At 69.7% G+C, this 41924-nt stretch carries 36 protein-coding genes, 1 tRNA gene and 2 pseudogenes; 20 read left to right on the forward strand and 19 right to left on the reverse strand.

From position 1 onward, the window contains the following. Both A5692_RS03940 and A5692_RS03945 read right to left on the reverse strand, forming a co-directional pair. A pseudogene (locus A5692_RS03940) lies at window positions 1–693 on the reverse strand (hypothetical protein); the annotation flags it as partial. 15 nt (window positions 694–708) lie between these two features. Continuing rightward, the gene (locus A5692_RS03945) at window positions 709–2205 is read right to left on the reverse strand and encodes a DEAD/DEAH box helicase (RefSeq protein WP_068052392.1); all 1497 of its coding nucleotides are present in this window, start codon (window positions 2203–2205) and stop codon (window positions 709–711) included. A 248-nt stretch (window positions 2206–2453) separates the two neighbouring features. On the opposite strand from A5692_RS03945, the gene A5692_RS03950 reads away from it, so the two are divergent. Next, window positions 2454–3173, forward strand: coding sequence for a ferritin-like fold-containing protein (locus A5692_RS03950; RefSeq protein ID WP_068052394.1), 720 nt, complete (start codon window positions 2454–2456; stop codon window positions 3171–3173). A 339-nt stretch (window positions 3174–3512) separates the two neighbouring features. Here A5692_RS03950 and A5692_RS03955 read toward each other — a convergent pair whose 3' ends face one another. Then, on the reverse strand, window positions 3513–4235 hold the full coding sequence (locus A5692_RS03955) for an MmpS family transport accessory protein (RefSeq protein ID WP_068052472.1): 723 nt from the start codon (window positions 4233–4235) through the stop codon (window positions 3513–3515). Between the two features lie 206 nt (window positions 4236–4441). Between A5692_RS03955 and A5692_RS03960 the strand changes: the two genes are divergently transcribed. Further along, on the forward strand, window positions 4442–4711 hold the full coding sequence (locus A5692_RS03960) for a DUF3107 domain-containing protein (protein WP_068052475.1): 270 nt from the start codon (window positions 4442–4444) through the stop codon (window positions 4709–4711). On the opposite strand, the gene A5692_RS03965 is transcribed toward A5692_RS03960, so the two are convergent. Next, complete coding sequence (locus A5692_RS03965; protein WP_068052400.1) at window positions 4698–5384, reverse strand: TetR/AcrR family transcriptional regulator; 687 nt, start codon at window positions 5382–5384, stop codon at window positions 4698–4700. The genes A5692_RS03960 and A5692_RS03965 overlap by 14 nt on opposite strands. A 201-nt stretch (window positions 5385–5585) precedes the next feature. On the opposite strand from A5692_RS03965, the gene A5692_RS03970 reads away from it, so the two are divergent. From A5692_RS03970 to A5692_RS03980, 3 genes are all read left to right on the forward strand, one after another. Then, window positions 5586–6611 (forward strand): DUF3152 domain-containing protein, encoded by a 1026-nt coding sequence (locus A5692_RS03970; protein WP_231984180.1) that lies wholly within the window; start codon window positions 5586–5588, stop codon window positions 6609–6611. 112 nt (window positions 6612–6723) lie between these two features. Continuing rightward, a complete protein-coding gene (gene moeZ / locus A5692_RS03975; protein WP_231984181.1) occupies window positions 6724–7890 on the forward strand; it encodes an adenylyltransferase/sulfurtransferase MoeZ in 1167 nt (388 codons plus the stop codon). A 203-nt stretch (window positions 7891–8093) separates the two neighbouring features. Continuing rightward, entirely contained in the window at window positions 8094–8948 is an 855-nt protein-coding gene (locus tag A5692_RS03980; RefSeq protein WP_067921345.1) for a TIGR02569 family protein, read from the forward strand. Here A5692_RS03980 and A5692_RS03985 read toward each other — a convergent pair. The 3 genes from A5692_RS03985 to A5692_RS03995 are packed head-to-tail and all read right to left on the reverse strand — an operon-like array spanning window position 8945 to window position 10279. After that, complete coding sequence (locus tag A5692_RS03985; RefSeq protein ID WP_068052409.1) at window positions 8945–9247, reverse strand: MGMT family protein; 303 nt, start codon at window positions 9245–9247, stop codon at window positions 8945–8947. The two genes, A5692_RS03980 and A5692_RS03985, sit on opposite strands and share 4 nt — an antisense overlap. A 2-nt stretch (window positions 9248–9249) precedes the next feature. Beyond that, the gene (locus A5692_RS03990; protein WP_068052412.1) at window positions 9250–10035 is read right to left on the reverse strand and encodes an alpha/beta hydrolase; all 786 of its coding nucleotides are present in this window, start codon (window positions 10033–10035) and stop codon (window positions 9250–9252) included. 40 nt (window positions 10036–10075) lie between these two features. Next, a complete protein-coding gene (locus tag A5692_RS03995) occupies window positions 10076–10279 on the reverse strand; it encodes a hypothetical protein (protein ID WP_067921351.1) in 204 nt (67 codons plus the stop codon). A 110-nt stretch (window positions 10280–10389) separates the two neighbouring features. On the opposite strand from A5692_RS03995, the gene A5692_RS04000 reads away from it, so the two are divergent. The 4 genes from A5692_RS04000 to nudC all read left to right on the forward strand — a co-directional run bounded on the left by A5692_RS04000 (window position 10390) and on the right by nudC (window position 18960). Beyond that, a complete protein-coding gene (locus A5692_RS04000) occupies window positions 10390–13533 on the forward strand; it encodes an ATP-dependent DNA helicase (protein ID WP_068052419.1) in 3144 nt (1047 codons plus the stop codon). Beyond that, window positions 13500–16808 carry an ATP-dependent helicase gene (locus A5692_RS04005; RefSeq protein ID WP_369830258.1) on the forward strand — a complete coding sequence of 1103 codons (3309 nt, stop codon included), beginning with the start codon at window positions 13500–13502 and terminating at the stop codon, window positions 16806–16808. Before A5692_RS04000 ends, A5692_RS04005 begins: the two co-directional genes overlap by 34 nt. A gap of 90 nt (window positions 16809–16898) precedes the next feature. After that, window positions 16899–17969 carry a TrkA family potassium uptake protein gene (locus A5692_RS04010; protein ID WP_068052420.1) on the forward strand — a complete coding sequence of 357 codons (1071 nt, stop codon included), beginning with the start codon at window positions 16899–16901 and terminating at the stop codon, window positions 17967–17969. 58 nt (window positions 17970–18027) lie between these two features. Next, a complete protein-coding gene (gene nudC / locus A5692_RS04015; RefSeq protein WP_068052430.1) occupies window positions 18028–18960 on the forward strand; it encodes an NAD(+) diphosphatase in 933 nt (310 codons plus the stop codon). 2 nt (window positions 18961–18962) lie between these two features. Here nudC and A5692_RS04020 read toward each other — a convergent pair whose 3' ends face one another. Then, window positions 18963–19643, reverse strand: a complete 681-nt coding sequence (locus A5692_RS04020) for a sensor domain-containing protein (protein WP_068052433.1) — start codon at window positions 19641–19643, stop codon at window positions 18963–18965. A 79-nt stretch (window positions 19644–19722) separates the two neighbouring features. After that, on the reverse strand, window positions 19723–19977 hold the full coding sequence (gene mrx1 / locus A5692_RS04025; RefSeq protein ID WP_068052436.1) for a mycoredoxin Mrx1: 255 nt from the start codon (window positions 19975–19977) through the stop codon (window positions 19723–19725). Between the two features lie 135 nt (window positions 19978–20112). Here mrx1 and A5692_RS04030 point away from each other — a divergent pair, with 135 nt between their 5' ends. From A5692_RS04030 to A5692_RS04035, 3 genes are all read left to right on the forward strand, one after another. Then, window positions 20113–22224: an ATP-dependent DNA helicase UvrD2 gene (locus A5692_RS04030; protein WP_197514347.1), complete on the forward strand. Its 2112-nt coding sequence runs from the start codon at window positions 20113–20115 to the stop codon at window positions 22222–22224. A 100-nt stretch (window positions 22225–22324) separates the two neighbouring features. Then, window positions 22325–22486: a hypothetical protein gene (locus A5692_RS29355; protein ID WP_197514348.1), complete on the forward strand. Its 162-nt coding sequence runs from the start codon at window positions 22325–22327 to the stop codon at window positions 22484–22486. 144 nt (window positions 22487–22630) lie between these two features. Beyond that, the gene (locus A5692_RS04035) at window positions 22631–22900 is read left to right on the forward strand and encodes a WhiB family transcriptional regulator (RefSeq protein WP_068052439.1); all 270 of its coding nucleotides are present in this window, start codon (window positions 22631–22633) and stop codon (window positions 22898–22900) included. Here A5692_RS04035 and A5692_RS04040 read toward each other — a convergent pair. Further along, window positions 22897–24240 (reverse strand): AarF/ABC1/UbiB kinase family protein, encoded by a 1344-nt coding sequence (locus A5692_RS04040; RefSeq protein ID WP_068052441.1) that lies wholly within the window; start codon window positions 24238–24240, stop codon window positions 22897–22899. The genes A5692_RS04035 and A5692_RS04040 overlap by 4 nt on opposite strands. Window positions 24241–24322: 82 nt before the next feature. Here A5692_RS04040 and A5692_RS29360 point away from each other — a divergent pair, with 82 nt between their 5' ends. Further along, complete coding sequence (locus A5692_RS29360; protein ID WP_197514343.1) at window positions 24323–24496, forward strand: hypothetical protein; 174 nt, start codon at window positions 24323–24325, stop codon at window positions 24494–24496. Between the two features lie 10 nt (window positions 24497–24506). On the opposite strand, the gene A5692_RS04045 is transcribed toward A5692_RS29360, so the two are convergent. The 3 genes from A5692_RS04045 to A5692_RS04050 form a co-directional block, all read right to left on the reverse strand. After that, entirely contained in the window at window positions 24507–25313 is an 807-nt protein-coding gene (locus tag A5692_RS04045; RefSeq protein WP_068052485.1) for a TOMM precursor leader peptide-binding protein, read from the reverse strand. Between the two features lie 122 nt (window positions 25314–25435). Beyond that, window positions 25436–25669, reverse strand: a complete 234-nt coding sequence (locus A5692_RS28835) for a hypothetical protein (protein ID WP_156765919.1) — start codon at window positions 25667–25669, stop codon at window positions 25436–25438. A gap of 174 nt (window positions 25670–25843) precedes the next feature. Next, complete coding sequence (locus A5692_RS04050; RefSeq protein ID WP_197514344.1) at window positions 25844–27205, reverse strand: zinc-dependent metalloprotease; 1362 nt, start codon at window positions 27203–27205, stop codon at window positions 25844–25846. 77 nt (window positions 27206–27282) lie between these two features. On the opposite strand from A5692_RS04050, the gene A5692_RS04055 reads away from it, so the two are divergent. Together A5692_RS04055 and A5692_RS04060 are read left to right on the forward strand one after the other, a co-directional pair. After that, on the forward strand, window positions 27283–28305 hold the full coding sequence (locus A5692_RS04055; RefSeq protein ID WP_068052488.1) for a PDZ domain-containing protein: 1023 nt from the start codon (window positions 27283–27285) through the stop codon (window positions 28303–28305). A gap of 75 nt (window positions 28306–28380) precedes the next feature. Beyond that, window positions 28381–31365, forward strand: a complete 2985-nt coding sequence (locus A5692_RS04060) for a UPF0182 family protein (RefSeq protein ID WP_068052447.1) — start codon at window positions 28381–28383, stop codon at window positions 31363–31365. 3 nt (window positions 31366–31368) lie between these two features. On the opposite strand, the gene A5692_RS04065 is transcribed toward A5692_RS04060, so the two are convergent. Further along, the gene (locus A5692_RS04065) at window positions 31369–32358 is read right to left on the reverse strand and encodes a GlxA family transcriptional regulator (RefSeq protein ID WP_197514345.1); all 990 of its coding nucleotides are present in this window, start codon (window positions 32356–32358) and stop codon (window positions 31369–31371) included. Between the two features lie 74 nt (window positions 32359–32432). Between A5692_RS04065 and A5692_RS04070 the strand changes: the two genes are divergently transcribed. Both A5692_RS04070 and A5692_RS04075 read left to right on the forward strand, forming a co-directional pair. Further along, window positions 32433–33083: an HD domain-containing protein gene (locus A5692_RS04070; RefSeq protein WP_068052450.1), complete on the forward strand. Its 651-nt coding sequence runs from the start codon at window positions 32433–32435 to the stop codon at window positions 33081–33083. Between the two features lie 166 nt (window positions 33084–33249). Then, window positions 33250–33323 (forward strand) — tRNA-Met (locus tag A5692_RS04075). A gap of 115 nt (window positions 33324–33438) precedes the next feature. Here the strand turns inward: A5692_RS04075 and A5692_RS04080 are convergent. The 3 genes from A5692_RS04080 to A5692_RS04090 are packed head-to-tail and all read right to left on the reverse strand — an operon-like array spanning window position 33439 to window position 35031. Further along, the gene (locus tag A5692_RS04080) at window positions 33439–34326 is read right to left on the reverse strand and encodes a universal stress protein (protein WP_068052452.1); all 888 of its coding nucleotides are present in this window, start codon (window positions 34324–34326) and stop codon (window positions 33439–33441) included. 49 nt (window positions 34327–34375) lie between these two features. Further along, a complete protein-coding gene (locus tag A5692_RS04085; RefSeq protein WP_068052457.1) occupies window positions 34376–34807 on the reverse strand; it encodes a DUF2267 domain-containing protein in 432 nt (143 codons plus the stop codon). Between the two features lie 14 nt (window positions 34808–34821). After that, the gene (locus tag A5692_RS04090; protein ID WP_068052460.1) at window positions 34822–35031 is read right to left on the reverse strand and encodes a dodecin family protein; all 210 of its coding nucleotides are present in this window, start codon (window positions 35029–35031) and stop codon (window positions 34822–34824) included. Window positions 35032–35505: 474 nt separating this feature from the next. Between A5692_RS04090 and A5692_RS04095 the strand changes: the two genes are divergently transcribed. Continuing rightward, entirely contained in the window at window positions 35506–37125 is a 1620-nt protein-coding gene (locus A5692_RS04095; RefSeq protein ID WP_197514346.1) for a carbon-nitrogen hydrolase family protein, read from the forward strand. Between the two features lie 89 nt (window positions 37126–37214). Here A5692_RS04095 and A5692_RS04100 read toward each other — a convergent pair whose 3' ends face one another. After that, entirely contained in the window at window positions 37215–37703 is a 489-nt protein-coding gene (locus tag A5692_RS04100) for a glutathione peroxidase (RefSeq protein ID WP_068052466.1), read from the reverse strand. A 28-nt stretch (window positions 37704–37731) separates the two neighbouring features. Then, window positions 37732–40470 (reverse strand): LuxR C-terminal-related transcriptional regulator, encoded by a 2739-nt coding sequence (locus tag A5692_RS04105; RefSeq protein WP_068052494.1) that lies wholly within the window; start codon window positions 40468–40470, stop codon window positions 37732–37734. A 305-nt stretch (window positions 40471–40775) separates the two neighbouring features. Here A5692_RS04105 and A5692_RS04110 point away from each other — a divergent pair, with 305 nt between their 5' ends. After that, window positions 40776–41450: a TetR/AcrR family transcriptional regulator gene (locus A5692_RS04110; protein ID WP_068052469.1), complete on the forward strand. Its 675-nt coding sequence runs from the start codon at window positions 40776–40778 to the stop codon at window positions 41448–41450. A gap of 290 nt (window positions 41451–41740) precedes the next feature. Next, window positions 41741–41924 (forward strand): annotated as a pseudogene (locus A5692_RS04115) (MCE-family protein MCE1A); the annotation flags it as partial.

Here is a 41924-nt window from a genome sequence, read left to right on the forward strand (position 1 = left end):
CAGCAGCACCAGCCGCAGGTCGGCCTGGTCCACGCAGCTCTCCAGCACCGACACGGCCGACGAGCTGGCCGCCGCGGAGACCAGCCTGCAGCCGGAGTGCAGCCCGCGCGTCGAGGGCTTCACCCGCGCGTCGGTCTCGCCGTAGGCCACCATCCGGACCATGTCCGAGCGCCACAGTTCCACCCGGGTGTCGCCGGCCGACAGCACCGTCGTGCCGTCGGAGGACAGCCGCACGCGCGGGTCGGCGTAGCCGCTGCGGGCGGGGCCGCGGCGGCCGGTGGAACCGTCGAGCGTGCTCACCTGGCCGCATCCGCGGTCGTCGCGGTAGACGGCGACGGCGAAGTGGTAGACCCAGGAGAGGCCGCACAGGTCGGTGTCGCGCTGGTAGCTCCAGCGGGACTGCCCGGACCCGGGGTCGCGTCCGTCGACCCGGCGGCCGTCGCCGGTGATCACCGTGCCGCCGACCGCCACCGGTGCGGTGGTGGCCGGACTGGGCGCGGTCCACAGCTCCTTGAGCGTGGCCGGCACCTGCCGGGCGGGGTTCTGGTTGGGCGCGGCGACGGCGGCCGGGCGGCTGATGGTGGCCCGGGCGTCGCTGGTCCACCAGATCAGCGAGGCGACGGCAGCGACCACGACCGCGATCGCCGCGGCGGCCAAGATGTCGCCCTTGGTGCGGCGTTCGGGTCTGACCATCCGTGGGCGCGCGGGTTAGTTGGCGTGCGCGCCGGCTTCGGCGGGCTTGCGGCGCCGACGCCGGCGCCGGCTGGTCCCGGATTTGCCGGACCCCTCTGCCGCGGCTTCGCCGGTGGTGGCGCCGGCCGCGGCGTTCCCGCCGGGGTGCCCGGTGACGGGCTGGCCGCCGCGGGTGCGCCGCCGCGGCGCGCCGGAACGGGCGCGTCCGGACCGCTCGGTCTTCTGGCCGTCACGCTCGGTGTTGCGGCGTGGGCCCTGCGGCTTCTTGGGGGTGCCGACGGTGCCGCCGGCCTCGGCGGGGATGCCCAGCTCTTCGTAGAGGTGCGGCGAGTTCGAGTAGGTCTCGGCGGGCTCGGGGCAGTTCAGGCCCAGGGCCTTGTCGATCATGGACCAGCGGGGCAGCTCGTCCCAGTCCACCAGGGTGACCGCGACGCCCGTCTTGCCGGCGCGTCCGGTGCGGCCGATGCGGTGCACGTAGGCCTGTTCGTCCTCGGGGATCTGGTAGTTGATCACGTGGGTGACATCGTCGATGTCGATGCCGCGCGCGGCCACGTCGGTGGCGACCAGCACGTCGATGTCGCCGGACCGGAAGGCCTTGAGCGCCTTCTCGCGGGCGATCTGCCCGAGGTCACCGTGCACGGCGCCCACCTTGAAGCCCCGCTCGGCGAGCTCGTCGGCGACCTTCTGCGCGGTGCGCTTGGTGCGGGTGAAGATCATCGTCGCGCCGCGGCCCTCGGCCTGCAGCACCCGGCTCACCAGTTCCACCTTGTCCAGGGCGTGGGCGCGGTAGACGAATTGCTCGGTGGTGTCGTGCGTGGCCGCCGAGTGCGGCGCCTCCGCGCGAATGTGGGTGGGCTGGCTCATGAACGTGCGGGCCAGCGTGATGATCGGGTCCGGCATGGTCGCCGAGAACAGCATCGACTGCCGGTCGGTCGGGATCTGCCGCAGGATGCGCTCGATGTCGGGCAGGAAGCCCAGGTCGAGCATCTCGTCGGCCTCGTCGAGCACCAGCACGGACAGGCCGCCCAGCTGCAGGTGGTTCTGCTGGCTGAGGTCGAGCAGCCGCCCCGGAGTGCCGACCACGACGTCGGCGCCGGCGCGCAGCGCCTCGATCTGCGGCTCGTAGGGGCGCCCGCCGTAGATGGGGACCACCGACAGGGGCCGGCCGCCGTCGGCGATCAGGTACTTGGCCGCCAGCGTCAGGTCGTCGGTGACCTGCAGACACAGCTCGCGGGTGGGCACCACGATCAGGGCGCGTGGTGTGCCGTTGAGCGGGCGGGTGGCGGTGCTGGCGGTGATGCGCTGCAGCAGCGGGACCCCGAAGGCGAAGGTCTTGCCCATGCCGGTGCGCGCCTGGCCGATCAGGTCATCGCCGGCGAGCGCCATGGGCAGGGTCAGTTCCTGGATCGCGAAGGGGCTCTCGATGCCCTTTTCCGCAAGCGCGCGCACGATCTCGTCGCGGACGCCAAGATTGGCAAAGGTCAATTCAGTTGTGCTGGTCAGTGTGCTCATGCGTGGGTAGTAAGCCTTTCGGTGACATATCGGTTTGTGTCGGTGTTTCTCTGTCGCGGTCACGCGCGCACGAGTTCCGACTCCGAATACGTCGCCGAGGCGCCGGCCCTGCTCGGGCGGGCCAGCTGTGCACGCACATTTCGCCGATAGCGGCTTTGTTGAAGCAATACAGCCGCTATCTACATACATGATAGCCGGTCGACAGCTGGGCCCCATTTTGCGCCGGGCCCGCCGACTACAGTGTTGCCATGACCCGGCCCTCTTGGCAGCCCTCCGAAGCCGACCTGGAAGCCGACCGGGGGGACGGTTCGCCGGGCCCTCGTCTGCCGGCCGACCACCCGGGCGTCAACGAGTTGTTCGCGGTCCTGGCGTACGGCGAGATCGCCGCGTTCTACCGGCTCACCGACGAGGCGCGGATGGCTCCCGACCTGCGGGGACGGATTTCGATGGCGAGCATGGCCGCTGCCGAGATGCAGCACTACGAGCTGCTGCGCGACGCCCTGGAGGCCCGCGGGGTCGACGTGGTCTCGGCGATGTCGAAGTACGTCTCGGCGCTGGAGAACTACCACCGGCTGACGATGCCCAGCACGTGGCTGGAGGCGTTGGTCAAGACCTATGTCGGCGACGCGCTGGCCGCCGACCTGTACCTGGAGATCGCCGACGGGCTGCCCGACGAGATCGCCGACGTGGTGCGGGCGGCGCTGTCGGAGACCGGGCATTCGCAGTTCGTCGTCGCCGAGGTGCGCGCCGCGGTGACCGCCAGCGGCAAGCAGCGCAGCCGGCTGGCGCTGTGGTCGCGTCGCCTGTTCGGTGAGGCGATCACGCAGGCGCAGTACCTGCTGGCCGACCATGACGAGCTGGTCGACCTCGTCGTGACGGGAACCGGCAGCCTGGGCCAGCTCAGCGCCTTCTTCGACCGGCTGCAGCACACGCACGACCGACGGATGCGTGAACTGGGTCTGAGCTGACGCTCAGCCGTGATCGCAAGCGCGGCGCAGCCGGGCGTGGCGGGTCACGGCCACCGGACTCAGCCGTGATCGCAAGCGCGGCGCAGCCGGGCGTGGCGGGTCACGGCCACCGGACTCAGCCGTGATCGCAAGCGCGGCGCAGCCGGGTGCGGCGGGTCGCCGCCACCGGACTCAGCCGTGATCGCAAGCGCGGCGCAGCCGGGCGTGGCGGGTCACGGCCACCGGACTCAGCCGTGATCGCAAGCGCGGCGCAGCCGGGCGTGGCGGGTCACGGCCACCGGACTCAGCCGTGATCGCAAGCGCGGCGCAGCCGGGTGCAGCGGGTCACGGCCATCGGATTCAGCGCGTGCAGGTCGCCAGGCTCGAGTTGTTGGCCGACGCGGCCACCAGTTGACCCGCGGCGTTGACGATCGAGCAGTTGAGCCGCCCGTAGAAGCTGGTCGCGACCACCGACGGGTTCTGCACGCCGGGATTCAGGATCACCGCCTTGGTCCACGGCAGCGACACGTTGAACTCGGTCTGGGAGTAGCCCTGCCCATCGGTGTAGACGATGTTGACCAAGTCCAGCAGCTGCTTGGTGCCGGTGACGCTGTAGACGACGGTGCGTGGGTTCAGCGCGGCCGACGGCGGGGGCGTCAGCGTCAGGGGCGGCGCGGCGGTCGGCGCTCCGGTGGGCGCCAGGCTGGGCGATGCGCTGGGCGGCGGGGTCACCGTGGTGAACGTTTCGGGCGGCAAAGGGGCCGTGCGCGAGGGGCTGGGCTGCGCGCTGGGCGCGGCCGAGCTTTTCGTCGTCGCCGGCGCGGACGTCACCGGCTGGGGCGCCGGCGCCAGGGTGGCCTTGGTCGAGGCGCTGTCGCCGCTGTTGATGATGACCGCGGTCGCGATCGCGCCGACGGCCACCACGGCGCCCAGGATCGCCGTGGCCGGGCGCCAGCGCAGCTCGGCGGGCCAGCCGGTCCAGGTGTAGTCGCCCTCGGGGTAGGAGTCGGCTTCGTAGAGCTCGTCGGTCTCGTCGTCGGGGTAGTCCCGCACCCTGTCGAGATCGGCCAGTGTGGTACCCATGGTGCCGAAGTTAGCGATGTGAAAGCACGGATCGCCCGCCGAACCCGGCACTGCGCACAGCTGGAAGCGAATCGTTATCCGCTCGCGACCGGGGCTTCGCCCGCCGCGAACCGCGCGGCGGGGACCGTCGGGGATGCGGGTCCGCCGCGTCCACTAGCCTGCAGCTGACAGGTCTGTCGACTTCAATACCAACGGAAGGGGTGACCGTGGAGGTCAAGATCGGTATTACGGACAGTCCGCGCGAGCTGGTGCTCTCCAGCGCGCAGACGCCGGCCGAAGTCGAAGAGCTGGTCAGCGCGGCGCTGAGCGAGGGGCCGGGCCTGCTGAGGCTGAACGACGAGCGGGGGCGCCGCTTCCTGGTGCACACCAGCAAGATCGCCTACGTCGAGATTGGGCCGGCCGACGCGCGCCGGGTCGGCTTCGGTATCGGCTCCGAAGTCGGCAAACTCACCGGGAAGGGCGCTAAAGGCGAGTAAGCGGCACGTGTGACAGCCCGCCCCAGGCGAACGCGACGGTGCCCTCGACGGCGTCCGCCTTGGAGATCGGGCGGTCGGAGTCCAGCCAGTAGCGGGCACAGTCGACGCTGATGCCGACCAGCCCCACCGCGATCATCCGGGCCCTGTGCGGGTCGAGGCCCGAGTCCGCGCTGATCAACGCGAACACCGCGTCGATGCACGATTCGGTGGCGACCCGCACTTGCGCGGCCACCTCGGGCTCGGTGACGTAGTCGTTCTCGAAGATCAGCCGGTAACCCTGGCTGTCGTGCTCGATGAAGTCGAAGAACGCCTGGACCGCCGCGTGCAACCGCCGGCGGTTGTCGGTGGTGGTGTTCAACGCCTGCTGCACGCCGGAGACCAGGTTCTCGACGTGCCGGGCGAGCACCGCCAGGTAGAGCTCAAGTTTGCTCGAAAAGTGTTGATACAAAACCGGTTTGCTGACCCCGGCACGGTCGGCGATCTCGTCCATGCCCGCGGCGTGATAGCCGCGATCGACAAACACATCGCTGGCCACGATGAGCAGCTGGCCCCGGCGTTCGTCCCGGGGCAACCGGTTTCCGCGCCGGCTCGATGCCGCAATGCCGTCCCCGGGCCGACCGCGGTCGGCCGACTTGACGGCACGCCGCGCCGCGGGTTTGGCGAGTTCGCTCATCGAGTCCTCATCTGATGTGTCGGCAACCGGCCGCCGGCAAGACTGGGCCAGCCGCGCGCGGCTCATTGCGAGAGACATTACTACCCGAGCCGTGCCCGCCGTTGTCGTCGCCGCCGTCGTCGCAGGCAGAAAGCGGTGTCGCTGGGCGCATTCGGGCGCGCCAAGGGCGGCCGCACCAGCCGACTGTGTAATCCTGGGGAAATGATGTCCCAGCGGCCTTCGCGCGGCACCGGTCGCGTGCCGGTGCTGCGGGACGAGTGGCGGGAACCGCTTCGCGCCCTGCGCGACCCGGTCGCCCGCGACGCCGGACGGGCAAGGGCCGACCGGGAGCGGCCGCGGCAGTGGCGCAAACAGACCTGGCTGGGACGGTTCGTGTCCACCTACGGCTGGCGCGCGTACGCGCTGCCCGTTTTGGCGGTGGTCACCGTGGTGGTGGTCTACCAGACGATCACCGGCACCAGCGCCAGGAAGCCGACGGCCAATCAGCCCATCCAGAGCCCGCAGGCGATCGGCGCGGTGGGCACGTCGATCATCGACGCGCCGCCACGCGGGCTCGCGGCGTTCGACGCGAACCTGCCCGCCGGGACGCTGCCGGACGGCGGCCCGTTCACCGAGGCGGGCGACAAGACCTGGCATGTGGTGCCCGGCACGACGCCGCAGATCGGCCAGGGCACCGTCAAGGTGTTTCGGTACACCGTCGAGGTGGAGAACGGCATCGACGAGACCATGTTCGGCGGTGACACCGCGTTCGCCCAGATGGTCGACCAGACGCTGGCCAACCCGAAGGGCTGGACCCACAACCCGCAATTCGGGTTCATCCGGATCGATAACGGCAATCCCGACTTCCGGATCTCCCTGGTATCCCCGGTGACGGTCCGCGAGGGCTGCGGCTACGAATTTCGCCTCGAAACGTCCTGCTACAACCCGTCGTTCGGCAAGGACCGGCAGTCGCGAGTCTTCATCAACGAGGCGCGCTGGGTGCGCGGAGCAGTGCCCTTCGAGGGGGACGTCGGCTCGTATCGCCAGTACGTGATCAACCACGAGGTCGGCCACGCCATCGGGTACGTGCGCCACGAGCCCTGCGAGCAGCAGGGCGCTCTGGCGCCGGTGATGATGCAGCAGACGTTCTCCACCTCGAATGACGATGCCGCCCAGTTCGACCCGGATTTCGTCAAGGCCGACGGGAAGACCTGCCGATTCAACCCCTGGCCGTTCCCGATCGCCTGACCGGCGATTGAATTCATTGCCGTGCACTTCGGCGGCTGATGTGATGGTTGTGGACGACGAACCGCAATCGAGACCGAGGAGATGTTCGGGCGTGTCGACATCCCAGACCTCACTGCCGCCTCTCGTGGCGCCGGCGGGGGAGCTGACCCGCGATGAGGTGGCCCGCTACAGCCGCCATCTGATCATCCCCGACCTGGGCGTGGACGGGCAGAAGCGGCTCAAGAACGCCCGGGTCTTGGTGATCGGCGCGGGCGGGCTCGGTGCCCCCACACTGCTGTATCTGGCCGCGGCCGGCGTCGGAACGATCGGCATCGTGGATTTCGACGTCGTCGACGAGTCCAACCTGCAGCGCCAGATCATCCACGGCGTGGCCGACGTCGGACGGTCCAAGGCCCAATCCGCGCGGGAGTCGATCGCCGCGATCAACCCGCTGGTCCGGGTGCGCCTGCACGAGTTCCGGCTGGACTCGAGCAACGCCGTCGACCTGTTCGCGCAGTACGACCTGATCCTGGACGGCACCGACAACTTCGCCACCCGGTACCTGGTCAACGACGCCGCCGTGCTGGCCGCCAAGCCGTACGTGTGGGGGTCGATCTACCGGTTCGAGGGCCAGGTCTCGGTGTTCTGGGAGGACGCGCCCGGCGGGCGGGGCCTCAACTACCGCGACCTCTACCCGGAGCCGCCGCCACCCGGCACGGTGCCGTCGTGCGCCGAGGGCGGCGTGCTGGGCATCGTGTGCGCCTCGATCGCGTCGGTGATGGGCACCGAGGCGATCAAACTCATCACCGGGCTCGGCGAGTCGCTGCTGGGCCGGTTGATGCTCTACGACGCGCTGGAAATGTCCTACCGCACCATCGCGATCCGCAAGGACCCTGCGGCGCCGAAGATCACCGAGTTGATCGACTACGAGCAGTACTGCGGTGCCGCGGCCGGCGACGCCGGTTCGCCCGTCGCCGGCTCCGCCATCACCCCGCGGGAACTGCGCGAGCTGCTGGACTCGGGCAGGAAGCTGGCGCTGATCGACGTCCGCGAACCGGTCGAGTGGGAGATCAACCACATCGACGGGGCCCAGTTGATCCCGCAGTCCGCGATCGACTCCGGTGAGGGTCTGGCAAAGCTCCCGCAGGACCGGATGCCGGTCCTGTACTGCAAGACGGGCGTGCGATCGGCCGCGGCCCTGGCGGCGGTGCGCAAGGCCGGATTCTCCGACGCGGTGCATCTGCAGGGCGGCATCGTGGCGTGGGCGCAACAGATGCAACCCGACATGGTCATGTACTGACCCGATAGGCCGTGCTTCTGTGCGGCGACCCGCCGCGCCCGGCTTCGCCGCGCTCGCGATCGCCGTGGTGCTTGTGTGCGGCGACCCGCCGCGCCCGGCTTCGCCGCGCTCGCGATCGCCGTGGTGCTTCTGTGCGGCGACCCGCCGCGCCCGGCTTCGCCGCGCTCGCGATCGCCGCAGGTCCCCTCGTCTAAGCTTCCCGTGTGAATGTCGAGCCACCGCCGGAGCATGTGCTGGCGGCGTTTGGTTTGACCGGTGTGCAGCCCGTCTATCTAGGCGCCAGCTGGGAGGGCGGCTGGCGCTGCGGCGAAGTCGTCCTGTCGTTGGTGGCCGACCACGCCAGGGCGGCCTGGTCGGCCCGAGTGCGGGAGACGCTGTTCGTCGACGGGGTTCGGCTGGCCCGCCCGGTCCGCTCGACGGATGGCCGATACGTGGTTTCGGGGTGGCGGGCGGACACCTTCGTCGCCGGGACGCCGGAGCCCCGCCATGACGAGGTGGTCTCGGCGGCGGTGCGCCTGCACGAGGCGACCGGCAAACTGGAACGCCCCCGGTTCCTGACCCAGGGGCCCACCGCGCCGTGGGGTGACGTCGACATCTTCATCGCCGCCGACCGCGCCGCCTGGGAGGAACGGCCGCTGGCCTCCGTGCCCCCGGGCGCCCGGACGGCTCCGCCGACGGCCGACGCCCAGCGGTCGGTGGAGTTGATCAACCAGCTGGCCACCTTGCGCCGGCCGACCAAGAGCCCGAACCAGGTGGTGCACGGAGACCTTTACGGCACAGTGCTTTTCGTCGGCACCGCGGCCCCGGGCATCACCGACATCACCCCTTACTGGCGGCCGGCGTCGTGGGCGGCCGGTGTGGTCGTCGTCGACGCCCTGTCCTGGGGCGAGGCCGACGACGGACTCATCGAACGCTGGAACGCGTTGCCGGAATGGCCGCAGATGTTGTTGCGCGCCTTGATGTTCCGGCTTGCGGTCCATGCGCTGCACCCGCGGTCGACGGCCGAGGCCTTCCCCGGGCTGGCCCGGACAGCGGCGCTGGTCCGGCTGGTGCTCTAGCGGCCGAAGTCGTAACGGACCTCGCGCAGCGCGATCCTGCCGTCGGTGGCCAGGACTCCCTCGGCGCGCAGCAGCTCCAGCTGCCTGGTGGTCAGGTGACGCGCCGGGCGCCCGGAGGCGGTGATCACCCGGTGCCACGGCAGATCCGAGGAGTCGGTCCGCATGATCCAGCCGACGATGCGCGGGCTGGAAAGCCCTGCGACGTCGGCGATGTCGCCGTAGGTCGTGACCCTGCCGGACGGTATCGAGGCGACCAGCGCGCGCACCCGCTCGATCTGCTCGTCGGTCACCGGCGCCACGATCAGCCGGCTCCCAGCAGCTCGCGCGTCAGCGCCGCCACTTCCGCCGGCGCCGCGTAGGGCACCATGTGGTTGCAGTCGAAGTCCAGCAGCCGGAACCCCGATCCCAACCGGTCCTGCAGGCCGGTGATCAAGTGGTCGCCGACGTACGGCGGCGACGTGCGCTTGGCCCGCACCAGCACCGTGGCCGTCCCGGCCGGCGGGAACACGATGTCGCGAGCCAGCTCGCTCCAGTACGCCATCATCGCCGGCAGGCTGACGCGCCAGCCGTACCGGCCGCCCGGCAGCTCGATCAGGTGCTCGTCGATCTCGGCGTCGAGCAGGGCGGGGTCCACGTCCGACCAGGAGCCGTGCAGCTTTTCCAGGCGCGCCTCCCCGGCGTCGGGGTAGTCGGGCGAGGACAACATCGCGTCGGCGATCTCGCGCATCCACCCGCCGTCCAGTCCGACCGCCGGGTCGAGGAGCAGCAGCGCGGCCACGAGGTCCGGCCGCGTCGCGGCCAGCTGCATGGCGAGCCCGCCGCCGAAGGAGTGCCCCACCACCAGCACCGGCGCGTCGGCCGTGTCGTCGAGCAGCGCGGCCATCGCGGCGACGTTGGCGTCGATGGTCCACGGCGCGTCCCACGACGACCTGCCGTGGCCGATCAGATCCGGTGCGGCGAAGGCGATTTGGGGCAGCAGACCGGCCAGCTGCTGCCAGCGCTGCCCGTGGCCGGTCAACCCGTGCAGCGCCAGCACGCGCACCGGACCGGGCGGGCCGTAGCGGTGCACGTGGAGGTCGGCGGTCACCGGTCGACCGCGCCGGCCGTGGACACGGCCGCTCGCGGGCTCAGCGCCCGTCCTCCCACTCGTCGTCGGTGGGGACGACGTAGGCCTGCTCGATCACGTCGGCCTCGTTCGCCTCGCGGTCGGCGGTGGTCAGATATTCGGTGTCCAAGCCGGCCTCGTCATCGAAGTCGACGGGCTGCAGCTGTTCCGCGGCGTCGCCCTCGGGCGCTTCGTCGCTGGGAAAGCCGCGTTCGACGTCTGTCACGATTACCTACCTTCCTGACCGTTGGGCGGGCTGTCCGCGGACTCCAGCGTAGGGGCCGCGGCCGGTTCGGGTCGGACCGACTTGTCAGACCCTGGTGATTGCATGCAGCCATGTCGTACACCTGGGACAGCGAGGCGCGGGCTCTGCTGCTGCCCGGTGCGCGCGGGCCGGTCCGGGTGCTGGGCGGGCCCGGCACCGGCAAGAGCAGCCTGCTGGTGCATGCCGCGGTCGCTCAGATCGACGCCGGCCTGGACCCGCAATCGGTTCTGCTGCTTACCGGTTCGGGCCGGCTGGGGACGACGGCGCGCGCCACATTGACGACGGCGTTGCTGCGGCCCCGCGCCACCGGCCCCTGCCGGGCCGCCGTCCGCGAACCCTTGGTGCGCACGGTGCACGGCTACGCGTATGCGGTCTTGCGGCGGGCAGCCGAGCGGGCCGGGGATGCACCCCCTCGGCTGGTCACCAGCGCCGAACAGGACGTCATCATCAGGGAGTTGCTGGCCGGCGACCTCGAGGACGGCCCGCGCGGGGCCACCGGGTGGCCCGCCCATCTACACCCCCCGCTGACCACCGCGGGCTTCGCCACCGAACTGCGAAACATGTTGGCGCGCTGCGCCGAACGCGGCGTGGACCCGCAGGAGCTGGAGCGGCTTGGCCGTCGTCACCGGCGCCCGGAATGGGCGGCCGCCGGCCGGTTCGCCCGGCAGTACGAGCAGGTGATGCTGCTGCGGGCGGCGGTGGGAACGGCGGCCCCCCAGGCGACGACGCCCGCCCTCGGCGCCGCCGAGCTGGTGGGCGCCGCCCTGGAGGCCTTCGCGGTCGATCCCGAGCTGCTGGCCGCCGAGCGGGCGCGGGTGCGGGTCTTGTTGGTCGACGACGCCCAGCAACTCGACCCGCAGGCGGCTCGCCTGGTCCGGGTGCTCGCGGCCGGCACCGAGCTGGCCGTGATCGCCGGAGACCCCAATCAGGCGGTGTTCGGCTTCCGTGGCGGGGAATCCGCCGGACTGCTGGCGGGCGGTGCACCGTCGGTGATGCTGACGGTCTCGCACCGCTGCGCGCCGGCGGTGGCGCGGGCCGTCAGCGGCGTCGCGCACCGGCTGCCCGGCGGAAGCGGCGGCCGCCGGATCGAGGGCACCGGGCCCGAGGAGGGATCGGTCGCGGTGCGCCTGGCCGCGTCGGCGCACGCGGAGGCGGCGATGATCGCCGACACGCTGCGGCGCGCGCACCTGGTCGACGGCGTGCCGTGGTCGCAGATGGCGGTCATCGTCCGGTCGGTGCCGCGGGCCGGCGCCCGGTTGCCGCGCGCGTTGGCGGCCGCGGGGGTGCCGGTGGCCGCGCCCGCGGCAAGCGGACCGCTGTCCGACGAGCCCGCGGCCCGGGCGCTGCTCACCGTCCTGTCCGCCACCGCCGACGGGCTCGACGGCGAACGCGCACTCGCCCTGTTGACCGGTCCCATCGGTCGCGTCGACCCGGTTTCGCTGCGGCAGCTGCGCCGGACACTGCAGCGGGCCAACCCCGATCGCGCCCCGGATGACGCCGCGGGCCTGCTGGCCGGCGCGCTCTGCGGCGACGCGCCGCCGCGGGGCCCGCAGTTCCGCCCGGTGCACCGCGTCCGCGCCGTTCTGGACGCCGCCGCGCGCTGCCATCGTGCGGGCCAGGACCCGCGCTACACCCTGTGGGCCGCCTGGCACCGCTCCGGCTTGCAGCAGCGCTGGCTGGCGGCCGCCGAACGCGGCGGACCCGCCGGGGCGCAGGCCACCCGCGACCTGGAGGCGGTGACCGCGCTGTTCGACATCACCGATCAATACGTTTCCCGCACCTCGGGGGCGTCGCTGCGCGGCCTCGTCGAGCACGTCGCCGCCCTGCACCTGCCCGGCGTGAACCAGGAGCCGGTCTCGGCCGTGGACCAGGTGCGGGTGCTCAGCGCGCACGCCGCCCTTGGTCACGAATGGGACCTGGTGGTGATCGCGGGGCTGCAAGAGGGGTTGTGGCCCAACACCGCTCCGCGCGGCGGCGTGCTGGGCACCCAGCGGTTGCTGGATGTGCTGGACGGCGTCACCGGCGACGCGTCCGTGCGGGCGCCCCTTTTGGCCGAGGAGCGGCGGCTGCTGGTGGCGGCCATGGGCCGGGCCCGCCGCCGATTGCTGGTGACCGCCGTGGACAGCGACACCGGCGGAGCGGACTGCGAGGCCGCGCTACCGTCCGCGTTCTGCGACGAACTCGCCCGGTGGGCGGACGGCGGCGGCGACACCCCGGCCGCGCAACCCGTCTCGGCGCCCCGGGTGCTGTCCGCCACCGCGCTGGTGGGCCGGCTGCGCGGCGTCGTGTGCGCACCGGACGGCGCCATCGACGACGCCGAGCGTGCCTGCGCGGCAAGGGAACTGGCGCGACTGGCCCGGGCCGGCGTCCCGGGCGCCGACCCGGCGGCCTGGCATGGGCTGGTCCCCGTCAGCACCGGCGAACCGCTGCGTGGCGACGGCGAGGCGGTCACGTTGACCCCGTCGACCCTGCAGATGCTCAACGACTGCCCGCTGCGCTGGCTGGCCGAACGGCATGGTGGAACCAACCCGCGTGATCTGCGCTCCACCATCGGTTCGGTGCTGCACGCCCTGGTCGCCGAGCCGCAGCGGAGTGCAACCGAGTTGCTGGCCGAGCTGGACCGCGCGTGGCGGCATCTGCCGTTCGAGGCCGAGTGGCATGCGGCCAACGAGCTGGAGCGCCACCGCGCGATGATCGAGGCCTTCGTCGACTGGCGGGCCCGGACCCGGGGCGAGCTGACCGAGGTCGGCGTCGAAGTCGAGATCGACGGAACCCTCGGCGCGTCCGCCGACGGCGGGGGCGAGGTCCGGCTGCGCGGACGCGTCGACCGGCTGGAGCGCGACGCCGCCGGCCGCCTGGTGATCGTCGACATCAAGACCGGCAAGACGCCGGTCAGTAAAGACGATGCCCAACAACATGCCCAGCTGGCGATGTATCAGCTGGCGGTGGCCGAAGGAATGGTGACCGGGGAGTCGGCCGATTCCGAACCGGGCGGCGCGCGGCTGGTCTACGTCGGCAAGGGCGGCGCCTCGGGCGCCACCGAGCGCGAGCAGGATCCGCTGACGCCGGCCGCCCGCGACGAATGGCGCCGGCTGGTCCGGCGCGCGGCCGAGGCGACCGCCGGTCCCCGGTTCGTCGCCCGGCGCAACGACGGGTGCTCGCACTGCCCCGTAAGACCCTCGTGTCCGGCCCACGCCGACGGGGCGGCGCAGTGAACGCGCGCTACAGCCCCGCCCAATTAGCTTGCGCGCTGGGACTTTTCCCGCCCACCGATGAGCAGGCCGCCGTGATCGCGGCGCCGCCCGGCCCGCTGGTCGTCATCGCGGGCGCCGGCGCCGGAAAGACCGAGACCATGGCCGCGCGGGTGGTGTGGCTGGTCGCCAACGGCTACGCCGACCCCGGCCAGGTGCTGGGGCTGACGTTCACCCGCAAGGCCGCCGGCCAGCTGCTGCGCCGGGTGCGGTCCCGGCTGGCCCGGTTGGCCGGCGTCGGGTTGGGCCCCGACGGGGCGGCTCCCGCGGAACCGGCGGGCGTGCCGACGGTCAGCACCTACCACGCCTTCGCGGGTTCGCTGATCCGCGACTACGGCTTGTTACTGCCCATCGAGCCCGACACCCGGCTGCTCGGCGAGACCGAGCTGTGGCAGCTGGCCTTCGACGTCGTGAGCGGGTACCGGGGCGAGCTGCACACCGACAAGACCCCCGCCGCAGTGACGTCGATGGTGCTGCGGCTGTGGGGGCAACTGGCCGAACACCTGGTGGACACCCGCCAGCTCGGCGATACCCACCTGGAGCTGGAGCGGCTGATCCACACCCTGCCGGCGGGCCCCTATCAGCGCGAGCGCGGGCCCAGCCAGTGGCTGCTGCGGCTGCTCGCCACCCAGACCCAGCGCACCGAGCTGGTACCGCTGCTCGACGCGCTGCACGAGCGCATGCGCGCCGCGAAGACCATGGACTTCGGCGTGCAGATGGCCTGCGCGGCGCGGCTGGCGGCGAACTTCCCGCAGGTCGGCGAGGACCTGCGGGGCCGCTACCGGGTGGTGCTGCTCGACGAGTACCAGGACACCGGGCATGCCCAGCGGGTCGCCCTGTCGGCGTTGTTCGGCGGTGGCGCCGACGACGGGCTGGCGCTGACCGCCGTCGGTGACCCGATCCAGTCGATCTACGGCTGGCGCGGCGCCTCGGCGACCAACCTGCCGCGCTTCACCACCGACTTCCCCCTCGCCGACGGCACCCCGGCGCCGGTTCTGGAGCTGCGGACCAGCTGGCGCAACCCGCCGCGGACCCTGCAGCTGGCCAACGCCATATCGGCGGAGGCGCGCCGCAGATCGGTCGCCGTGCGCGCCCTGCGACCGCGCCCGGACGCCCCGCCCGGGAGCGTTCGCTGCGCCTTGCTCGCCGATGTGCAGTCCGAACGGGAGTGGATCGCCGATGAGGTCGCCGCGCGGTACCGGGGGGCCCGGGCCGACGGCGTGAGCCCGCCGACCGCCGCGGTCCTGGTGCGCCGCAACGCCGACGCCGCCCCGATCGCCGATGCCCTGCGCGCCCGGGGAGTCCCGGTCGAGGTGGTCGGATTGGCGGGGCTGCTTTCCGTTCCCGAGGTCGCCGACGTCGTGGCGGTGCTGCGGCTGGTCGCCGACCCGACCGCGGGCGCGGCGGCGATGCGGGTGCTCACGGGCCCGCGCTGGCGCATCGGGGGCCGGGACATCGCCGCGCTCTGGCGGCGTGCCCGCCAACTCGCCGACGCCCCGGGCGCGGGCGTGGCCGCCGCGCCGGAATCGATCGCGATGGCCGCGGGCCCCGACGCCGACGCCGCGTGCCTGGCCGACGCCATCGCCGATCCCGGCCCGGCCGAAGCGTATTCGGCCGCGGGATTTCAGCGCGTCGCCGCGCTGGCCGCCGAGCTGCGCGCGCTGCGCGGCCACCTCGGTCATTCGCTGCCGGACCTGGTCGGCGAGGTGCGCCGAGTGCTGGGCGTCGAATGCGAGGTCCGCGCCGCGGCGGGCGCGAACGCGGGCTGGACCGGCACCGAACACCTCGACGCGTTCGCCGACGTCGTCGCGGGCTACGCCGAGCGGGCCGACGCCGCCGGCGGACCGGACCGCAGCGCAACGACATCGGTTTCGGGGCTGCTGGCCTTCCTGGACTTGGCGGAGTCGGTGGAGAACGGATTGCCGCCCGCCCCGGTGGTCGCCGCGCGTGACCGCGTCCAGGTGCTCACGGTGCACTCCGCCAAGGGGCTGGAGTGGCAGCTGGTGGCGGTGGCGCACCTGTCGGGCGGCGTCTTCCCGTCGACCGCCTCCAGGAGCTCCTGGCTCACCGACGCGGCCGAGCTGCCCCCCCTGTTGCGGGGCGACCGCGCCTCGGCGGGCGCACTCGGCATCCCGGTGCTGGACGTCACCGACGTCACCAATCGAAAGCAGCTGTCCGACAAGATCTCCGAGCATCGCCGCCAGCTCGAACGGCGGCGCGTCGACGAGGAGCGCCGGCTGCTGTATGTCGCCATCACGCGCGCCGAGGACACCTTGCTGGTGTCGGGCCACCACTGGGGCGCCACCGGGATCAAACCGCGCGGGCCGTCGGATTTCCTGTGCGAGATCAAGGAAGTCATCGACCGTTCGGCCGCGGCCGGCGAGCCCTGCGGGGTGGTGGACCGGTGGGCACCCGCGCCCGCCGACGGTGACCGGAACCCGTTGCGCGACAACACTCTCGAGGCGGTCTGGCCAGCCGATCCGCTGGCCGCCCGGCGCGTCGATGTCGAGCGCGGCGCGGCGTTGGTCACCCGTGCGATGTCGGGCGACGTGGGAGAGCGGGGCGCCGACATCGAGGGCTGGGCGGCCGATGTCGACGCGCTATTGGCCGAGCGTGCGCGGTTGGCGGCACCGCCCACCGGGGCGTTGCCCAGCCAGCTGTCGGTGAGCGGCCTGGTTGACCTGGCCCGTGACCCCGCGGGCGCGGCGCGGCGTCTCAGGCATCGGTTGCCGACCCGCCCCGATCAGCATGCGTTGCTCGGCAATGCGTTTCACGCCTGGGTCCAGCAGTTCTACGGCGCCGAGTGCCTGTTCGATCTCGCCGACCTGCCGGGCGCGGCGGACTCCGGCGTGGGCGATACCCGGGATCTGGCCGCGTTGCAGGCCGCGTTCGCCGAATCGCCGTGGGCGGCGCGCACCCCGATCGCCGTGGAGGTGCCGTTCGAAATGCCGATCGGCGCCACCCTGGTGCGGGGCCGCATCGACGCGGTCTTCGCCGACCCCGACGGCGGCGCCACGGTCGTGGACTGGAAGACCGGCGAACCGCCGCACGGACCGGAGGCCATGCGGCAGGCCGCCGTCCAGCTCGCCGTCTATCGCTTGGCGTGGGCCGCGTTGTCGGGTGTTGCGGAATCGTCGGTGCGGACCGCCTTCTATTACGTGCGTGCCGGCACCACGATCGCTCCCGACGATCTGCCCGCTCCCGACGAACTGGCCGGGTTGGTGGCCGGTCCCGGGTGACCCGCGCTGCCCGAGTACCGGGTGCGGGATCGTGGTTTCATTGAGGCGTGCGTGTCTCCTGCGCTGGCGTCGAGCCGATCACGGACCGCCGTGCGCAACGGTAAGCCCCGGCAACTGAGCGGCCTGGAAGAGACGCTGTCCGCCCAGCGAGGCCATCAGTTGGTCGGCGTGGTGCGCATCCCCGAGGAGCACGCCAGCCCCATCCGTGTCATCACCCGCCGCGTGGCCATCGCTTTGGTGGTGTTGTTCGCCGCGGCCGTCATCGTCTACGCGGACCGTAACGGGTACCGCGATGTGCGGGGCCAGCCGCTGACGTTCCTGGACTGCGTGTACTTCTCGGCGGTGTCACTGTCGACGACCGGCTACGGCGACATCACCCCGTACACCGAAACCGCGCGCTTGGTGCACACCCTGATCTTCACGGCGCTGCGGATCGCCTTCCTGGCCGTGTTGGTCGGCACGACCCTGGAAGTGCTCTCCGAGCGGTCCCGGCAAGGGTGGAAGATTCAGCGTTGGAGGAGCAGAGTGCGCAACCACACGATCGTGATCGGCTACGGCACCAAGGGGAAGACGGCGGTCGCCGCCATCCTCGGTGACGAGGCCGCCCGGGGCGACGTCGTCGTCGTCGATACCGATCGGACCACCCTCGAGCACGCCGCCAGCGCCGGCCTGGTCACCGTGCACGGCGACGCCACCAAGGCCGACGTGCTGCGGCTGGCCGGCGCGCAACACGCGGCCTCGATCATCGTGGCCACCAGCCGCGACGACACCGCGGTGCTGGTGACGTTGACCGCGCGGGAGATCGCGCCCAACGCCAAGATCGTGGCGTCCATCCGGGAGGCCGAAAACCAGCACCTGCTGCAGCAATCGGGCGCGGACTCGGTGGTGGTGTCCTCGGCGACCGCCGGGCGCCTGCTCGGCCTGGCCACCACCACGCCCAGCGTCGTGCAGATGATCGAGGACCTGCTGACCCCCGACGTCGGGCTGGCGATCGCCGAGCGCGAGGTGGAGCCGGCCGAGGTCGGCGGCTCCCCGCGGCATCTGCGCGACATCGTCCTCGGCGTGGTGCGCGACGGACAGCTGCTGCGCATCGGGGCGCCCGAGGTGGACGCCGTGGAGGCCAACGACCGGCTGCTCTACATCCGGCAGGCCGGGCACTAGTGGCGATCGCAAGAGCGGCGGAGCCGGGCGAAGCGGGTCGCCACGGAATGAGGGCCTAGTGGCGATCGCCGACTTTCAGCTACACAACGTCCCGTTGCTCTCGCGCGTCGGTGCCGACCGCGCCGACCAACTGCGCACCGATGTCGAAGCGGCCACCGCCGGGTGGGCCGACGCGGCGCTGCTGCGGGTGGATTCGCGCAGCCAGGTGCTGGTCGCCGACGGCCGGGTGGTGCTCGGCGCCGCGGCCCGGCTGGGCGACAAGCCGCCACCGGAAGCGGTGTTCCTGGGCCGCATCGACAACGACCGGCACGTGTGGGCCATCCGCGGCGCGCTGGAGGCGCCCGAGGACCCGGAGGTGCGCGCCGAGGTGGTGAACCTGCGCGGGCTCGGCTCGATCCTCGACGACACCAGCAGCCAACTGGTGTCGTCGGCGCTCGCGCTGCTCAATTGGCATGACTCCGCCCGGTACAGCTCGGTGGACGGTTCACCGACCAGGCCGGCGCGGGCGGGCTGGGCGCGGGTCAACCCCCTCACCGGTCACGAGGAGTTCCCCCGCATCGACCCGGCGGTGATCTGCCTGGTCCACGACGGCGGTGACCGCGCGGTGCTGGCCCGCCAGGCGGTGTGGCCGGAGCGGATGTTCTCGCTGCTGGCCGGATTCGTCGAGGCCGGTGAATCGTTCGAGGTCTGCGTCGCGCGCGAGATTCGCGAGGAAATCGGCCTGTCCGTCCGCGACGTGCGTTACCTGGGCAGCCAGCCGTGGCCGTTCCCCCGCTCACTGATGGTCGGCTTCCACGCCGTCGCGGACCCGGCGGAAGACTTCTCGTTCAACGACGGCGAGATCGCCGAGGCGGCGTGGTTCACCCGCGACGAGGTGCGCGCGGCGCTGGCGGCCGGCGACTGGTCCAGTTCCGCGGAGTCGAAATTGCTGCTGCCGGGGTCGATCTCGATCGCGCGCGTGATCATCGAGTCCTGGGCCGCGATCGACTGACCCTACTTGATGCGGTCGGTCACCGTCTGCAGGACGGTGTTGGCGACCTGCTCGGTGGGTTCGATGCCGAGCACGCCGACGGACACCAGCACCGAGGACTTCACCGTGTACAGGTGAATCCATCCGTCGGAGCCGAGCTTGAGCGTCTGCGTGTCCGGCTTGTTCAGGACGAAGTCGTAGGCGGTGTGGTGCAGCGAAACGCACTGGTCCAGTGTCGCGTTCAGCTGGTTGAGCGCCCCGCGCGCGGCCGTCGCGTCGGGGTAGACGGCGACGGTGTTGGTGATCTCGTTGATCGGGGCGATGCCGCCGGGCCTCAGGTCGTCGGTCGAGCCGCTGTAGGCCACCGAGCGGTATTCCTTCCAGCCCCCGGCGAACGTGAGGTCGGTGGATCCGACCGCGCGGCACGGGCCGGGCGGGTTGCCGACGTTATCCCGCGGTGGTTCGTGCCGATCGGCATACGAATACGGTTGCAGCCCTTCGAAATTGGCGATGCGACGCGCGTCGGCCAGGCTGATGACCAATGATTCGGCGTAGGCGTGTTCGGGAGCCGTCGCCGCGGTGTTACCCGGCGAGTGCGAGCACGCCGACACGACCACCGCGGCGCCGCAGGCGGCGGCGGCCGAAGCCCTGCCCAACACCGACAGGCGCCGGCGAAAACGGCTCGACCGCGAACCCGACGCCATGGTCACCTATGTTAGGGCCGCGCGGCGAGTCCGATGAGCACTTGGTCAACGCCGGCCGCGCGTCGACGCGCCGGGGCCCTCAGGCTCCGGTCTCGGCGAGTTTGGCCTTGACCTGGGCCGCACTCGGGTTGGTCAGCGTCGACCCGTCGGCGAACTTCACCGTCGGCACCGTCCTGTTGCCGCCGTTGACCGAACCGACGAACTCGGCCGCCGCGGGGTTCTGCTCGATGTCGACCGCCTGGTAAGGGATTCCGTTGGACTTCAGCACGGTCATCAGGCGGTGGCAGTAGCCACACCACGAGGTCGTGTAGACGGTGATCGGGGCAGAGGTCATAGCCCGATAACGTAGCCGGGCGGCAGCGTGTTCCACGCCGGGGGGCGTCGGCGCGTGCCGGCGTGTCACGGCAACTCGCCGACGCGCACCGGGTGGCGCCCCGGTTTGTCGGCCTCCGCTGTCAAGATGGACGCCATGCCGACGGTCGCCGACGCCTTGACCGCCGGGCTGGACGACGAGCAGCGCGAGGCGGTGCTGGCTCCGCGCGGCCCGGTCTGCGTGCTCGCGGGCGCCGGAACCGGCAAGACCCGCACCATCACGCACCGCATCGCCCAGCTGGTGGCGAGCGGTCACGTGGCCGCCGGGCAGGTGCTGGCGGTCACCTTCACCCAGCGGGCCGCGGGGGAGATGCGTTCCCGGCTGCGCGCGCTGGACGCCGCCGCGGGCACGGACACCGGCGTCGGCGGGGTGCAGGCCCTGACGTTTCACGCCGCCGCGCACCGGCAGCTGCGGTACTTCTGGCCGCGGGTCGTCGGCGACACCGGCTGGCAGCTGCTGGACACCAAGTTCGCGGTGGTGGCGCGGGCGGCCAGCCGCTCCCGGATCAACGCCAGCACCGAGGACGTCCGCGACCTGGCGGGCGAGATCGAGTGGGCCAAGGCGTCGCTGATCGGTCCCGAGGACTACCCGGCCGCCGTGGCGGCGGCCGGCCGGGACATCCCGTTGGACGCCGCCCGGGTGGCGACCGTGTACGCCGCCTACGAGGCGCTGAAGGTCCGCGACGAATCCGTGACGCTGCTCGACTTCGACGACCTGCTGCTGCACACCGCCGCCGCGATCGAGAACGACGCCGCCGTGGCCGACGAATTCCGGGGCCGCTACCGCTGTTTCGTGGTCGACGAATACCAGGACGTCACCCCCCTGCAGCAGCGGGTGCTGACGGCGTGGCTCGGCGATCGGGACGACCTGACCGTCGTCGGTGACGCCAACCAGACCATCTACTCGTTCACCGGGGCCTCACCGCGCTTCCTGCTCGACTTCTCGCGGCGGTATCCCGACGCCACCGTGGTCCGCCTGGAACGTGACTACCGCTCCACCCCCCAGGTGGTGTCGCTGGCCAACCAGGTGATCGCCGCGGCCCGCGGGCGGGTCGCCGGCAGCAAGCTGCACCTGGTGGGCCAGCGCCCGCCGGGCCCGGCGCCGTCGTTCCACGAGCATCCCGACGAACCGGCCGAGGCCGCCGCGGTCGCGGCTTCGATCGCCCGGCTGATCGAATCGGGCACTCCGCCGTCGGAGATCGCCGTGCTGTACCGGGTCAACGCCCAGTCGGAGGCCTACGAGGAGGCGTTGACCGAGGCCGGCATCCCGTATCAGGTCCGCGGCGGCGAGGGGTTCTTCACCCGCCAGGAGATCAAGCAGGCGCTGGTGGCGCTGCAGCGGGCGGCCGAGCGCGGCGCTGAAAACGGTTCGGCGGGGCCGCTGCCCGAGGTCGTGCGGGCGGTCCTGGAACCCCTCGGGCTGACGGCCGAGCCGCCGGTCGGTACCCGCGCCCGGGAGCGCTGGGAGGCGCTGACCGCGCTGGCCGAGTTGGTCGACGCCGAGGTGGCCCAGCGGCCGCAGCTGGCGCTCGCCGGCCTGCTGGCCGAACTCCGGTTGCGCGCGGACGCGCGGCACCCACCGGTGGTGCAGGGCGTCACGCTGGCCTCGCTGCACGCCGCCAAGGGCCTGGAGTGGGATGCGGTGTTCCTGGTCGGGCTGGCCGACGGCACCATGCCCATCTCGCACGCGCTGGCGCACGGCCCCGACAGCGAGGCCGTCGAAGAGGAGCGCCGGCTGCTCTACGTCGGAATCACCAGGGCGCGAACGCATCTGACGCTCAGCTGGGCGCTGGCCCGCAGCCCCGGCGGGCGGCAGGGCCGCAAGCCGTCGCGGTTCCTCAACGGCATCGCGCCGCAGGCCCGCGTCGACGCCACGCCGGCCAAGTCCCGTCGCAACAAGGGCGCCGCGACGCGCTGCCGGATCTGCAACAAGGACCTGTCCACCGCAGCGGCGGTCATGCTGCGGCGCTGCGAGACGTGTGCGGCCGACGTCGACGAGGAGTTGCTGCTGCGGCTCAAGGCGTGGCGGCTGGACATCGCCAAGGAGCAGAAGGTGCCCGCGTATGTCGTGTTCACCGACAACACGCTGATCGCGATCGCCGAGCTGCGGCCCGACGACCAGGACGCGCTGATCGCCATCCCCGGCATCGGCGCACGCAAGCTGGAACAGTACGGGCCCGACGTGCTGGAGCTCGTGCGCGGCAGCTGACCGGTAAAGGCGCAGGTCAGAAAATCGGTTGTGGTGAACGGCGGCGACGATCTACCCTCGAAACCGCGTTCTGCGCGCTGACGGAAGGAGGGTGGCCGCGATGATCAACGACGCGTTCGGTGTGGGCGTGGCCGCCGCGGCGCTGTCCGCGCGCGCCCTCCGCGCCGCCCATCCCGCTATGCCGGCGGCCGCGCTCAAGCATCGCGCCGCCGCCGCGACGCACGCGTCCGTGGGACTCGAGGTCCACCGAATGGCCACCTGACAGCCCGGTTTTCACCGAATTGGCCACGGACCCGAAGTCAAAGGATCCGTGGCCACAGTTTTAGGGGCGTCAGTTTTCAAAAGCCCGCTACCTGGTCCGGATCCGAAAGAAGGAAGCCCCGACCAGGAAGCAGGTGAGCAGGACATGCCGGTACTGACCGTCCCCGGACAGCCGTCGGCGGTGTTGCCGTGTCACGCCGGCGACCCCGACCTCTGGTTCGCTGACACCCCGGCCGACCTCGAGCGCGCCAAGGCCCTCTGCGGGGGCTGCCCGATCCGGCGGCAGTGCCTGGCGTCGGCGCTGGAGCGTGCCGAGCCGTGGGGGGTGTGGGGCGGCGAGATCCTCGAGAGGGGCTCGATCCTGAGCTTCAAACGACCGCGCGGGCGACCCCGCAAAGACGAGGCCGCGGCCTAGACGATGGCGCTGTCCGGCTCGGCGAAGCCGGGGATCAGCTCCTCGGACAGCGCCTTGATCGGCACCCGGGCGTCCAGCTGGCACAGGATCGCGGCCACCGACGCGATGACGCGCATCGGGATGGCCAGCTTGGGCGGCAGGTCCATCTGCCGGGCGGTCTTGATCTGCGACACCGACCGGTCGATCTGGCCCACCGTCATGCGCTGCAGCCACTTGCGCGTGTAGTGGAATTCGTCGACCTCGATGGGCTCGACGTACTGGCGCAGCATCTCGTCGATGTCGCGCACCGACACCTGCTGGCCCTTCTGGATGAAGCCGACCTTCTCCATCGTCGGCAACAGCAGGTCGTAGTTCTTGTCGCGGGCCAGGCGGATCGTCATGCCCAGCTCGATCGGGTAGCCGCCGGGCAGCGGGGCGACGGCGCCGAAGTCGATGACGCCCATCCGGTCGTCGGGGAGCAGCATGAAGTTGCCCGGGTGGGCGTCGCCGTGCAGCATCCCCAGCCGGCGCGGCGCGTCGAAGGTGAGCTCGAGCAGCCGGGTGCCGATGAGATCGCGCTGCTCGCGGGTGCCGGTGCGGATGATCTCGGCCAGCGGCAAGCCGTCGATCCACTCCTGGACCACGACCTTGGGCGCGCTGGCGACGACGTGGGGGATCGCGAAATGCGGGTGCCCCTCGTAGGCCTTGGCGAAGGCGCGCTGGTTGTCAGCCTCCAGCCGGTAGTCGAGTTCCATCTCCGTGCGTTCGACGAGTTCGTCGACGATGCCCTGGACGTCGGCGCCCGGGGCGAGCTGTTTGACCACGCCGACCATCCGCTGCATGGTCTTGAGGTCGGCGCGCAGCGCCTCGTCGGCGCCCGGGTACTGGATCTTGACGGCCACCGGGCGGCCGTCGGACCAGACCGCCTTGTGCACCTGGCCGATGCTGGCCGAGGCTACGGGCTTGTCGTCGAACGAACTGAACCGCTCGCGCCACTTGGTGCCCAGCTGGCCATCGAGCACCCGATGCACCTTGTTGGCCGGCAGCGGCGGGGCGTCCTTCTGCAGTTTGGTCAACGCGTCGCGGTACGGCTCGCCGTACTCGTCCGGGATGGCGGCCTCCATGACCGACAGGGCCTGGCCCACCTTCATCGCCCCGCCCTTGAGCTCGCCCAAGACGGTGAACAGCTGGTTGGCGGCTTTCTCCATCAGTTCGGCCTGGACCTCGTCCCTCGACTTGCCGGTCAGCCGTTTGCCGAAGCCGAGCGCCGCGCGGCCGGCGAAGCCGACCGGGATGCTGGCCAGCTTCGCGTTCCGCGCCGCACGGCCGCGTTTGATGTCTGCCACGTATCCATCATCCACGACGGCCCGCTCGGCTCGCGCTTGATCTTCACAACATCTCGTCCCCGCGCGGCCGGCGGCCCCTGGCCCTAGGTTGTCTCCCATGTCAGCTAAGCAATCGCAGCACGACGCCGCGGACTCCCTGTTCAGGGCGATCATCGAAACGCTGGACAAACACCGCACCGACCGCACCCTGAGCGCGGAGATCCTGCACCAGCTCGCGTCGGCCTACGAGTCGGTGTCGGCGAACGTTCCGGAGCAGGGGCGGCTGGGTTAGTTCCGCGCCGTCAGCACGGGCACAGCGGATGCCGGGTCCATTCGCGCGCGACGATGGCGCCCGCATTGAGGTCGAATTCCAGCGTGGCGTTCAACGTCTGGGGCTCGGGTACGGCCTCTTGGTTGCGGACCGCCGCGATCACCCGGTTCACCTGGCTCAGCGCCAGCGCCGCGGTCGCCAGCAGCGTGGCCCGGTCGGCCACGCCGACGGTTTCCCGCAGCTGCGCCGAGATCGCCGGCCACGCCGCGTCGCGGTCGCGCCGATGCAGGTCGGCGCAGCCCAGGCAGCTGGTGGTGCCGGGGATGACCAGCGGACCGACCAGCCCGACGCCGTCGCGGACCCGTACCGGCAGGTGGGGGACACGCTTGGCGTGCAGCTCGCGGACCATGCGGGGATCGGCGACCAGGTAATCGGACAGCACCACCAGGTCGACGGCGCCGACCGACACGGCGGCGTGCGGTTGGCTGCTGTGGGCGATCCGCGCGCCCGAGCAGCGCAACGCCTCGACCAGCAGCTCCGAGAGCGGGCCGCGGCCGTGGATCCGGATGGACGGCGCCCGGCCGCGGGAATTCGCACATTCGGTGGCGACGCCCGCACCGACCAGCCGGGCGACCAGGTCGCTCAGCCCCGCGGCGTCCTGTAGGCCGCGGTCGGCGGCCCGGCGGCGCAACTCCGAGAGCGGCATCGGCGATCGCATGGACCGCAGCAAGCCGGCCAGCTCCGCCGCGGCCAGGTCACCCGGGGGGCGCACCAGCACGGCCCGGCGGGGATCCCAGCCGACCTGGACGGCGCCGTCGGGGCGCAGCAGCACCGGCATGGCCGGGTCCAGCGCATAGGTGGGGACCGATGACACGGGTGCACTGTGCCACGCCGGAGGCGATGGGCCCGGTCAGTTATCCACAGAACCGCCGTCGGACCCCGGGGTCGGCGCCGTGGCCGCTAGGGCTGTCCAGCCGGTGCGGGCGGCGGCGGCGGTGGGCACGGCTTGCCGCCGCGTATCCCGATGACCGTTCCGTTCGTCGTGGTTACCGGTCCGACCGTCACGCCGCAGGGCCAGTTGGCCTGGTTGCCGGGATCATTCGGATCTGGGGCCGGATCGGCTTGCGCGACCCCTGCGCTGAAGGCCAGGGCGGCTACCGCCAGCCCCGCAGCGAAGATTGGTTGTGTCCGCATTTCCCCACCTCGATTTATCCGTCCATAGCCAACATCAGGTTGCCAGCGTAATGCACCGGGCCGACGCGATCGACCTTTGCCAAGCATCGCGCACGCCGCTCGTAGACGTGGGGAACAGTGCGTGAACTATGCGCGAATTACGTTGTGAGGCATGTGTTTCGTGGTATAGCCCGGTCAGCCCTGCACGGGGCCGGGGCCCGGGTCCTCGGGGTTCTCCTCCAGCTTGGCGATCGCCTCGTCGATGCCGCTGGTGTCACCGCCGATGACCCGGTCGATGAAGCCGGACGGCTCGTCGAGGTCCTCGGCGCCGGGCAACAGGTCGGGGTGTTGCCAGATCGCGTCGCGGGCGTCCACGCCGGCGGCCTCGGTGAGGCGCTCCCATAGGGCGGCGGCTTCGCGCATCTTGCGGGGCCGCAGCTCCAGGCCCACCAGGGTCGCGAACGTCTGCTCGGCGGGACCGCCGGTGGCGCGGCGGCGGCGCAGCGTCTCGCTGAGCGCGGCCGCACCCGGAATCCGGTCGCCCAGGGCCGCGGTCACCACCACCTGCACCCAGCCCTCGATCAATGCGAGCAGCGTTTCGAGGCGTTCCAGCGCCTGCGTTTGCGCCGGGGTGGCCTTGGGCTCGAAAACGCCCTGTCCCAAAAGGTTTTCGATGGCCGCCGGGTCGGACAGCGTCGCCGGGTTGAAGTCGCGGGCCAGCTCCTCGATCCCGCTCATGTCGATCTGCATGCCGCGCGCGTAGGCCTCGACGGCGCCCAGCAGCTGGCTCGAGAGCCAGGGCACGTGGCTGAACAGCCGGTGGTGGGCGGCCTCCCGCGCGGCCAGGAACGTCAAGATCTCGCTGCGGGGCTGCTCGAGTCCGGCCGCGAACGACTCCACGGCGTCGGGCAGGATGGCGGCGACGCCCTTGGGCCCCAACGGCAGGCCGATGTCGGTCGACGTCAGCACCTCGCGGGACAGCCGGCCGAGCGCCTGCCCCAGCTGGGAGCCGAACGCCATGCCGCCCATCTGCGACATCACCGCCATCAGCGGGCCGGCCATGCTCTTGGCCTCCTCAGGCAGCGACGACGCCCACACCGTCGAAATCTGTTGCGCCATCGGGTCGCACAACCTCTTCCACGTCTGAAGGCTGTTGTCGACCCAGTCGGCCGGAGTCCAACCCACCGCCTTGCTGGTGCCCGCGGGCAGCGCAGTGGCGCCGTCCAGCCAGGTTTCGGCGAGGTGCACAGCGTCGGCGATCGCCGACTGCGTGGTGGCCGGGATCGGCGCCACGAACCCGATCGAGTTGGTGGCCACCCGGCGCGCCAGCTCGTAGTTGACCGGTCCCGACGTCTCGCCGCCGGCCATCACGGTGCCGGCGCTGGAAAACATCTGACCGAGCTGGGTGAAGATCTGTCCCAGGTCGCCCATCCCGAACGCCCCGAACGGATCGGAGCCGCCGGAGCCCGAGTGGGGGTCCTTCTTCCCGGGTTTGTCGGGGTCTTCTCCGGGGGAGAAGCCGAAAGGCAGGTCAGCCATACCGTCAACGGTACTCACCGCGGGAACGGGAGGCGCGGTCTCGGGTCAGCTTGTGGCTGAATCGGGCGCGTCGGGCGCCGTCTAGTGTGATCGGCGTGAACAGGCGGATTCTGACCTTGATGGTCGCGCTGGTGCCGATCCTGGTCTTCGGTGTGTTGCTCGCGGTGGTGACGGTGCCGTTCGTCTCGCTGGGCCCCGGCCCCACCTTCGACACGCTCGGCGAGGTCGACGGCAAGCAGGTGGTGGCGATCGAGGGCACCGCGACGCATCCGACCACCGGCCACCTGAACATGACCACGGTCTCGCAGCGCGACGAGCTGACCCTGGGCGAGGCGCTGACGCTGTGGCTTTCCGGCCAGGAACAGCTGGTACCGCGCGACCTGATCTACCCCCCGGGCAAGTCGCGGGACGAGGTCGACAAGGCCAACAACGCGGACTTCAAGGACTCCGAGGACAGCGCCGAGTACGCCGCCCTGGGCTACCTCAAGTACCCCGCCGCGGTCACCGTCGCGAAGGTCACCGATCCGGGCCCGTCGGCGGGCAAGCTGAAGGACGGCGACGCCATCGACGCCGTCAACGGCACCCCGGTGGCCGACGTCGAGCAGTTCACCGGGCTGCTCAAGGCCACCAAACCCGGTCAGACGGTGACGATCGATTACCGGCGCAAGAACGAACCGGCCGGCGTCACGCAAATTACGCTGGGCGCGAACAAGGATCGCGACTACGGCTTCCTCGGTGTCGCCGTACTGACCGCGCCCTGGGCGCCTTTCGTGATCAACTTCAACCTCGCCAACGTGGGCGGCCCGTCGGCCGGCTTGATGTTCAGCCTGGCGGTGGTAGACAAGCTCACCACCGGTGACCTGGCCGGATCGAAGTTCATCGCGGGGACCGGCACCATCTCGGCCGACGGCAAGGTCGGCCAGATCGGCGGCATCACGCACAAGATGGTCGCGGCCCACGCGGCCGGTGCGACCGTGTTCCTGGTGCCGGCCAAGAACTGCTACGAGGCGAACTCGGACAATCCGTCCGGCCTGCGCCTGGTGAAGGTGGACACCCTCAGCCAGGCGGTCGACGCGCTGCACGCGGTCACGTCCGGGGGCCAGCCGCCGAGCTGCTAAAAGCACGGCCGGGATCGCAGGTCGCGCGATGCGTAGAGTTGTCACCGTCGATCAATCGAGCAGGGAGCGTAGCCAGTGGGGATGCGGCCCGCCGCACGGATGCCGAAGCTGACCCGGCGTAGCCGGATTCTGATCCTGATCGCACTGTGTGTGATCGCTTTGCTGCTCGCCGGTCCGCGGCTGATCGACGCGTACGTGGACTGGCTGTGGTTCGGCGAGCTGGGCTACCGCTCGGTCTTCACGACCGTGCTGGTCACCCGGTTCGTGGTCTTCCTGGTGGCCGGTCTGCTGGTGGGCGGGATCGTGTTCGCCGGTCTGGCCGTCGCCTACCGCACCCGCCCGGTGTTCGTGCCGAGCAACGACAACGATCCGGTGGCCCGCTACCGCGCCGTCGTCCTGTCCCGGTTGCGGTTGGTGGGCATCGGGGCGCCGGTCGCGATCGGCCTGCTGGCCGGCATCGTCGCGCAAAGCTATTGGGCGCGAATCCAACTGTTCATGCACGGCGGGGACTTCGGCATCCGGGATCCGCAGTTCGGCAAGGACCTCGGCTTCTACGCGTTCGACCTGCCGTTCTACCGGCTGCTGCTCAGCTACCTGTTCGTCGCCCTGTTCCTGGCCTTCGTGGCCAACCTGTTGGCGCACTACATCTTTGGCGGTATCCGGCTGTCGGGCCGCACCGGCGCGCTGAGCCGCTCGGCCCGCATCCAGCTGGTCACCCTGGTGGGGCTGCTGGTGGTGCTCAAGGCGGTCGCGTACTGGCTGGACCGCTACGAGCTGCTGTCCCACACCCGCGGCGGGAAGCCCTTCACCGGCGCCGGGTACACCGACATCAACGCGGTGCTGCCGGCGAAGCTGATCCTGATGGCCATCGCGCTGATCTGCGCGGGTGCGGTGTTCTCCGCGATCGTCCTGCGCGACTTGCGGATTCCCGCGATCGGGCTGGTGTTGTTGCTGCTGTCGTCGCTGATCGTGGGCGCCGGCTGGCCGCTGATCGTCGAGCAGATCAGCGTCAAACCCAATGCCGCGCAGAAGGAAAGCGAGTACATCGGCCGCAGCATCACCGCGACGCGGCAGGCGTATGGTCTGACCTCGGACGTGGTGACCTATCGCACCTACGCCGGCGACACGCAGGCCACCGCCCAGCAGGTGGCCGACGACCGGGCAACCACCTCCAACATCCGGCTGCTCGACCCGACGATCGTCAGCCCGGCGTTCACGCAGTTCCAGCAGGGCAAGAACTTCTACTACTTCCCCGACCAGCTGTCCATCGACAGGTACGTCGACCGCAACGGCTCGCTGCGCGACTACGTCGTCGCCGCGCGTGAACTCAATCCCGACCGGCTGATCGACAACCAGCGGGACTGGATCAACCGGCACACCGTCTACACCCACGGCAACGGGTTCATCGCCTCGCCGGCCAACACGGTGCGCGGAATCGCCAACGACCCCAACCAGAACGGCGGCTATCCCGAATTCTTGGTCAACGTCGTGGGCGCCAACGGCAACGTGGTGTCCGACGGCCCGGCGCAGCTCGACCAGCCGCGCATCTACTACGGCCCGGTCATCTCCAACACGTCGGCCGACTACGCGATCGTCGGGCGCAACGGCGCCGACCGCGAATACGACTACGAGACCAGTGCCGACACCAAGAACTACACCTACACCGGGCTCGGGGGAGTGCCCGTCGGGGACTGGCTGTCGCGCAGCGTGTTCGCCGCCAAGTTCGCGGAGCGAAACTTCCTGTTCTCCAACGTGATCGGCTCCAACAGCCGGATCCTGTTCAACCGCGACCCGGCCCGGCGGGTGGAGGCGGTGGCGCCATGGTTGACCACGGACAGCTCGGTGTACCCGGCGATCGTCAACAAGCGACTGGTGTGGATCATCGACGGCTACACCACGTTGGACAACTACCCGTACTCCGAACTGACCTCGTTGGAATCGGCCACCGCCGACTCCAACGAGGTGGCCTTCAACAAGCTGGCCCCCAACAAGGACGTCTCCTACATCCGCAATTCGGTGAAGGCCACGGTGGACGCCTATGACGGCACCGTCACGCTGTATCAGCAGGACGAGCAGGACCCGGTGCTCAAGGCGTGGATGCAGGTCTTCCCCGGCACGGTCAAGCCCAAGAGCGACATCACCCCCGAGCTGGCCGAGCATCTGCGCTATCCCGAGGACCTGTTCAAGGTGCAGCGGATGTTGCTGGCCAAGTACCACGTCAACGATCCGGTGACGTTCTTCTCCACCTCGGACTTCTGGGATGTGCCGCTGGACCCGAACCCGACCGCCAGCAGCTATCAGCCGCCGTATTACATCGTCGCGAAAAACATTGCCAAGAACGATAATTCGTCGTCGTATCAGCTGACGAGCGCGATGAACAGATTCAAGCGTGACTATCTGGCGGCCTACATCAGCGCTAGTTCGGACCCGGCGACGTACGGCAGGATCACCGTGCTGACCATCCCGGGCCAGGTCAACGGGCCCAAGCTGGCCAACAACGCGATCACCACCGACCCGGCGGTGTCCCAGGACCTCGGCGTGATCGGGCGCGACAACCAGAACCGGATCCGTTGGGGCAACCTGCTCACCCTGCCGGTGGGGCAGGGCGGCCTGCTGTACGTCGAACCGGTGTACGCCTCCCCGGGAGCCAGTGACGCCGCGTCGTCGTATCCGCGGCTGATTCGGGTGGCGATGATGTACAACGACAAGATCGGGTACGGCCCCACCGTGCGCGACGCGCTGACCGGTTTGTTCGGTCCCGGCGCGGGCGCGGCCGCGACGAGCATTCAGCCGACCGACGCCGGCAACCCGCAGGCGGCCCCGCCCGCCGCCCCGCCCGCGGCGGCCGCAGCGCCGGGGGCGCCACCGCCGGTGGCGGCGGTTCCACCGGTTCCGGACGGGTCGGTGACCTTGTCGCCGGCCAAAGCCGCCGCGCTGCAGGAGATTCAGGCGGCGCTGGGTGCGGCCAAGGACGCGCAGAAGAAGGGCGACTTCGCCGGCTACGGGGCCGCGCTGCAGCGGTTGGACGACGCGATCACCAAGTACAACAACACCAAATAGGCCTCAGCCCCCGGCCATTCCGGCCGTCCGGAACCTTTCCCGATAAGCTTTCGGGCTGATGCCCAGGTGGTTGACGAACACCCGCCGCAAGGTTTCGATGCTGCCGAAGCCGGCCATGCCCGCGGTTTCGCTGACGGACCGGCCGGATTCCAGTGCGCCACGGGCGAAATCGATCCGAACCAACTCGACATAGCGGGCCGGGGTCATCCCCAGCTCGGACTGGAACAGCCGGGTCAGCTGACGGGTGCTCAACGACGCCCGGGCCGCAAGGGATTTCACGCTGTGGTCGCCGGCCAGGTCGGCCGCGACCCCGTCGACGACCGCGCGGAGCGGCGACTGCGGCGGCGGATCGGTCTCCACCAACACCGAGAACTGTGACTGGCCTCCAGCCCGTTTGAGGTAGACGACCAGCCACCGGGCCACGTCGCGGACCAGGTCGGTCGCGTAATCCATCTCGACCAACGCCAGCGCCAGGTCAATGCCCGACGAAATCCCGGCCGAGGTGAAGACGTTGCCGTCTCGGACGAAGATCGCGTCGGGATCGACGGTGACATCTCGAAAGGCCCGGGCCAACAATTGGGTCTCGTGCCAGTGGGTGGTGGCGCGCCGGCCGCTGAGCAGGCCGGCCTGCGCCAGGATGAACGACCCCGTGCAGATGGACGCGATTCGCCGGGCCCGCCCCGACACCGACCTGACGGCCTCGACGAGCGCCGGATCGACCGGCCGCCGGGGCAGGTGGTCGCTGCCGGCGACCAGAACGGTATCGGCGGATTCGATTGATGCAATGCGGTTGGTGACACCCAGTCGAGTTCCGATCGAGGTCGTGACATCCCGGCCGTCCACCGACGCGATCTCGAGCCGGTAGTCGGCGCCGAACCGATTCGCTTCGACGAAGACTTCGCCCGCTCCCGCGACGTCCAACAGCGTTACGTCGTCGAAGACGACGATCACCACCACCCGCGAACCCGCTTCGGTTCCAGCCACGTAAGACATTGTGTCGCTTTCTGTGGACAGGACGGCCCGAACGCCCACGGTCGGCCAGCGCGCACGGTCGCAGACTAACGGCCATGACCACTCAATCAATCGAGAGCATCGCCGGCATCCGCATCCCCGACTCGGCGCTGGCGCGCGAGGCCACCGAATTCATCCGCGACGCCGAGGACGACCTGCTGTTCAACCACTCGCGGCGGGTGTTCCTGTTCGGCGCGCTGCAGGGACTGCGCCGCGGTCTGCAACCGGACCTGGAGCTGCTCTACGTCGGCGCGATGTTCCACGACCTGGGGCTGACCGGGCGCTACCGCGCCTCCACGCTCCGGTTCGAGGTCGACGGCGCGAACGCGGCCCGGGACTTCTTGACCTCCCACGGCGTCGATGGCGCCGCGGCCGACACGGTGTGGCTCGGCATCGCCCTGCACACCACGCCCGGCGTGCCCGAGTTTCTCGCCCCCGAAGCCGCCCTGCTGCAGGCCGGGGTGGAAGTTGATGTGGTCGGAGTGGGCCGGGAAGATCTGGCCCCCGACGCCCTTGCCGCGGTGACCGCCGCCCACCCGCGGCCCGACTTCAAGAACCGCATCCTGGCGGCGTTCAACGACGGCATGAAGCACCGCCCGCGGACCACCGCCGGGACCATGAACGCCGACGTGCTCGCACACTTCGATCCCGCCTTCGAGCGCGTCGACTTCGTCGACAAGATCCTCAACAACGGCTGGCCGGAATAGCGGAGTAGAGAACCCGCCCTCGCACTGACAGGCGCTCGCCGAGATTGCCGTCATGGCGGTGGTCGTCGCACGACCCACGACCATGGTGGCAATCTCGCGGCCGGGAGGTCCCTGACCGCGCGATTTGGTCGCCGTGATGCCGGTTCGGTAACCTGGCATTCACCAACGCGGGGTGGAGCAGCTCGGTAGCTCGCTGGGCTCATAACCCAGAGGTCGCAGGTTCGAATCCTGTCCCCGCTACTAGCGAGACGGCCCTCGGAGGAGACTCCGAGGGCCGTTTTCACTGCCTTGGGACACTGGCGGCCATATTCTGCTCCCCGAGTCCTGCGATTGCTCGTGGGAATCGCCTGCGCCGCTAGGGCTCGCGGGCGACGATCACCACCGTCCGCGCCGCGTGCGCCACGGCCGTGCTCACCGAGCCCAGCACCATGCCGGCGAATCCGCCGCGACCGTAACTGCCGACGACGACGAGTTGTGCGGACTCCGAGTGCTCGATAAGTTGACGAGCCGGCTGATCGCACACCACCACACGTCGCACCTTGACATCGGGGTAGCGTTCCTGCCATCCGGCGAGCCACTCGGCGAGCGCCTGTTGTGCTTGCACTTCGACCATCTCAAGGTCCAGACCTGGCAATTCCGACATGCTGACGTCCGACCATGCGTGCAGCGCCACCAACTCCACGCCCCGGCGGGAGGCCTCATCAAAGGCGATCTCCGCCGCCAGTTTTGATGCGGCCGAACCATCGATTCCCACCAGCACCGGTGCCTGGGGGCGCGGCGGTGCCTCATCATGGACGACCGCGACCGGGCAATGCGCATAGTTCACCAGGCCGGTGCTGGCCGAGCCGAACGGGACCCGGCTGAACGTGCCTTCGCCCCGGCATCCCACGACCATCATGTCCGCAATCTTGGATTCGTTGACGAGCGTGGACACGGTTGGGCCGTGTACCACCACGCTGTACACGAACGGCGGGCCGTGGTCGGCGGTGCTGTCGGCGACCACCCTGCGCGCGTCTTCGAGAATTCGACGTGCTTTGTCGTCCTGCCGCTCCAAATAGTCTTGAGGGATCGGAATCGCCGGCCACGGCGCAACCGCCGGGACGACCGGTGCGATGACGTGCATGAGTGTGAGCGGAACATTGCGTATCGCGGCATCGCGAGCCGCCCAGCCGACCGCCGCCATCGACGAGGCTGATCCGTCAACGCCGACCAGAATGCCACGATGGGTTTCGTGCCCGGACATTTCGTTTCCCTGTCGTGAGGCGAGTGGAAATTTGCATGACGCGCACAGTTCAGTGCTGGGGTCGCAGTATCGTGCGAATTTCTATGGGGAGCTGACCCAGGGCCTTCTCGATCTGGGCGACCGGCAGATGATGCAAGGCGGCCGCGGTCGTGGCTGCAGCGGCTTTGCGAACGTCGTCGGGAGCGATATTCGCCTCGCGAGAGAACCGGATGGTGTAGGCCTGGGCGTCGTACTTGTCGGGTACGGAATCGGGATTCCATCCCTGGTAGAACACGCCCCTGATCAAGTCGGGGAGCTGTGCCGCAAAGTGAGCGCTCGCCTCTACAGTGAGCCGATCGCGCAGGGTATGTAGCCAGGCCCGCAGGACTCGGTAGGCGAACTCGCGATCCTCGGTGCCGAACTCCTTCGCCACATCGTTGATCCACGTGTGCGCGGAATCGATTGCGTGGTCAAGCGCTGTGACCTTGGTCTTGGTCGACATGGTTACCTCCGGTTTTATTCGAGGACGAAGGTGACCAGCATGTTGACGCGGTAGGCAACAATCCCGCCGTCCTTCACATCCACCGACTGCTCCTTGATCCAGGCGGACTTGACACCACGCAAGGTCTCTTCCGCCCGAGCAAGGCCGACCTTCACGGCGTCTTCGAAACTGGTGTCGGAACGCGCACTGATCTCGGTGACGCGGGCGACGGTGCCTCCTGACATGGTGACCTCCCACGGTCGATGCTGAATGCTCCAGATTGTGACGATTCAACTCCGGTGCGACAGAGGCAAAGAAGGGGCGATGTGCTCCACGCCGGAGGACTTTCGGCCACTCGTTCCAACAGCCACTCGGCCTAGGTGTCGGAGATGGGATGAAGCGGTAGAGCTTATTGCCGAGACCATGAGCATCGTTGCCCGATCTGTGGGGGCGAAACGGAGCTGGTTTCGATCCGGTTGTGCATCGGGACGGCGGGAATCATCAGCGAGCCCGCCGACCGTAGCGTCCCGACCTGATAGAGACGAGCTGACCGGGAACCCGCCACGGCACGCTCGGCCCGCGCGAGTTCGAATACCGTCACGCCGCAGCCGAGAGTGCAGGATGATCACCATAAGAGAAGCGTGCGGGAAAGCGGCCGAGCCCGCGGCGCCCCTTGCTGACGTGAGGGCAGAACGGTGCAGATGGATTCTGGAATCAGCATGACTGATGACTCATCCCCTGTTCTGAGGGCGCTCTTGACAGACCCCGCGACGCGCTGCGGTGAGGCTTCGCGAGCTATCAGCGTTGGTTGGCGCAAAGCCCTGCTGGGTTTACTGCTTTCGATTGCAACGGGCGTCATGCTGGTCATCTCGTGGCCGTCTCTTGGGAACGTGTGGTGGCTTGTATTTTTCGCGTTCGTGCCGATGCTCCTGGCCCAGTACAGATTCATGCCCCGCCGGCTAATCGGCCTGCCCGTGGGCGTGGCCTTCGGAGGTTATTGGGTGGGTGGTTTCGAGATGGCCTCCGCTCATGTCGGCATATGGCCAGTCATAGGCGCGACGATCGTGATCGGTCTGCTGGGTTGGCTGATCGGGGCATTCGACAAGCGTTTCGCCGAGCGAACCCGCTACCGGTGGTTCATCGTCCAGTTCCCCTTGGTCTGGGTCGGCATCGACGTGCTACTGGACGGCAACCTGTTCAGCGGTTCGATGAGCTGGATCGCGTACCGGCTATGGACGTTGCCGTCGCTCGTACAGCCCATCAGTGTCGTGGGCACCCCGGCCCTGAGCTTCCTTCTTGTCATGATCAACGGCTGGATCGCGCTCTTGATCATCACTCTGATCGACGGCCGGCGGCCCGACGTCTGTCCACAGGCCATCCCCCGCAGAGTCCTTTACGGGTCTTCCATCGTGGTTGGCGTCGTGCTTGTCGTATGGATTGCCAGCAGCCTCGTCATCTTCTCGTCAGTCCACCGCGACCAGGGTCCGAGGGTGACCGTCGCCGCCGTCCAGCCCGGATCGGACTACGCGCCGCCGCTGGTCAGGGGCTGGGGCAGCTACGCGCGTATGCCCCCCGCCGACAACGAGGTGCGGCGCGATGCCCTGGAGAGCCAGCTGACATCGATGACGGAACATGCCGCGGCAATGGGAGCAGAATTTGTCGTGTGGCCCGAGGAGGCGCTGGACTACGACCCGCGTACGACGAGGACGAGTTGGCTTCCGAACCTGGCCAGGTCAACACACACATACATCGTCGCCGGGTTCGTACCGCACCCCGAACTGCTCGGAGAAGGCGCGAATATGGCGGGAATCTGGGCACCAGACGGGTCCCTGTTGGGCGTCTTCTACAAAATCCATCCCGTTCCCGCTATGGGCGAGTGGTTCCAGACTCCACAGATCTACCAGACCTATCACACCGGGATCGGCCCGATCAGCATGATGATCTGCTTTGATTTCGACTTCCCACTGGCGACGAGGCTGGTCACGCTCACCGGGGCTGAACTGGTCGGAATTCCGAGTGCGGGACCCGCGCGAAGTGCCCGGTTCCGCGTCTCATCGCTCGTATTCCGGGCCATCGAAAATCGCACCGGATACGTGAAAGGAGATCTGGCGTGGGAATCCGTGATCGTCGGACCTGATGGCGTTGTGAGGAAGCGCACCGCGGCGACCGATCAATTGGGCGAGCCCGCGTTGTTGGTCGCCGAGGTCAACCGGGGTCCGCGTAACTCTCCGTACACATCTGTCGGCGACATCGCGGGGCCGCTCATGCTCTTCTTCCTCGGCTACCGGATCAGTTGGCAAGTCGTCTACTGGCGGCGCACCCGCGATATGCGGATGTAATCAGTTCAGCGGGCTGAAGGCTGAGGACTCCAGCGGCTGAAAGACTTCGAATGCGGCAACGTCCCTCGGGGCCGCTTCATGCCGCACGCCTAGCAGGGCAGCACGGCCTCGATGGCGCTGATGACCTCCGGGGCGTCGGGCTCGGTGCGGGGGCGGAACCGGTGGACCACCTCACCGCCGGGCGAGACGAGGAACTTCTCGAAGTTCCACTGGATGTCTCCCGCCTGGCCGGCGGCGTCGGCGGCTTTCGTCAGCTCGGCGTAGAGCGGGTGGCGGTCATCGCCGTTGACGTCGGTCTTCGCCAACAGCGGGAAGGTCACCCCGTATGTCGTCGAGCAGAACGCCCGGATCTCCTCGGCCGTGCCCGGTTCCTGGCCCATGAACTGGTTGCAGGGGACGCCGACGATCGTCAGGCCGCGGTCCCCATACTCCTTCGCCAGCTTCTCCAGCGCCGTGTACTGCGGAGTCAGTCCGCACTTGGAGGCCACGTTCACGACCAGCTTTGCGCCGTCGGACAGTTCGGCCAGCGTGGTCGGCCGGCCATCGAGGGTGGTCAGTGCGATGTCGTTGAGGGTCACGCCGACGACGCTAACGCAATGCGGCCGATTAGGGCAGCAGCTGTCGTCGCCTGGCCTCGGAGACCGATTCCCCGCGCCTGGTGGCACCCAGCTTGATGTAGATGCCTTTGAGATACCACTTGACCGTGTTGATGGTGACGCCCAGGTTGCGGGCGATCTGCTTGTTGGACAGGCCGCGGTCCAGGAGCCGCAGTACTTCGAGTTCGCGAGCGTTGAGCGGTTCCTCGGGCGTCGGGGCGCGGTCAGCGGCGCGGGCGATGACGGGGATGGCCGCGTTCTTCGCGTCGGCGTGGGCGGTGGCCAACAATCGCGAGAGATACTCGGGCGGGACCTGCGGAAGCGTGGCGGGCCAGTGGCGGGTGCGGCTGGCATCGCGAAGAGCGCCGACGATTTTCAGGATCTCCGGCCCCGCGTCGACGATGGTGCGCAGCAGTCCGGCCTCTGCGCCGAGGAGCAGCACGGGCGCCAGCATGTCGGCCGCGGCTTCGGTGTCACCGGTCAGGTAAAGCACCCGGGCCAGTCCGATGGTGCTGACGGCCGCGCCGTAACGCCATCCGGCGGCGGCGCTTTCGTGACGCATTCGGGACAGCAGGTCGTGGGCCGGACCGTAGTCGCCGCCGGCGCAGCAGATTTGGGCCTGTATGCCCAGCCCGTAGTGCCGGGTGGCCATGGCGATGCCGTCGACCCCGTCCGCTGTGCCGCCGCCCCGGCGGTCGAGGGTGTGTTGCGCGCGGGCGGTGTCGCCCAAGGCGAGGTGCAGGCGCACGCACTCGTAGTCGAGCGCGGCCGACAGCCTGGGCAGGGAAAGGTGTTGGGCCGCAACGTATCCCTCGTCCAGCACGCAGAGCGCGTCATCGATGTCCCCACGCAGGACCTTGATGCGGGCCAGTGTGCCGTAGGTCGCGATCATGAAGTCGACGACACCGCTCTCGGCGCCCAGCTCGTGGCACCGTTCCAACAACCGTTCGGCCGTGTCGATTTCACCGTGTTCGTAATGCAGCCTGCCCAGCAACGCACCCGCCAGCCGCGCCGCGTGCGAATGTGGGCCGGCTTCGTTGCGGGCCAGCACCAGGGCTTCCGTGTAGCGGCTCTCGGCGGTCGTCAGGTCGAGTCGGGCGAACGCGGCCAGGCCCGCGAAGCATCGCCCGTACACGCCGGCGAAGGGGCCGCCCGCGGTTTCGTGAAACGCGTTGGCCCATCGCTGGCGTGCCTGCGCGCTCTGGTAGTCGAAGGTATGGATGTCGACGAACGTGGCGATGTTGGCGGACACCGCCACCAGAAATGGCCGGTATGGCGGGTTCTCCACCAGGTAGGGCGCGACGAGGGCGGCGGCGCGGTCGATCCGATCGCCGTACACGTCGGTGCAGGCCTGCACCACGTCGGCCTCGCCGAGTACGCCCGCGCTGACGTCATCGGTTGCCGCGGCCAGGGCGGAGCGAACGTGGTTCAGCGCCACCTGGACCTCCGGGGCCCGGTGCAGCAGGCAGTGGGCCCACGCTATGGCGATCTGCAGGTTGGGCCTGCCGGCCAGCAACGGTTTCGGCAGCTTGTTGACCAGCCCGAGCAGGGTGGCCATCCGGCTGTGTTCGACCAGGGACATGGCGTGGCGTTCCACCAGTTCCACCGCCCCGGCGGCATCACCTGCGGCCATCGCGTGCGTGACCGCCTCGCCGAGCAGCCCGCGCTCGGCGAACCAGCTCGACGCGGTGCGGTGCAAGTCGACGACCCATTCGGGATGATCACATTCCAGCCGCCGGCGCAGGTAGTCGGCGAACAGATGGTGGTAGCGAAACCACTCGCGGTTGTCGTCGAGGGGCCGCAGGAACATGTTGCGGCGCTCGAGTTCTTCGAGGATCGACTGCCCCCGGGGCTGGCCGGTGAGCGCAGAAGCGAGTTCACCGCAGAGGCGATCGCAGATCGAGGTGGTCAGCAGGACCCTGAGCAGGTCGGCCGGTAAGGCGTTGAGCACGTTTTGGGCCAGGTAGTCGGCGATGGAACTGTGCCGGCCGGAGAAGGCGGCAATCAGCGCCGAGGGATCTTCGCTGTCCCGTAGCGACAGTGTCGCCAGTTGCAGGGCGGCGACCCAGCCGTCGGTGCTCGACCACAGTCGGCGCACGTCGTCGTCGTTGAGCCCCAGGGCGTTCAGGCCGAAGAATGCCGCGGACTCTTCGCGGTCGAAGCGCAGCTGTGCGCTGTCGACTTCGATGACCTGGTTGCGCACCTTCAGCTTGGCGACGGCCGGCGCACGGGTTCGGCTGGTGATGATCAGGTGCAGATTGTCGGATCCGACGTCGAAGAGGAAATCCAATGCCCCTGCGGTATCGACGTTCTCGATCAGATGCCAGTCGTCCAACACGACCGCCAACGGTCGGCGGTATTCGGCGATCCGGTTGACGAGTTCGGCCAGCACGTAACGCCGAGCGTTGCCGGTGTGCTGTTCGAGGAGCTCGCTGAGATTGGCGGCCAGCGACGGTTCGACACGCCGAACCGCCTCGATGAGATGCGCCAGAAAGGACACCACGTCGTTGTCGTCGCGGTCCAGGCTGAGCCACGCCACCGGCACTCCGTCGGCCTGGAGCGCCCGCTGCCATTGCACGGCCAGGGTCGTCTTGCCGAATCCGGCCGGGGCGTGGATCAAGGCGAGCCGCTTCGCGCGGCCGGACCACAGCAGCTCGATGAGCCGCGCGCGGGTGACCAACCCGTCGTCGTAGGCGGGGGATTGCACCCTGGTAGCCACCACCTGCCTCGGTTGCGCTCCCGTAGCCATCCCCATCGCCTCGCCTCGAGCCCGGGTCTCACGTAGCGCTTAGTGTAGTGAGCCGGGCCGCACCGTCGGTTGCTCAGCTCCGCCACCCATTCGGGTAGCCGGAGCAGAAGTACGGGTGGAGGTGACGGCAAACCGCCGCTCGAGCGGCTACCGTTGGATCGCTTGGCTTTAGCGGCGCGGGGAGGCGACTGTCGTGACGAACCACACGACGCCATGACGACCATCATCGATGAAGCCGCACCCGGTACGGCCCGGGTGGGCGCATCCCGGCCGTCCGCGGCATACCCCGGGCGAACGTCCTAGCCATGGCCAGCCCCTCCGCCGATGCGACCCGCCGACAGATCATTCGGGCGGCCTCCCATCAATTCGCACGCCGGCCCTATCACGAGGTCGGCCTCGACGACATTCTCGCCGAAGCCGAGTTGACCAAGGGCGCGTTGTATTTCCATTTCAAGTCGAAATACGCGTTGGCGCTCGCGGTCATCGACGAACAGACCACCGCGGTGACAACCGCCGTGCGAGACCTGCTGACCCGGGGTCTCTCCGGTTTGGAGACGCTGATCGACTTCTCGTTTCTGGTAGCGGTCCAAGACATCAAGTCGGATCGGTTCAGGGCGGCGCTGAACCTGATCGAGTCGGCGGGCCAATCGGAGGGACCGCATCAGGATCTGTTCGACCAATGGATCGAGGACTTGGCGGCGGTCGTGGAACAAGCCATCGGTGAGGGCGACATCGCCGAAAGTTGTGCCCCCGAGGATGTGGGGCGAATGATGTTGTCCGTCCACATGGGGCTGCGAAAAGCGAGCAGTCTGGACGAGCCGGAGCGGTTCTTGCACGACGTGCAGAAGTGCTGGACCCTGCTGCTGAACGGAATTCTGCAGCCCGATCGCAGCGAGTACTTTCAGCAGTTCCTGCGGCGGCGGACGGCGCTTGCGGTGCAGCAGGCCCCGGTTTTCCACCGCGAGAGCGCCGCCGGTTAGGCGATCGGATTCCCGTCGCCGCGGCCGCTGATCTCCGACGGGCGCGCGAGCCGCTTGCCGATTGGATTGGTGCACCGCCATTTTCCCCGTCCGGCCGCCGTCGCGTTCGTTCGGCTCGGCCGGACTGTGATTCTGGAAACGGCGGTTCGCATGAACAGTGGCCGCCAAGGTACATTCCTGTGGTCTTCGTTATTGCATGTGTGTACAGAGGCCCCTGACAGGGGGAGGTTTCGCCGCGGCACCGGGACGCGGCGCAGAGGTGAGGGGCGCTGGTGACCACGTCTTCCCCGGTGCAGATCAATTCCCAGCGGCTCCCGCCGTACCGGTGGATCGCCGTCGCCGTGCTGGTAATCCTGGCGCTCGTCTTCACCCTCGTCTACGTGCAATTCCGCGGCGGCTTCACCCCGAAGACCGAGTTGACGATGTTGGCGTCGCGGGCCGGGCTGGTGATGGATCCGGGTTCGAAGGTCACCT

It is taken from the genome of Mycobacterium sp. E342 (assembly GCF_001667665.1).
Taxonomy (GTDB): domain Bacteria; phylum Actinomycetota; class Actinomycetes; order Mycobacteriales; family Mycobacteriaceae; genus Mycobacterium.

Bases quoted from the DNA above. Each gene is read 5' to 3' on its own strand.
- A5692_RS03950 (WP_068052394.1), top strand. From the start codon at position 2,454: ATGACCCGGCCCTCTTGGCAGCCCTCCGAAGCCGACCTGGAAGCCGAC.
- A5692_RS03970 (WP_231984180.1), top strand. From the start codon at position 5,586: ATGATGTCCCAGCGGCCTTCGCGCGGCACCGGTCGCGTGCCGGTGCTG.
- A5692_RS04080 (WP_068052452.1), bottom strand. From the start codon at position 34,326: ATGTCCGGGCACGAAACCCATCGTGGCATTCTGGTCGGCGTTGACGGA.
- A5692_RS04000 (WP_068052419.1), top strand. From the start codon at position 10,390: ATGTCGTACACCTGGGACAGCGAGGCGCGGGCTCTGCTGCTGCCCGGT.
- mrx1 (WP_068052436.1), bottom strand. From the start codon at position 19,977: ATGACCTCTGCCCCGATCACCGTCTACACGACCTCGTGGTGTGGCTAC.
- A5692_RS04045 (WP_068052485.1), bottom strand. From the start codon at position 25,313: ATGCCGGTGCTGCTGCGCCCCGACGGCGCCGTCCAGGTCGGCTGGGAT.
- A5692_RS03945 (WP_068052392.1), bottom strand. From the start codon at position 2,205: ATGAGCACACTGACCAGCACAACTGAATTGACCTTTGCCAATCTTGGC.
- A5692_RS29355 (WP_197514348.1), top strand. From the start codon at position 22,325: ATGATCAACGACGCGTTCGGTGTGGGCGTGGCCGCCGCGGCGCTGTCC.
- A5692_RS04070 (WP_068052450.1), top strand. From the start codon at position 32,433: ATGACCACTCAATCAATCGAGAGCATCGCCGGCATCCGCATCCCCGAC.
- A5692_RS29360 (WP_197514343.1), top strand. From the start codon at position 24,323: ATGTCAGCTAAGCAATCGCAGCACGACGCCGCGGACTCCCTGTTCAGG.
- A5692_RS03955 (WP_068052472.1), bottom strand. From the start codon at position 4,235: ATGGGTACCACACTGGCCGATCTCGACAGGGTGCGGGACTACCCCGAC.
- A5692_RS04020 (WP_068052433.1), bottom strand. From the start codon at position 19,643: ATGGCGTCGGGTTCGCGGTCGAGCCGTTTTCGCCGGCGCCTGTCGGTG.
- A5692_RS04085 (WP_068052457.1), bottom strand. From the start codon at position 34,807: ATGTCGACCAAGACCAAGGTCACAGCGCTTGACCACGCAATCGATTCC.
- A5692_RS04090 (WP_068052460.1), bottom strand. From the start codon at position 35,031: ATGTCAGGAGGCACCGTCGCCCGCGTCACCGAGATCAGTGCGCGTTCC.
- A5692_RS28835 (WP_156765919.1), bottom strand. From the start codon at position 25,669: ATGCGGACACAACCAATCTTCGCTGCGGGGCTGGCGGTAGCCGCCCTG.
- A5692_RS04105 (WP_068052494.1), bottom strand. From the start codon at position 40,470: ATGGCTACGGGAGCGCAACCGAGGCAGGTGGTGGCTACCAGGGTGCAA.
- A5692_RS03965 (WP_068052400.1), bottom strand. From the start codon at position 5,384: ATGAGCGAACTCGCCAAACCCGCGGCGCGGCGTGCCGTCAAGTCGGCC.
- A5692_RS04095 (WP_197514346.1), top strand. From the start codon at position 35,506: ATGACTGATGACTCATCCCCTGTTCTGAGGGCGCTCTTGACAGACCCC.
- A5692_RS04065 (WP_197514345.1), bottom strand. From the start codon at position 32,358: ATGTCTTACGTGGCTGGAACCGAAGCGGGTTCGCGGGTGGTGGTGATC.
- A5692_RS04110 (WP_068052469.1), top strand. From the start codon at position 40,776: ATGGCCAGCCCCTCCGCCGATGCGACCCGCCGACAGATCATTCGGGCG.
- A5692_RS04030 (WP_197514347.1), top strand. From the start codon at position 20,113: ATGCCGACGGTCGCCGACGCCTTGACCGCCGGGCTGGACGACGAGCAG.
- A5692_RS04035 (WP_068052439.1), top strand. From the start codon at position 22,631: ATGCCGGTACTGACCGTCCCCGGACAGCCGTCGGCGGTGTTGCCGTGT.